39 protein-coding genes and 21 pseudogenes (2 of these 60 running past the window's edge) are annotated in these 57,671 nt (G+C 40.3%); 31 read left to right on the top strand and 29 right to left on the bottom strand.

Features of this window, described 5'->3' with window-relative positions; translation table 11 throughout:
• The 6 genes and pseudogenes from PYW33_RS15840 to PYW33_RS15815 all read right to left on the bottom strand — a co-directional run.
• Nucleotides 1–1,472: the 5' portion of a PepSY-associated TM helix domain-containing protein gene (locus tag PYW33_RS15840; RefSeq protein WP_004647795.1), read on the bottom strand. The gene continues 88 nt to the left of window position 1, outside the view; the window shows 1,472 of its 1,560 coding nt (coding positions 1–1,472); the start codon lies at nucleotides 1,470–1,472; its stop codon lies beyond the left edge, outside the window.
• A gap of 3 nt (nucleotides 1,473–1,475) precedes the next feature.
• Nucleotides 1,476–1,757 carry a hypothetical protein gene (locus PYW33_RS15835; RefSeq protein ID WP_004647796.1) on the bottom strand — a complete coding sequence of 94 codons (282 nt, stop codon included), beginning with the start codon at nucleotides 1,755–1,757 and terminating at the stop codon, nucleotides 1,476–1,478.
• Nucleotides 1,758–1,799: 42 nt separating this feature from the next.
• Nucleotides 1,800–2,411 carry a DUF4198 domain-containing protein gene (locus tag PYW33_RS15830; RefSeq protein ID WP_004647798.1) on the bottom strand — a complete coding sequence of 204 codons (612 nt, stop codon included), beginning with the start codon at nucleotides 2,409–2,411 and terminating at the stop codon, nucleotides 1,800–1,802.
• Between the two features lie 71 nt (nucleotides 2,412–2,482).
• A complete protein-coding gene (locus tag PYW33_RS15825) occupies nucleotides 2,483–4,639 on the bottom strand; it encodes a TonB-dependent siderophore receptor (RefSeq protein WP_004647799.1) in 2,157 nt (718 codons plus the stop codon).
• A gap of 306 nt (nucleotides 4,640–4,945) precedes the next feature.
• Nucleotides 4,946–5,356: pseudogene (locus PYW33_RS15820) on the bottom strand (transposase); the annotation flags it as partial.
• A pseudogene (locus PYW33_RS15815) lies at nucleotides 5,346–5,876 on the bottom strand (TolC family protein); the annotation flags it as partial. The pseudogenes PYW33_RS15815 and PYW33_RS15820, both read right to left, overlap by 11 nt.
• Here PYW33_RS15815 and PYW33_RS15810 point away from each other — a divergent pair.
• From PYW33_RS15810 to bioD, 9 genes and pseudogenes are all read left to right on the top strand, one after another.
• A pseudogene (locus PYW33_RS15810) lies at nucleotides 5,865–6,227 on the top strand (transposase); the annotation flags it as partial. The pseudogenes PYW33_RS15815 and PYW33_RS15810 sit on opposite strands and share 12 nt — an antisense overlap.
• A gap of 40 nt (nucleotides 6,228–6,267) precedes the next feature.
• The gene (locus tag PYW33_RS15805; protein WP_004282341.1) at nucleotides 6,268–6,969 is read left to right on the top strand and encodes an IS1 family transposase; all 702 of its coding nucleotides are present in this window, start codon (nucleotides 6,268–6,270) and stop codon (nucleotides 6,967–6,969) included.
• 27 nt (nucleotides 6,970–6,996) lie between these two features.
• Nucleotides 6,997–7,269 (top strand): annotated as a pseudogene (locus PYW33_RS15800) (IS982 family transposase); the annotation flags it as partial.
• Nucleotides 7,270–7,416: 147 nt separating this feature from the next.
• On the top strand, nucleotides 7,417–8,406 hold the full coding sequence (gene bioB, locus PYW33_RS15795; RefSeq protein ID WP_004647802.1) for a biotin synthase BioB: 990 nt from the start codon (nucleotides 7,417–7,419) through the stop codon (nucleotides 8,404–8,406).
• 66 nt (nucleotides 8,407–8,472) lie between these two features.
• Nucleotides 8,473–9,183 carry an alpha/beta hydrolase family protein gene (locus PYW33_RS15790; RefSeq protein ID WP_004647803.1) on the top strand — a complete coding sequence of 237 codons (711 nt, stop codon included), beginning with the start codon at nucleotides 8,473–8,475 and terminating at the stop codon, nucleotides 9,181–9,183.
• Nucleotides 9,184–9,271: 88 nt separating this feature from the next.
• On the top strand, nucleotides 9,272–10,552 hold the full coding sequence (gene bioA / locus PYW33_RS15785; RefSeq protein WP_004647804.1) for an adenosylmethionine--8-amino-7-oxononanoate transaminase: 1,281 nt from the start codon (nucleotides 9,272–9,274) through the stop codon (nucleotides 10,550–10,552).
• Nucleotides 10,549–11,718 (top strand): 8-amino-7-oxononanoate synthase, encoded by a 1,170-nt coding sequence (locus tag PYW33_RS15780; protein WP_004647805.1) that lies wholly within the window; start codon nucleotides 10,549–10,551, stop codon nucleotides 11,716–11,718. The genes bioA and PYW33_RS15780 overlap by 4 nt, the downstream gene beginning before the upstream one ends.
• Complete coding sequence (bioC, locus tag PYW33_RS15775) at nucleotides 11,685–12,470, top strand: malonyl-ACP O-methyltransferase BioC (RefSeq protein WP_004647806.1); 786 nt, start codon at nucleotides 11,685–11,687, stop codon at nucleotides 12,468–12,470. Before PYW33_RS15780 ends, bioC begins: the two co-directional genes overlap by 34 nt.
• Entirely contained in the window at nucleotides 12,467–13,132 is a 666-nt protein-coding gene (bioD, locus tag PYW33_RS15770) for a dethiobiotin synthase (RefSeq protein ID WP_004647807.1), read from the top strand. The genes bioC and bioD overlap by 4 nt, the downstream gene beginning before the upstream one ends.
• A 421-nt stretch (nucleotides 13,133–13,553) precedes the next feature.
• Here bioD and PYW33_RS15765 read toward each other — a convergent pair whose 3' ends face one another.
• A complete protein-coding gene (locus PYW33_RS15765; protein WP_004282152.1) occupies nucleotides 13,554–13,895 on the bottom strand; it encodes a histidine kinase dimerization/phospho-acceptor domain-containing protein in 342 nt (113 codons plus the stop codon).
• 190 nt (nucleotides 13,896–14,085) lie between these two features.
• Nucleotides 14,086–14,319, bottom strand: a complete 234-nt coding sequence (locus PYW33_RS15760) for a hypothetical protein (protein WP_225554309.1) — start codon at nucleotides 14,317–14,319, stop codon at nucleotides 14,086–14,088.
• Between the two features lie 288 nt (nucleotides 14,320–14,607).
• Here PYW33_RS15760 and PYW33_RS15750 point away from each other — a divergent pair, with 288 nt between their 5' ends.
• From PYW33_RS15750 to lldD, 4 genes are all read left to right on the top strand, one after another.
• Entirely contained in the window at nucleotides 14,608–14,760 is a 153-nt protein-coding gene (locus tag PYW33_RS15750; protein ID WP_370940781.1) for a hypothetical protein, read from the top strand.
• 224 nt (nucleotides 14,761–14,984) lie between these two features.
• Nucleotides 14,985–16,649 (top strand): L-lactate permease, encoded by a 1,665-nt coding sequence (lldP, locus tag PYW33_RS15745; protein WP_004282148.1) that lies wholly within the window; start codon nucleotides 14,985–14,987, stop codon nucleotides 16,647–16,649.
• A 17-nt stretch (nucleotides 16,650–16,666) separates the two neighbouring features.
• Entirely contained in the window at nucleotides 16,667–17,410 is a 744-nt protein-coding gene (gene lldR, locus PYW33_RS15740; RefSeq protein WP_004647808.1) for a transcriptional regulator LldR, read from the top strand.
• A 3-nt stretch (nucleotides 17,411–17,413) separates the two neighbouring features.
• Complete coding sequence (gene lldD, locus PYW33_RS15735; RefSeq protein WP_004282143.1) at nucleotides 17,414–18,559, top strand: FMN-dependent L-lactate dehydrogenase LldD; 1,146 nt, start codon at nucleotides 17,414–17,416, stop codon at nucleotides 18,557–18,559.
• A gap of 354 nt (nucleotides 18,560–18,913) precedes the next feature.
• Here lldD and PYW33_RS15730 read toward each other — a convergent pair whose 3' ends face one another.
• The 3 genes and pseudogenes from PYW33_RS15730 to PYW33_RS15720 all read right to left on the bottom strand — a co-directional run bounded on the left by PYW33_RS15730 (nucleotide 18,914) and on the right by PYW33_RS15720 (nucleotide 19,821).
• Entirely contained in the window at nucleotides 18,914–19,150 is a 237-nt protein-coding gene (locus tag PYW33_RS15730) for a VF530 family protein (protein ID WP_004647809.1), read from the bottom strand.
• A 115-nt stretch (nucleotides 19,151–19,265) separates the two neighbouring features.
• Nucleotides 19,266–19,454, bottom strand: a pseudogene (locus PYW33_RS15725) (type II toxin-antitoxin system HipA family toxin); the annotation flags it as partial.
• A 64-nt stretch (nucleotides 19,455–19,518) separates the two neighbouring features.
• The gene (locus PYW33_RS15720; protein ID WP_002058191.1) at nucleotides 19,519–19,821 is read right to left on the bottom strand and encodes a helix-turn-helix transcriptional regulator; all 303 of its coding nucleotides are present in this window, start codon (nucleotides 19,819–19,821) and stop codon (nucleotides 19,519–19,521) included.
• Between the two features lie 198 nt (nucleotides 19,822–20,019).
• On the opposite strand from PYW33_RS15720, the gene PYW33_RS15715 reads away from it, so the two are divergent.
• The 3 genes and pseudogenes from PYW33_RS15715 (at nucleotide 20,020) to PYW33_RS15705 (ending at nucleotide 25,788) form a co-directional block, all read left to right on the top strand.
• A complete protein-coding gene (locus tag PYW33_RS15715) occupies nucleotides 20,020–21,111 on the top strand; it encodes an ATP-binding protein (protein ID WP_002058158.1) in 1,092 nt (363 codons plus the stop codon).
• A 103-nt stretch (nucleotides 21,112–21,214) separates the two neighbouring features.
• Nucleotides 21,215–22,177, top strand: a pseudogene (locus PYW33_RS15710) (IS481 family transposase).
• A 263-nt stretch (nucleotides 22,178–22,440) separates the two neighbouring features.
• Nucleotides 22,441–25,788, top strand: a complete 3,348-nt coding sequence (locus PYW33_RS15705) for a DEAD/DEAH box helicase (RefSeq protein ID WP_004647811.1) — start codon at nucleotides 22,441–22,443, stop codon at nucleotides 25,786–25,788.
• Nucleotides 25,789–25,805: 17 nt separating this feature from the next.
• Here PYW33_RS15705 and PYW33_RS15700 read toward each other — a convergent pair whose 3' ends face one another.
• The 6 genes and pseudogenes from PYW33_RS15700 to PYW33_RS15675 form a co-directional block, all read right to left on the bottom strand.
• The gene (locus PYW33_RS15700) at nucleotides 25,806–27,095 is read right to left on the bottom strand and encodes a type II toxin-antitoxin system HipA family toxin (protein ID WP_004647812.1); all 1,290 of its coding nucleotides are present in this window, start codon (nucleotides 27,093–27,095) and stop codon (nucleotides 25,806–25,808) included.
• On the bottom strand, nucleotides 27,092–27,400 hold the full coding sequence (locus PYW33_RS15695; protein WP_001005874.1) for a helix-turn-helix transcriptional regulator: 309 nt from the start codon (nucleotides 27,398–27,400) through the stop codon (nucleotides 27,092–27,094). The genes PYW33_RS15700 and PYW33_RS15695 overlap by 4 nt, the downstream gene beginning before the upstream one ends.
• Nucleotides 27,401–27,686: 286 nt before the next feature.
• Complete coding sequence (locus PYW33_RS15690; RefSeq protein ID WP_001060549.1) at nucleotides 27,687–30,047, bottom strand: TOTE conflict system archaeo-eukaryotic primase domain-containing protein; 2,361 nt, start codon at nucleotides 30,045–30,047, stop codon at nucleotides 27,687–27,689.
• A gap of 123 nt (nucleotides 30,048–30,170) precedes the next feature.
• Entirely contained in the window at nucleotides 30,171–30,533 is a 363-nt protein-coding gene (locus tag PYW33_RS15685) for an antitoxin Xre/MbcA/ParS toxin-binding domain-containing protein (protein WP_004647815.1), read from the bottom strand.
• A gap of 130 nt (nucleotides 30,534–30,663) precedes the next feature.
• Nucleotides 30,664–32,121 (bottom strand): annotated as a pseudogene (locus PYW33_RS15680) (site-specific integrase); the annotation flags it as partial.
• A gap of 27 nt (nucleotides 32,122–32,148) precedes the next feature.
• Nucleotides 32,149–32,850, bottom strand: a complete 702-nt coding sequence (locus tag PYW33_RS15675) for an IS1 family transposase (RefSeq protein ID WP_004282341.1) — start codon at nucleotides 32,848–32,850, stop codon at nucleotides 32,149–32,151.
• A gap of 231 nt (nucleotides 32,851–33,081) precedes the next feature.
• Here PYW33_RS15675 and PYW33_RS15670 point away from each other — a divergent pair.
• Both PYW33_RS15670 and PYW33_RS15665 read left to right on the top strand, forming a co-directional pair.
• Nucleotides 33,082–33,237, top strand: a pseudogene (locus PYW33_RS15670) (IS982 family transposase); the annotation flags it as partial.
• A 108-nt stretch (nucleotides 33,238–33,345) separates the two neighbouring features.
• Entirely contained in the window at nucleotides 33,346–35,118 is a 1,773-nt protein-coding gene (locus PYW33_RS15665; protein ID WP_004647817.1) for an alkaline phosphatase D family protein, read from the top strand.
• Nucleotides 35,119–35,162: 44 nt separating this feature from the next.
• On the opposite strand, the pseudogene PYW33_RS16910 reads toward PYW33_RS15665, so the two are convergent.
• A pseudogene (locus PYW33_RS16910) lies at nucleotides 35,163–35,375 on the bottom strand (hypothetical protein); the annotation flags it as partial.
• Between the two features lie 70 nt (nucleotides 35,376–35,445).
• Here PYW33_RS16910 and PYW33_RS16965 point away from each other — a divergent pair.
• Nucleotides 35,446–35,535: pseudogene (locus PYW33_RS16965) on the top strand (IS982 family transposase); the annotation flags it as partial.
• Between the two features lie 16 nt (nucleotides 35,536–35,551).
• Here the strand turns inward: PYW33_RS16965 and PYW33_RS15660 are convergent.
• A pseudogene (locus PYW33_RS15660) lies at nucleotides 35,552–36,331 on the bottom strand (polyphosphate kinase); the annotation flags it as partial.
• Between the two features lie 330 nt (nucleotides 36,332–36,661).
• Between PYW33_RS15660 and fruB the strand changes: the two are divergent.
• The 4 genes and pseudogenes from fruB to PYW33_RS15645 form a co-directional block, all read left to right on the top strand.
• Nucleotides 36,662–37,790, top strand: a pseudogene (gene fruB / locus PYW33_RS16960) (fused PTS fructose transporter subunit IIA/HPr protein); the annotation flags it as partial.
• Nucleotides 37,791–37,876: 86 nt separating this feature from the next.
• Nucleotides 37,877–39,526 (top strand): annotated as a pseudogene (ptsP, locus tag PYW33_RS16955) (phosphoenolpyruvate--protein phosphotransferase); the annotation flags it as partial.
• Nucleotides 39,527–39,533: 7 nt separating this feature from the next.
• Nucleotides 39,534–40,466, top strand: a complete 933-nt coding sequence (pfkB, locus tag PYW33_RS15650; RefSeq protein WP_004647820.1) for a 1-phosphofructokinase — start codon at nucleotides 39,534–39,536, stop codon at nucleotides 40,464–40,466.
• Nucleotides 40,467–40,470: 4 nt separating this feature from the next.
• Nucleotides 40,471–42,153 (top strand): fructose-specific PTS transporter subunit EIIC, encoded by a 1,683-nt coding sequence (locus PYW33_RS15645; protein WP_004647821.1) that lies wholly within the window; start codon nucleotides 40,471–40,473, stop codon nucleotides 42,151–42,153.
• A 29-nt stretch (nucleotides 42,154–42,182) separates the two neighbouring features.
• Here PYW33_RS15645 and PYW33_RS15640 read toward each other — a convergent pair.
• From PYW33_RS15640 to PYW33_RS15605, 8 genes and pseudogenes are all read right to left on the bottom strand, one after another.
• Nucleotides 42,183–42,550: pseudogene (locus PYW33_RS15640) on the bottom strand (HipA domain-containing protein); the annotation flags it as partial.
• Nucleotides 42,551–42,581: 31 nt separating this feature from the next.
• Nucleotides 42,582–43,735: pseudogene (tnpC, locus tag PYW33_RS15635) on the bottom strand (IS66 family transposase).
• Between the two features lie 160 nt (nucleotides 43,736–43,895).
• Nucleotides 43,896–44,285 (bottom strand): IS66 family insertion sequence element accessory protein TnpB, encoded by a 390-nt coding sequence (gene tnpB, locus PYW33_RS15630; RefSeq protein ID WP_016807156.1) that lies wholly within the window; start codon nucleotides 44,283–44,285, stop codon nucleotides 43,896–43,898.
• An 84-nt stretch (nucleotides 44,286–44,369) separates the two neighbouring features.
• A complete protein-coding gene (locus PYW33_RS15625) occupies nucleotides 44,370–44,636 on the bottom strand; it encodes a transposase (protein WP_228127489.1) in 267 nt (88 codons plus the stop codon).
• Nucleotides 44,637–44,769: 133 nt separating this feature from the next.
• The gene (locus PYW33_RS15620) at nucleotides 44,770–46,581 is read right to left on the bottom strand and encodes a monovalent cation:proton antiporter-2 (CPA2) family protein (RefSeq protein ID WP_004647827.1); all 1,812 of its coding nucleotides are present in this window, start codon (nucleotides 46,579–46,581) and stop codon (nucleotides 44,770–44,772) included.
• A gap of 85 nt (nucleotides 46,582–46,666) precedes the next feature.
• Nucleotides 46,667–46,788: pseudogene (locus tag PYW33_RS15615) on the bottom strand (IS5/IS1182 family transposase); the annotation flags it as partial.
• 8 nt (nucleotides 46,789–46,796) lie between these two features.
• Nucleotides 46,797–47,629 (bottom strand): annotated as a pseudogene (locus tag PYW33_RS15610) (IS982 family transposase).
• A 114-nt stretch (nucleotides 47,630–47,743) separates the two neighbouring features.
• A pseudogene (locus tag PYW33_RS15605) lies at nucleotides 47,744–47,977 on the bottom strand (transposase); the annotation flags it as partial.
• Nucleotides 47,978–48,280: 303 nt separating this feature from the next.
• Between PYW33_RS15605 and acuR the strand changes: the two are divergent.
• From acuR to PYW33_RS15585, 4 genes are all read left to right on the top strand, one after another.
• Nucleotides 48,281–48,916, top strand: a complete 636-nt coding sequence (acuR, locus tag PYW33_RS15600) for an acrylate utilization transcriptional regulator AcuR (RefSeq protein WP_004647830.1) — start codon at nucleotides 48,281–48,283, stop codon at nucleotides 48,914–48,916.
• Nucleotides 48,917–49,005: 89 nt separating this feature from the next.
• Nucleotides 49,006–49,983, top strand: coding sequence for an acrylyl-CoA reductase (NADPH) (gene acuI, locus PYW33_RS15595; RefSeq protein WP_004647831.1), 978 nt, complete (start codon nucleotides 49,006–49,008; stop codon nucleotides 49,981–49,983).
• A 93-nt stretch (nucleotides 49,984–50,076) separates the two neighbouring features.
• Nucleotides 50,077–51,300, top strand: coding sequence for an IS256 family transposase (locus PYW33_RS15590; RefSeq protein WP_004647833.1), 1,224 nt, complete (start codon nucleotides 50,077–50,079; stop codon nucleotides 51,298–51,300).
• Nucleotides 51,301–51,340: 40 nt separating this feature from the next.
• Nucleotides 51,341–54,007, top strand: coding sequence for an excinuclease ABC subunit UvrA (locus PYW33_RS15585; RefSeq protein WP_004647834.1), 2,667 nt, complete (start codon nucleotides 51,341–51,343; stop codon nucleotides 54,005–54,007).
• 168 nt (nucleotides 54,008–54,175) lie between these two features.
• Here PYW33_RS15585 and PYW33_RS15580 read toward each other — a convergent pair.
• Together PYW33_RS15580 and PYW33_RS16905 are read right to left on the bottom strand one after the other, a co-directional pair.
• A protein-coding gene (locus PYW33_RS15580; protein ID WP_115736950.1) for an IS3 family transposase occupies nucleotides 54,176–55,251 on the bottom strand; the annotation gives its coding sequence in 2 pieces (ribosomal slippage) (nucleotides 54,176–54,999 and nucleotides 54,999–55,251; 1,077 coding nt in all).
• Nucleotides 55,252–55,315: 64 nt separating this feature from the next.
• Nucleotides 55,316–55,423, bottom strand: a pseudogene (locus tag PYW33_RS16905) (site-specific integrase); the annotation flags it as partial.
• A gap of 243 nt (nucleotides 55,424–55,666) precedes the next feature.
• Here PYW33_RS16905 and PYW33_RS15575 point away from each other — a divergent pair.
• From PYW33_RS15575 to PYW33_RS15560, 4 genes and pseudogenes are all read left to right on the top strand, one after another.
• Nucleotides 55,667–55,948: pseudogene (locus PYW33_RS15575) on the top strand (ISNCY family transposase); the annotation flags it as partial.
• Nucleotides 55,942–56,306: pseudogene (locus tag PYW33_RS15570) on the top strand (IS3 family transposase); the annotation flags it as partial. The pseudogenes PYW33_RS15575 and PYW33_RS15570, both read left to right, overlap by 7 nt.
• 197 nt (nucleotides 56,307–56,503) lie before the next feature.
• Nucleotides 56,504–56,965: a DIP1984 family protein gene (locus tag PYW33_RS15565; RefSeq protein ID WP_004647839.1), complete on the top strand. Its 462-nt coding sequence runs from the start codon at nucleotides 56,504–56,506 to the stop codon at nucleotides 56,963–56,965.
• Between the two features lie 335 nt (nucleotides 56,966–57,300).
• Nucleotides 57,301–57,671, top strand: partial view of an IS1 family transposase gene (locus PYW33_RS15560; protein ID WP_004282341.1) — the 5' portion only. It continues 331 nt past the right edge of the window; only the first 371 of its 702 coding nucleotides appear in the window; it begins with the start codon at nucleotides 57,301–57,303; its stop codon lies beyond the right edge, outside the window.

Here is a 57,671-nt window from a genome sequence, read left to right as displayed (position 1 = left end):
AACAATAGGGCGAGAAGTGCCAAGTTCCACAGCATCAGATCGATTCGCAGAAATGGCCAGTAAGTTGTAAAAGAATCAATATAATCATGGAAAATGAGATAATAAATATTGATCAGCGGCAGCATAAAAGCAGTACCAATCAGGATTTTAAGCTGAATTTTCCATAAATATTGCTGCGGTGTTAAACATGCCAGAATGAAACTGCCGAGCCAAATACTGAAAAAACTATAAATCTCATAATTTGGTGCACCTACAGGGATGCTGATAAAACGATTCGCATAGAGATAAGCCAGCATGGCAATCGGCAAGCCAAGTATCATGGTGATATTCAAGCGGTTCACCAAATAATGTCCGAGATGAAACCGCGCTGATTTTTTCTGAATCTGGCGTTTCAGACTCCACAGCAGCAGACCGGAGGCAATCATGGCGCAGCCCAATATGCCAGAGAAAAACAATCCTAAACGTAAAGCAGGTTCAGCAAAACGTGCCATATGCAAACCATACATGCCGGCATTGAGTGTGGCAATTGCACTTTCATTGCGTGTATTTTCAAGCAATTTTCCGGTAGCAGCATTTAAAATGAGCTGTGCCTGATTTCTGGTAATGGAATGATCTTTGAGCTGTGTTAAGGTTATGTGTGCCAGCTGGGTATTGGGCTGCTTGACCGTGATATTGTCAAATTCCGCATGTCCCCAGTGTTGCTGCGCCGTGCTAATAAAATGTTGAATTGGCAGCATCTCGGTTTTCACCGGAACCACAGAGTTGGCCAATACATTGACTGTGCGAATTTCTTCAAAATACTGAAAGGGATTGTCTGGATAGAGTTTTTTCATGCCGGAAGGCAGTACGATATAAAAGAAAATCGCCAGCCCGGTAAATGTCATGGTCAAAAAGAACGGCAGGGCAATCACTGAACTAACATTATGAAAATCCAGATAGGAGCGCTGCCCCTTAAATGCTCTTAAGGTAAAAAAGTCTGTCAGGATTTTTTTATGGGTAATGATTCCTGAAATCAGAGTCAATAACATGATAAAGGCAGCAATCGTCACAATCAGCCGACCAATGGTGTAGGGCATACCATAGAGCTGAAAATGAAAATTATAGAAAAAATCTCCCCCTTGGGTGGCCGAGAGGTTTAATTCTTTTCCTGTCGAAGCATCCAGGGTTTTGACTTCATAGCCACCATCCGCTTTTTGCCAGTAGACTTTATTCACAGGTGAATCTTGATTGGCGACTCCGATATACCAGTTTTGGGCGTCCGGTGCATGCTGCTGTAAATAGCTGTAAGCAGATTTTAAGGCAGTTTCCTGATTGACTTGTATTGAGGCAAATTCAGGCTGCATCCATATACTGATTTCATGCCGGTAATAGGTGACCGCGCCTGTTAAAAAGATCGCGAAGAGCAGCCAGCCAAAACTTAAACCTAACCATGAATGTAGCCATGCCATGGATTGACGGACAGATTTATGCATGGTTTAACCTATGAAGCGGGAGATGGTAAATAAGCTAAGGAAAGGAAGCAGGCTATAGACCGAAAGCTTTTTTAAACTCTGGATACAGAAGATGCCAATCACAAAACAGACATAAAAAATCAGGGCAATAACGGCGGCCAAATAGACGGATTCTGCTTTGGGCAGAAAAGCCTGTAGAAAGTAAGCCAGATCGAGTGCGATCAAATAACTGCACAAGTAGCCCATCCCAAAGCTCATGCCTAAGCGATAGAAAATGGCGAGTGGCTGCACTACAACAGACATCATATTTGGCCTTGAATAAATCTATACTGATGAAAATCTAAAAACTTAATAAACAAAACTTAAAGTCGTTACCAGATACTGTTTTTTATAGGCCTGCTGATTCAATTTTCCGGCCTTGTCTGCTTCTTTGCCAACTTCAATGACATATTGACCTTTCCATGGCGTGGCGATCGTAATCTGGCCTTGGCCGTTGGTGGTGTATTTTTTTAGCCAGAATTGCGGGGAAAAGACTGTGACTTCAACATCCGCAGCAGCTTTACCCTGATACAGTACCGTAAATGTATTGCTGTTGATCTGGGTCGGGACAATATCCAGTTCGGACTCTGCTTTCAAGTTTTGTCTGCCGGATTTGGCATGATAGCTCAGCAATGATTCTCCATAGATCAATTCATGAGTGAGCTGGACATCGGTCTGGCCTTGGGTTGCATAGAGCAAATGATCCTGTTGCATTTGAGGACTAAATGTTTTTTTGGCCTGAACGGCCTTTGCCTGATTGAAAGACTTGAGGGCACCTTGCTGCGTTTCTTTGAGCTGTTCACTATATTCACCAAAGAACGCATGAGTCTGCTGATTTGTGCCACGTTCTAGCCAAAGCATATGCGCCTGAGCTGAAAGTGTCATAGACAGTCCAAGGGTCAAAGCGATCATTTTTTTCATTTGTTTTACCTATTTTTGTGTATGTAGTGATGATTTAGCCCTGAACATGTCATTAAGGCTAAGCTTGAAAATCAGTATTTAAATTTCACGGCAACGCTGTAATTCGCTGGTGCACCATAAAAACCTTGCTGATTGGGGAAATTGAACAGATATTTTTCATTGGTCAGGTTATTACCATTGGCTTGCAAGGTCATATGCTCATTCAGCTCATAGCTGGCCATTAAGTTCACGAGCGCATAAGCATCCTGCTCAATGATTCCAGCTTTCTGGGTAATCACTCCATTGGCGGTTGCTTCAGGCACATCTAGATAGGTCTGATCTTGCCACTGCACACCAAGGCCCAGTTTCAGTTTTGGAAGTTGCGGCACCTGATAGGTAGTTAAAAGATTAAAAGACTGGGTTGGATTGAAGGTACGCGCATCACCGCCATTGATCAGATCTTTCAGGCTAAACTGGGTATAACCAAAGCTTAAGTTTAAATGGTCGCTCAGTTGTCCCGCCAAGCCGAACTCGTAGCCTTGGGAACGCAAGTCACTAACCTGAGTCTTGCGTAAAGTCGGAATACCATCAGAATCACGAAGCGGATAATTACTTTGCTCCGTTCTAAACACGGCCATGGTGGCGGTAAGCTTGTCATCTAGCCAAGAACCTTTGACTCCGACTTCATAGCTTTCACCTTCGATCGGCTTGTTAATGCTGCCATCATCTGCTTTGGTGGTTTGCGGACGGAAAATCGAGGTATAACTCAGGTAACCTGTATATTCAGGGCTAAAGTTATAGGTCAAACCGGCATAGGGTAAAACTTTATCTTCATCATAAATGGTGTCGGTCCCATAACTGCTACCACTGCTTTCAGCCTGAACATAGTTCGCACCTAAAAGCAGTTTCAGATCATCATTCAGATGCAGTCGGGTCGCAGCATAAAGGCTCTGGTTCTTCTGCCGGATATGCATTTCCCCACTGGTTTTCGATAGATCCCAGCTTGGTTCTTCTGGTGTAAAGCTGGCTAAATCTGTGGTCAGCGGATTGACAAAGCTGCCAGCATAACCCAATTCATCCAGACGATTTTTGGCCCAGACATAGCCCAATGAGGCTTCATGGCGTTGTCCCCAAAGCGGATAGGTGCCGCTAAAACTCAGGCTGGCTTGTTGTTCTGTATTGTCATCAATATACATGCCTGGGTAGAGGAAGATACCTGAAGTGCCATTTGCGCCAGGTTTTCCAGACAGAAACAAGAGTTTTGAATCACGTTGTGTGCGTTTTTCATCATAAGTCAGTTTGGCTGTCCAGTCGCCTGCCAGTTTTTGTTCAAGCTCGGCAAAGTAACTTTTAATATTGCTATCCCAATAGGTCCAGCTTGGGCTGTAATTATAATTCCGTGAGTAACTGAGCTGCTCGCCTTCGGTATTGATCAGTGGATTAGAACCCCAATTCACACCATTCGGCTTATGATTGCTTTCAGTATAGCCTGCGGTCAATAGGGTTGTGTCAGTTACATCTGCCTCCACAACAGCACCTATGCCGTTTTTTTCCAGTTCATAACGATCCAGATAACTGTCACCATTCTGTTGATAGCCAAATACACGGCCTCTGATTTTTCCATCCTGGGTGAGAGGAGAGGATATATCTGCTTCATAGCGCTGCGTATTCCATGAACCGTAACTGGCATTCAAGGCTGCCTGAAGTTCCTGAGTAGGGCGTTTGCGAATCATGTTAATGGTTGCACCAGGATCGCCAATTCCATTATTTAAGGCATTTGCGCCTTTCACCACTTCGATACGGTCAAACAAAAAACTGTCCGGATTATCATTATTATAATTATAGCCTTCGAGTGGAATACCAACGCCATCCACTAAAACATTCGAAATCTCGAAACCTCGGGCAAGGTAGGAGCTCCGTTCCGTTTCCTGATTGTTGACAATAATGCCAGGGGCATTACGCAGTACTTCCCGGGTATTATCTAAGGCAAAGTCATCCAGTTGCTGGCGAGTGATGACATTGACTGTTTGCGGCGTTTCCTTGAGTGGAATATTCAGTTTTGAGGCGGTTGACGAATTTTGGATGATATAAGCCTTACTCTGTTCGGAGCTGAGCTCACTCTGTTCTGATTCCGCTGTAACTGTAATCGTCGGTAATTGCTGAGTATCATCGGCAAAACTTTGCTGGGACACTAAAATTGCAAGACTAAGAAGAGAAAGCTTAAATGATGGAGGAACGGTATAAAACATTTTAGTTAATGTAAATGATAATAATTATCAGTAATATTATTGTTTAATATCTCTTAAAGCAATCTCAATATAATAGGAAATCCAAATGAAAAATGAGTTAATGATAGGTAAATCTACAAATAAAAGTTTAATGTAAGGAGTAGGGAACAATAAAATATCACTGTTAAAAAAAGATGTTATTACCTTACTTTTGTGCTCCTGAACCAATTTGTTTATATACTGCACTATAAATTTTCAAATCCTCAATCTGGAGTGACTTTGTTGCATAAAGGCTTCAGAGATAGATCTTTTCTAAGTTACTCGAATTCAAGTGACAACTTGGGTATGAGGTCGACCTAATTCCGTTAATTTATCGCCTAATAATTTAATGCAATACATTTTGGTTTTGACCAAACTTCGCCGATGATAGCCTGACCATTTCTTCCATAGTGTCCTGCCTAAACATTTAACGGTTCGAAGTAATTCATTTCGCTCTTGCGAATGAACTTTTGTAGTTTTCTAAGGCTTTGCATTTTTTCTGGAGGGAACTACCGCATATGCTTACCGGTCTGCAATGACTTGACGGCATTGCTTGGTGTTATAAGCCTCGTCTGTATAAACTGAATCAATCTGTTCATCCAACGGAATTTGATCAAGTAACTCCCCAAGGATTCGTGAATCACTCACATTATTCGTTGTGAGCTGAACTGCTCGTATTTGAAGAGTTTTAGCATCTATAGTGGGTATTGGTATGTTGAATGTAGTTCGGAAATTCTGTAATCGAGCCATGGCTTTGTAATAGGGTGGCCAGTGACATCACATATTTGTAGGCATTCAAGGCAGTTTCAGCTCGTAGTCCGCTCAGCATATTTTGTGCATCGATGACCTGTGTGGCGGTGCCCATATCTTCTTTAAAAGACAATTCTTGGATGCGTAAATTTTCCTGTGCGGCTTTCAAGTTTTGTGCCAGAAGTGCATCACTTTGCTGTGCACTGAGTGCTTCGCTATAAGATTTATAAATCAGATTTTCAATTTCTTGCTGGGTGCGTGCAGTGAGTAATTCTGTAGCAGAGCGTTTGAGTTCGGCAGCCTGAATATTCTTGTTTTTATCGATCCCGGAAAACAGGTTATAGCGTGCGGCAACTCCGACAATCCAGTTTTCATTTTGATCCAGACTATATTCGCCAAAAGCAAAAACATTCGGTTTTTTTGCCGCTTGCTGGGCTTTCACATTGGCTTGAGCCAATTGGGTATGCATGAATTAGCTCTACACGCTTTACATGTGACACTGATGAAAGGCCAAGGTACACAATATTTATGAATTGATTCAACAACTCTGCCAATTTGTAAAAATCAACGTATTCAGCGTCATAAATCATTAATCCAAATTGCATCACATGGTAGAAGCTCAATGGGCTGGTTTTATGGCTGTAAATTACATATTGCGATGAATCAATTTGGTGAAATTGCCTGTTCTGCTTTATCGAATAGACATGTTGCTGACATAAAAATGGTTGAGCAATTGGTTGCTGGTGTAGAAGCAAAACTTTACGGGGATCGAGGTTACATCAGCCAAGAATTAAAAATTAGGGTGGTGTTTCAAAAAGTATGCTGAAAAAAAGCAGGTTGGATTTTGATAAAATAGAGAAATGCGAATAACTCTAGAAATCAAGTGTCCAGCCTGCCTAAGTGACAGTATAAAGAAAAATGGCACAAAAGTAGATGGTAAGCAAAATTACCAATGTAAAATATGCAGACGTCAATTTATTGGTGATCATGCTCTCAGTTATCAAGGCTGTCACTCAGGTATCAAAACCAAAATATTACACCTCATGGTGCGAGGCAGTGGTGTCAGGGATATAGCAGAAATTGAAAGAGTAAGTATCGGTAAAGTTCTACGGACACTTAGCCAATCAAAATATCAACTTCGAGCACAGCAAAGTCATTATGAAACCCTTGAAGTAGATGAGTTTTGGACTTTTGTTGGTCATAAGCAAAATAAACAATGGCTAATTTATGCCTATCATCGAGAAACAGGTGAAATTGTTGCTTATGTATGGGGTAACCGAGATTTAGCCACTGCAAAACGACTTAAATTAAAATTGAAGCAGTTAGGTGTAAGCTATACATGTATATCAAGTGACCATTGGGATAGCTTTGTTACGACCTTTAAAGAATGCAAACAGTTGATTGGTAAATTTTTCACTGTGGGTATAGAAGGCAATAATTGTCGATTACGGCATCGAATCAGGCGAGGCTTTAGGAGAAGCTGCAACTTCTCCAAAAAGCTTGAAAATCATTTCAAAGCCTTTGATTTAGTGTTCTTTTATATCAATAATGGATTCGTTTAATGCCAGCATACTTTTTGAAACACCACCAAAATTAGATTGAAAGATCAAGGTATTGATTTAATTATTTATGATCGAAAGAATATGCAGGCTATTCAACTTTGTGCATCAGATGAATATCACCTAAGACAACGCAATAAGATAGAAACATTATTCAGTTTATTGAAGGGGCAATACAATTTATTGACGAGTAAAGCACGTAGTCTTCATGGATTTCTGCGTGGAATTTACGCCTCACTATGTGGATATCAATTAACCCATCGAAATAAGCCAACAATTCAAATTAAGGACTCATCGGCTTAAGCAGGATTCGAGTTAAATAAGCTTTCAAAATAGCTTGATACACTAAAGCTATTTTAAGCAGGCAATGAATATGAAAGAAAACGCTAAAGAAAAATAAAAAAAACAGCGTATGATTTACTCAATGGAATTTTAGATGATGCAGACAAGATGATCCGTAATGATTGGTCACGTGCCGAAATACAAGAAATTTATGACTTGCCTTTAATGGATTTACTGTTTCAGGCACAGCAAATTCATCGCCAAAACTTTGAACCGAATACTGTTCAGGTCAGTACTCTGCTTTCAATTAAAACGGGCCGTTGTCCGGAAGATTGTAAATACTGTTCGCAATCTGCACATTACGATACTGATCTGGAAATTGAAAAACGCGTAGAAGTACAAAAGGCGATTGCTGAAGCCAAACAGGCCAAAGCTTCCGGTTCGACCCGTTTCTGCATGGGCGCAGCATGGCGTAATCCGCATGAACGCGATATGCCGTATGTGCTGGAACTGGTGCAGGAAGTCAAGAAACTGGGCATGGAAACCTGTATGACTCTAGGAATGCTGAATGCCTCACAAGCGGAACGTCTGAAAGATGCAGGGCTAGATTATTACAACCACAACCTTGATACCTCACGTGAATATTATGCCAATGTCATCAGTACACGTAGCTTTGATGAACGCTTAAATACGCTTGATCATGTACGTGATGCCGGAATTAATGTCTGTAGTGGCGGTATTGTCGGCTTGGGCGAAGGCGTACAAGACCGAGTCGGTTTGTTGTTTGAACTAGCGACTATGCCGATTCACCCGGGTTCGGTGCCCATAAATATGTTGGTTCCTATTGAAGGCACACCACTGGCCGATGTTGAAAAACTGGATGTGATTGACTGGATTCGTACTATTGCGGTAGCACGGATTATTATGCCGAAGAGTTATATCCGCTTGTCGGCAGGTCGTGAATCTCTCTCTGACTCTGATCAGGCACTGGCATTTATGGCTGGAGCTAACTCATTATTTTCAGGTGATAAATTGCTTACTGCCCCGAACAGTGGTGAAGGTAAAGACAAAGCCTTGTTTGCTAAATTAGGCTTAAAAGCTGAAGCTGCCAAGAAAACAGCTAAAGAATTGGCTGTAGATGCGATGCAACCTGCTTAATTAATCGTGTAACAAACAGGGATCATTTCAACTTGAATTGGTCCCTTTTTTATTGGAACAGACAAAATGAAGATACTGATGATTACAGGTTGGGGGCTAGGAACAGCGGTCTTAACCCCGTTTGTAGAACAGTTACGGCAGCAGCATCAAGTTGAAGTATGGGATATTTTTGATCCTAACGTAGAAAGTATTTTGGCCGAAAAAGTCAGGCAGGCGAGTTCGTTTGATGTCTTGATGGGATGGTCTTTGGGTGGACAATTGGCACTTTTGCTGGCTAATGAAATCCAGCAACAATTGAAAATTGCCAAGCCAGTGATTTGCTGTATGTCAAATCCCTGTTTCGTGGCCAACGAAGCATGGCCACAGGCAATGCCAGTTGAACAATATACACAATTTAAATCCTCCATACTGGCTGATCCAAAACGCGGGATGCAGCGCTTCTGTACCTTGGTCACTTTAGCTGGCGCAGCAGCGCGTGAACGTGCAAAATTATTGCACCAACAGTTAAATAGTATTGATTTAAACTATCAGGTTAAGCATCTTTATCTATTGCAGCAATTAAATCTAGTGGATATCTTAAAAAATCATTCAGTCAAGATGCTATTTATATTTTCCGAGAATGATATGTTGGTTCCTTACAAAGTTAGTCAAGAATCCGTGTTTTTAACAACCCAAAATCTGAATTTGGTAAAAATACAGGGCACGCACGATGCCATCCTTTTTGATGCCAAGTTACTCGTTGAGCCAATTTTAAAATTTTTAGCCGATCTGGCTTAAGCAAAAAGAGATTGGTAGCTCTTGACGTTTCATTTTCAGATTTAACGCGCTAAGATCAGTTTTAGTTTTAATAATTGGGGTAAATTCTGTGCAGGACGCTTTTGATCAACAGCATATTTGGCATCCTTATACCTCCATGACACAACCCTTGCCATGTTACAAAGTTAAAGCTGCAAATGGTGCAGTCATTGAACTTGAAGATGGTACCGAGCTGATTGATGGCATGTCGTCCTGGTGGTGCACAATTCACGGTTATAATCATTCTGAACTCAATCAGGCCGTAACAAAACAATTAGAGTCGATGTCACATATCATGTTTGGTGGTTTGACTCATCAGCCTGCGATTGATGTGTCTAAACTGCTACTTGAGATCACGGCGCCTGAACTGGATAAAATTTTCTTTGCCGATTCCGGCTCGGTCGCGGTTGAGGTGGCGTTGAAAATGGCTGTGCAATATTGGAATGCACGTCAGCAACCACAAAAAACTAACTTTGTTACCACACGCTCTGGCTATCATGGCGACACCTGGAATGCCATGTCGGTTTGTGATCCTGTAACTGGTATGCATCAAATTTTTGGTTCGAGTTTGCCGAACCGTTTATTTGTTCCGGCACCTCAAAGCCGTTTTGATGGGGCATGGCAACCCGAAGATATACAGCCACTTGAGCACCTGCTGGTACAGCAGCATCAACAGATTGCTGCCATGATCATTGAGCCGATTGTGCAAGGTGCAGGCGGGATGCGTTTCTATCATCCAGAATATTTAAAGCAAGCTAAGTTGTTGTGTGAAAAGTACGATGTACTGCTGATTTTAGATGAAATTGCCACCGGTTTTGGCCGCACTGGAAAACTATTTGCTTATGAACACGCTCAGGTCACACCAGACATTATGTGTATCGGTAAGGCATTGACTGGTGGTTATATGACCTTGTCAGCGACCTTAACCACTCGCCATGTAGCAGAGACGATTTCAAGTGGTGAAGCGGGTGTGTTCATGCATGGCCCAACTTTTATGGCTAATCCGTTGGCCTGTGCGGTCGCATTAAAAAGTACCCAGCTGTTACTGGCTCAAGACTGGCAGACGCGTATTCAACAGATTGAAAGGACACTAGAACAATATTTACTGGATTTAAAATCCTTGGCACAAGTCAAAGATGTGCGTGTCCTCGGCGCAATTGGCGTGGTTGAGCTACATCAAACTATTGATTTGGCGCGTTTTCAGGCTGAATGTGTATGCCGTGGCGTCTGGATTCGTCCTTTTGGCTGTCTGGTCTATGTCATGCCGCCATATGTAATTTCAACACAGCAACTTGAAACTTTATTAAAGCATATGCGGGAGATGATTCAGCAGATAGAGGCAGTAGCATGAACCATCTTGACCATTTCCAGCAGCAGCTAGATGACTTGAAACAGCAAGGGCAATATCGCCAGTTTAAGTCCAATATTTCTAGCCAGCCACGATTGCAACTCAATGGCCAAGAGATGCTGAATCTGGCATCCAATGACTATTTAGGTCTGGCATCCAACTTAACGCTACGTGAAGAATTTTTTGACCTCACGCCGATGTCTGAGCGATATATGAGTTCAAGCTCTTCACGTTTACTGACAGGAAACTTTCCCAATTTTGAACAACTTGAAGCACAGATGTCACAGGCTTTTGGACGTTCAGTACTGCTGTTTAATAGTGGTTATCACATGAATATCGGGATTCTTCCTGCGCTCAGTAATGCTAAAACCATGATCATTGCTGACAAACTGGTACATGCCAGTATTATCGACGGGATTCGTTTATCTAAAGCTGGCTATGTGCGTTACCGCCATAATGACCTGCAGCATTTGACTCAGTTTTTAGAAAAATATCAGTCAGATGAATCTATCCAGCGCATCATTGTGGTAACTGAATCAATTTTCAGTATGGATGGGGATGAAACAGATTTAGCTGCTTTGGTGGCATTAAAACAGCAGTTTGCAAAAGTCATGCTTTATGTCGATGAGGCACATGCAATTGGTGTGCGCGGTGAACGTGGATTGGGCTGCGCAGAACAGTATCAAGTATTGGATCAAATTGATTTCCTAGTCGGTACCTTTGGCAAGGCTTTGGCTTCAGTTGGTGGTTATCTGGTCTGTGCGCCAGTGATTCGTGACTATCTGATCAATAGCATGCGACCTTTAATTTTTAGTACCGCCCAGCCGCCACTATGTATGGCCTGGACTAGATTTATTTTTCAGAAGGTAGAGCAGCTTCAGGCAGAACGAGTACATTTGGCAGCATTGGCTGTACGCTGTCAGCAGGGCATTCAAGACTTGGGATATCACTGTCCGTCAACCTCGCAAATTGTGCCGGTACTGATTGGTGAGGCAAAACGCACCATTCAGGCGACTGAAATTATGCAACAGCAGGGGTTTTATGTGCTGCCAGTACGTCCGCCAACGGTTCCTGCCAACACCTCCAGACTCAGAATTTCCCTGAACCAGAACATTTCTGCGGATGAGCTGGACGCATGTCTGCAGGTGCTGAGGAATTTACCGCGATGAACAGCAAACAGATTGCCCAGCGTTTTGCTCAGGCAAATCTCAGTTATGAACAGCATGCGCTGGTACAAAGTACCGTAGCTGCAGAGTTGATGCATTTCATGCAGCAGCATGTGGCACAACCACATTTGCAACGGGTATTGGAAATTGGCTGCGGTTCAGGATTGTTTACCCGGCTTTTTATGCAGCATTATAGCTTTGATCATTTATTTTTAAATGACCTATATGTCGAAGTGAAGCAGCACTTCCCGGAATCTAATCGGCTTTTGTGGGAGATTGGTAATATTGAAACCTTGCCACTGCCTCAGTCTCTGGACATGGTGTTGTCTTGTTCTGCATTGCAATGGATCTCGGATTTAAAAGCATTATTGCTCAACATTGCGCAGGCCTTAAATCCCTCTGGGCATCTGTGTTTTGCCAGTTATACTGACAATAATTTAAAGGAAATTAAGGCACTGACCGGACAGGGCTTGGATTATCTGCCTTTAGCAAAGGTCTGTGAACTGCTCCAATCCTTAGGCTTTGACATTCTGCTGCAGATAGAAAAACAGATGACCTTATATTTTGAGCATCCGAAACAGGTGTTACAGCATATCAAAGCCACTGGTGTACAGGCGACGGCACAGGGGTTTCGGTGGACAAAATCGTCCTTACAGGATTTTTATACCGGCTATCAACAATTCCAAGATCCTGAAAGCAAACAGTATGCACTGACCTATCATCCGGTTTATGTCATTGCACGGAAGACAGCATGAGCGCACAGATTTATTTTGTCAGCGGCATTGATACCGCAATTGGTAAAACCTTTACTACTGGTTTCTTGGCCAAAATTTGGAATGAGCAGGGTATTCGTACTATAACCCAAAAGCTGATCCAGACCGGAAATGTCGATATATCAGAAGATATCGAACAGCATCGTGCAATTATGGGTTGTGGACTGTTACCGGAAGACCAGCAAAAACTGACCATGCCGGAAATTTTTACGTATCCGGCTTCACCGCATCTTGCTGCGCGTCTAGATGGGCGAGCCATTAATTTTGAACAGATTCAGCAGGCCACCGAACAGCTGGCTGCGGGCTATGACTGTATTTTGCTGGAAGGTGCAGGTGGTCTAATGGTGCCCTTAACCGAAGAGTTCCTAACTATTGATTATATTCAGACACATAATTATCCGGTGATTCTGGTCACTTCAGGGCGTTTGGGTAGTATTAATCATACCTTGCTGAGTCTTGAGTTGTTAAAACTCCGCGGGGTTCAATTATATGCCATTGCTTTTAATCATACAGATAACTCCAAAGATCCCTTGATCGCTGAAGATACCATTGCTTATTTAAAACAGTATTTGCAGCGTGATTTTGCTGATACGACATGGGTTGATATTCCAGCTTTAAATTTAGCCCTGTCTTCTCATAAGTAAGTGATCCGCTTGCAGCGAGGCTGATGTGAATGCTTAAATATTGAGGTTGCGCCACTGTAAATTGAATCTGATAGCCATATTTGTTTAACACCATTTTCATCAAATATAAGTCTAGCCCATGCCCATTTTGCTAGGGAGATTTATGCCAGAAACGCTGTCCCAAGTATGCATATCTTCAACCTTTGATTATCATTATGAATGATCAGCACACATGCAGCATAGCAATTGAAATGGTGTTTGCCTGTGCATGCAATAGAGCATTGTTAAGTAGGTTTTTAAAGACGGTATCTAGTTCAAAATCGGGTAGGGCAATTCGGGTCAGGCTCGGTCAGTCAATTGTTAAACTGGGTTCAATTTCCGGATAAAGCGACTGTAAATCGGCAATCACCTGAGTCAGGAGCCGTGCAATTTCAATACTGTACTAGATATCACTCAGTACTTGATCGGTAGAGGAAAGTGCTAGAAGCTGTTCCAGTAGCTGGGTACATCGGCGGATACCAAGGTGTACCTGCTGCAAGCTCTGTTGCAATTTTGGCGAGCTTGCCTGTTGTTCTGCCATCAGTTGTGCAAGCTGAATATGAGTTTTGATCGCGGTTAAAGGACTACGCAATTCATGGGCGGCGTATGAACTAAATACTTTTTCATTTTCCGGATTTTGATGCAGTTTATGTATTAAGTGCTTAGAGTTTTGGGCAAAGGACTGTACCTTGGAAGGCATTACTTTGGCATCTAAGGTTTTTAAATAGTGAGTAGCATCATTCACTGATAAATTTGGCTGACTTAAAAGGTTGAAACTTCATCTAAGGCTTTAAGCTCTCGACGAATAATCAAAACGATTAAGTCTATAACATAGCAATAAAGACAAAATTATTGGTATTAATACCGATTATAAAATCTTTTTGAGCAATTATCCACGTAGGAACATCCGCTCTGCTACCACCACTTGAATATCCTCACGACGTAACACATAACTGAGCCTCACCTTGTTGCTTTGTACTAAAGCCAACTACTTGGTGGCTTAAATCTTTCGGTGCACCTCGGGTTTTTGCTACCACATGCTGAACGACACTGACGTCAGAGCCAAATAAAGACACTTTATAGGCAATCAACTGCTCTTGATTGGTGGAATGAAGTTGTTGGGCTAGTACATTTTCATCCAAGTTTTGCATCGGCAGTTGTTGAGTCAATCGAGCGACCATTGGATGGCTGAATCAAACCAAATTGATATATTTCCTTGACTGAGCAAGGCTTTATTGTAGGTAGATCAACTGGTTGTACGATAGATCTTGGGTGCAGACCTCTTCATTTAGAAATTATATTCCCCAAGAAGCTTTCAGTAGTAGGTTTGTGCAACAAAGCCTCTTGCAAATAAAGGCTATCAAGGGATTTATACATTGTATCCAAATAGTTTATGGCCATTAAAAGCAAAAAAGCACTAAAAACCAGATCTCGAGCTAAAACTTTATAACCAAGAAATCAATAAAAGAAGAATTGGGATTGAACAGGTATTTGGAACTTTGAAAACCTTCAAAATCCTTGCCGAGCGATATCGCAACCCTGGCAAAAGACTAGGATTAAGATTTAATTTAATTGTGGGAATCTATAATTTTGAGCTGAGTAAAAAGTGAATTATGAAAGAAATCTAATATATAAAATTTTAAGAGATTATAAAAATTGGTCATACCAAAAAATAAATTAAATCTTTTATATTGTGTTTTTGGGCTAATATTACTAATATCGCCAATACAAAATGCACATTTTATCTCTTAAACACTAAATTGGTCATACCAATTTAGTGTTTAAGTACAATAAACTGTTCAATCTAGTAGTTAAGCATTTCAAGGAGTAGACAATGCTTCAACAGTGGCAACAAATTTATGATCCTATAGGCAATATCTGGATTTCGAGTGCTATTGCGCTAGTTCCAATTATTTTCTTTTTTTTAGCGTTAGCTATTTTTCGCATGAAGGGTAGTGTAGCCGCTACAATTACCGTTTTTTTAGCCTTTCTGGTCTCATTATTTTTATACAAAATGCCAATTGGAATGGCATTAGCATCAATGGTCTATGGATTCTTCTACGGCCTGTGGCCAATTGCATGGATTATTATCGGTGCAGTTTTTATATATAAGATTTCAGTAAAAACAGGACAGTTTGATGTTATTCGTTCGTCTATTCTGTCAATTACAGAAGATCAACGTTTGCAAATGCTATTAGTTGGGTTTGCTTTTGGTACGTTTTTAGAAGGTGCGGCAGGTTTTGGTGCGCCCGTCGCAATTACTGCGGCACTGTTGGTGGGACTCGGCTTTAAGCCTTTATATGCGGCTGGGCTATGCCTGATAGTTAATACTGCACCTGTTGCTTTTGGTGCAATGGGAATTCCGATCATTGTCGCTGGGCAGGTTTCAGGTGTTGACACCATGGAAATCAGTCAAATGGTTGGTCGTCAGTTACCCTTTATGGTGCCAATTGTATTGATCTGGATCATGGCAATCATGGATGGTTGGCGTGGGGTTAAAGAAACTTGGCCTGCTATTTTAGTTGCCAGCTTATCTTTTTCTTTAGCGCAATATCTAACATCAAATTTTGTTGGGCCTGAGTTACCCGATATCACTGCTGCAATTGCATCATTAATCAGTTTAACTATCTTACTTAAGTATTGGAAACCAAAACATATTTTTCTTTTTGAGGATAAAAATATACAGGTAGATGAAACTATTATCAAGCAAGCTCGTAAACAATATAGTGTGGCACAGATAGCCAAAGCCTGGTCTCCATTTCTGATACTTACAGCAATGGTGACGATCTGGAGCATCAAACCTTTTAAAGATTTATTTGTTAAGGACGGCCCATTAAGTGATTTAGTAGTTTCAATTAAAGTGCCGTATTTGCATCAATTGATTCAAAAGCTACCACCTGTCGTGCCTGAAATTAAAGATTATGATGCGATTTATAAGTTTGATTGGTTATCAGCAACGGGTACGGCGATTATATTGGCGGCATTGATCACGATTATTTATTTAAACATGAAACCTAAAGAGGCAGTTTCGACATTCTTTGAAACCGTGAATGAACTAAAAACCCCAATTTATTCGATTGGTATGGTACTGGCTTTTGCGTTCATTGCAAACTATTCAGGTCTGTCAGCAACGCTTGCTTTAGCACTGGCACATACGGGTCAGGCTTTCACCTTCTTCTCACCATTCTTGGGTTGGGTTGGAGTGTTTCTTACAGGTTCAGATACTTCAGCTAACGCATTGTTTTCAGCGTTACAAGCAACTACAGCACAGCAAATCGGTGTGCCTGAAGTCTTGTTAGTTGCTGCCAATACCAGTGGTGGAGTAACAGGTAAGATGATTTCCCCTCAATCAATCGCGATTGCTTGTGCAGCAGTGGGTTTAGTTGGTAAAGAATCTGATTTATTTAGATTTACAGTAAAACACAGCATTATCTTTACGGTGATGATTGGTATTATTGTGACCTTACAAGCTTATGTTTTCCCGTGGATGATTCCGTAAACGGGTCAAGGAAAAAAATGAAAGTCTCCGACAAAGTGGTACAGCGTTTACGTCTATTGATTGAAAAAAATAATGTGCAAGTCGGAGAGCGATTGCCTGCTGAACGCCAACTCTGTGAACAGTTAGGTGTGTCTCGTAGCTCTTTACGTGAGGCGATTCAACAACTGATTACCGCAGGGATTATTCAGAGCAAAGCGGGTGCAGGCACCTATTTAAAGCAGTTGCCTGCACATTGGTCACAGTATCAAATCGTTGAGCCATTATCCGGTTTGATGGATCAGGATCCTGAATATCGTTTTGATGTACAAGAAGCTCGTATGGTGCTTGAAGGTGGTACAGCATGGTATGCCGCACAACGTGCCACACCCAGTGATTTGATCAATATTCGTCAATGTTTTGAGCAGATTAGCCATTTTCAGGCTTTAGGTGATGATGCCCACGCAGCAATAGCGGATGCGAAGTTTCATCTGGCGATTGCAGAAGCATCCCACAATCTAGTGCTGATCCAAATGATGCGTAGTTTGTTTGATTTATTGCAAGACAACGTGATGTTAGGGCGACGTAAAGTTTACACCACACCACAACATTTTGAACAATTGCATGACCAGCATTTTGAGGTGATGGACGCAATTGAACGTCAAGACTCAGAGACTGCACGTAAGGCAGCTTGTGGGCATATTGAATTTGTTGTTCAACGCGTACGTATGATCGATGAAGAAGAAGCTCGTCGTCAACGTTCGAGTCGATTAAATAGGACATAAGTTATGATTATTTCTTCTGCAAATGACTATCGTGAAGCTGCGAAACGTCGTTTACCGCCATTTTTATTTGAATACATCGATGGTGGTGCCTATGCGGAATATACTTTAAAGCGTAATGTAGACGATTTATCAAAAATCGCTTTACGTCAACGTGTGTTAAATGACATGTCTGAGCTGAGCTTAGAAACGCAATTGTTTGGTGAAAATTTGGCGTTGCCAGTGGCATTGTCACCTGTAGGTCTAACGGGTATGTATGCGCGTCGTGGTGAAGTTCAAGCCGCGGTTGCCGCAGATAAAAAGGGCATTCCATTTACCTTATCAACAGTTTCAGTTTGTCCAATTGAAGAAGTGGCACCTGCGATTCAACGTCCGATGTGGTTTCAACTGTATGTACTACGTGACCGTGGTTTTATGAAAAATGCCTTGGAACGTGCTAAAGCCGCAGGCTGTTCTACCTTAGTATTCACAGTCGATATGCCTGTTCCAGGTGCGCGTTATCGTGATGCACATTCAGGAATGAGTGGTAAAAATGCTGCAATACGTCGTTATATGCAATCGTGTATGCACCCACACTGGGCTTGGAATGTCGGTTTATTGGGTCGTCCGCATGATTTGGGTAACATTTCGAAATATTTAGGTAAGCCGACAGGTCTGGAAGATTATATCGGTTGGCTGGGAAATAACTTTGACCCTTCAATTTCTTGGAAAGATCTTGAGTGGATTCGTGATTATTGGGAGGGTCCCATGGTTATTAAGGGGATTTTAGATCCTGAGGATGCCAAGGATGCGGTACGTTTCGGAGCAGATGGAATTGTGGTCTCCAATCACGGTGGTCGTCAGCTTGATGGTGTTTTGTCTTCTGCTCGTGCGCTTCCTTCAATTGCAAGTGCGGTCAAAGGTGACATCAAAATTTTAGCAGATTCAGGGATTCGTAACGGTCTTGATGTGGTACGTATGTTGGCTATGGGTGCAGATATTTGTATGCTTGGTCGTGCATTTGTATACGCACTTGGTGCTGCCGGCGGTTCTGGGGTAAGTAATTTACTAGATTTGATTGAGAAAGAAATGCGTGTGGCAATGACATTGACTGGTGCAAGAACCATTGCAGATATTACATCGGATTGCCTGGTCAAACTAGAGAAAGAGTAAGCGATTTAATTACTCACATTACTAAGGCTTTGCCAACTTTCCTTTGGAAAAAGAGATTCTTATCTAAATAATTTGGGTAAACAAAGCTTCCTTTTGAAAAAAACCAACCTTGGCAAGAGTCACCGACATAAAATACACTAAATAACATAATTGGTATTTTAATAAACTCTATATATAACAGTTATATAGAGTTTTTATTTTGTGTGGTGTAATTTAAGGTAGGGTGGGGTACTTTGATTTTTGGTCACTAATTTATTGTGATAATCAACAATAATAACCAACATACACATGCTTAATCTAAAGGTGTTTTACTGACTGGTATAATTTTATAATGAGAGGGGGTGTTGCCTGGGGCTACGGTTTCTGTTTTGCCTTTTGGCGTAAGACGTACAAATATAAGCTTTCTACTTTTTCACGTGCCCATGGTGTGGTACGCAAGAATCGCAATGATGATTTAACACTTGGGTCTATGCAAAAACATCTAATTTCAATTTTACGACTTAAACCTTCAAAGCCACCGTAGTAATCCAATAATTCATCCAAAATGTCAGCAAGTTTTTTGCCGTGTAAAGGGTCATTGGAGTTGTTCATAATAGATCAATCGTATTTTGGGTGGCCATTATTATAACCTGGGCTAGTTGGAAAACTAGAGAGTTGGAATGTAAGTAATGATGGACTGAATAGCCACCAAAATTCTGGAGCACACCCAGCCATCGGGTGATGCATCATATATATGACTTGGTAATCCCATTTGCTGTGTAGGAAAGTTTTTTCTTAATGGGTCACCTTTTAATGGAAGTAGGTAAGAGGAAAGCTCTAAACCTTTACGGATCGCTTCAGCACTGTATTCAAAGGCAATTAATGGTCGACCTGTGATTGCTGTTGAGGAGACCAGTGTACCCTAAAGCCAATATTCACCCCATCCATTGTAGTAAACATTAAGTTTTTTGAGCATGGATTTATTTCCTTTTGATACGTTGGCGAGCCGTATTGCTCTCATAGCGAAGAATATCATCTACACTGTTTAAATTAGGTTTGAAGAGTTCCTCTAATTCTTGTAATCGGCCTAGGACCATGGCAACGCGTACTAAATTTTCAAATGAAACATTTCGACCTGCTTCCAGATTGGATACTGTATTCACACCAATACCAGCACGTGCAGCAACATCTGCCTGAGTCATTTCCAGATAAAGTCGTTCTTTACGAAGCCTCTCACATAATAATCCAACAACTTCTTCAGGTTTTCTGAATTTTAAATCCATAATATCGGGTCTTATGTCCATATATGTCTATTAAACCACAAAATAATGGAGTTATAAAATAAACAGTTGATCGGTAAGAAGGTGCTTTATTGGCCTGATTAGATCCTATTAGATTAAAGAAATCTAATTAGACATTTACAATCTAATGGAATCTAATACAATCTATGGTAATAAATAAATCATTGCCGAGTAATTAAAATGATGACCATCTCCAATGACCCTTGGCACTTTCCACGTACCGAACTGGCGAAACAAATTTTAGGCATGTTTGAGACTGGACTAGCTAGTTCTCTGACTTTTTTTGCCCCACGCCGGATGGGAAAAACTGAATTTTTACGAAAAGATATTACGCCCCTAGCAGAACAGCTTGGATGGCGCGTTTTTTATTTCAGTTTTTTAGATGCAGGCCTGCATAGTGAAGGGCAGTTTGTAAAAGCTCTTGATGAGTTTTCAAAACAAAATGGCTTAATGGGGAAAGCCACACATTGGATTAAAAATATTGGTTCTTTAAGTACAGAGGTGGCAGGGGTAAAAGCTGAAGTGACACTTCTACAAGGACAAGTGAATTCCAGTATTTTGTCTAGCATTACTAAACTGGCTCAGCAGGGGAAACCTATTTTACTGTTACTTGATGAGATTCAGGCTTTAGCTAGTTCAAAATATAAAACCACGATTGCCAGTTTACGTACCGCTTTAGATATGCATAAAGAAACAATAAAGGTAGTTTTTACTGGTTCAAGTCGAGAAGGCCTGAGACAAATGTTTTCTGTGAGTAGTGCTCCCTTTTTTCATTATGGACAGAATTTACCTTTTCCAAATCTAACAAAAGCATTTACAGATCATCTGGCAGATGTATTTAATCAGACAACAGGACGTAGTTTGAATAAAGAAATTTTATGGCACGCTTTTTTAGATATGAAGCAAAGTCCTCAACTAGCAAGATCATTAGTGGAGCGTTTAGCCTTAAACCCAATGCTGGCTATAGATTTTGCCAAGGAACAGCTTATAGCCGATACAATGGGGCATCGTGACTTTTCGGGATTATGGGGAGAGTTTAAGTTATTAGAACAGCTAATTTTAAAAGCCATAGCGGAATCACAAGTTGAACTTTATAGTAGTCAATTTAGACAACATCTGGCTGATTCCATTGGTGTAGATAACATTGCGGTATCAAGTATTCAATCGGCCCTACGTTCTTTATCAAAAAAACAAATTATTTTTAAACCAGAAAATGGTACTTATGAAATCGAGGATGCTCTTTTTAAAGAATGGATTATGGATGAAGCATAATTTTGAAAACTCATTTGGATAAAAATTAACCGTACTGAGTTTGTCGGAGAATTTTTATTTAAGTATTTTATTCATAGACATTATTTCAATATAATGGGTGTCTATGAACAGAGAAATTCAACAAAGACTCGTATGAGTTAAATTATTTGAAGAGACTAATGATGCTGGCCTAGTTTGTCGGAGATGTGGCATTTCTAGACCAACGTTACGCAAGTGGTGGAAACGATATTCTGAGCAAGGTATTGATGGATTAAGTAGCCAGAGTAGACGTCCCTTAAAATCGCCAAATACTAAAATCAATGCTGAGCTAGAAGCCTTAATATTAGAAATGCGCTCAGCTAGAAATTTTGGTGCTCGACGTTTGCAAACAGAATTGATGAGGCTGCACGGAGTCTCGTTGTCCTTAGCGACTATCCATAAAGTACTATCCACCCATCAAGTCAAACCGATTAAAAAATTCCGTCGTAAAGCAGATTTCATTCGTTATGAACGCCCATTACCAGGCGATAGAATTCAAATGGATACCTGTAAACTGGGTCCAGGACTATATCAGTACACATCTATCGATGACTGCACACGATATCGCGTTTTAAGGATATATAAACGCCGAACAGCAGCGAATACTCTCGACTTTTTAGACTGCGTAATTGAAGAAATGCCTTTTCCCATACAGCGAATACAGACCGATCGTGGGCGGGAATTCTTTGCTGAAAAAGTACAGAAAAAAATGATGCAGCATGGAATCAAATTTAGGCCAAATAAACCAGGTTCACCTCATCTGAATGGCAAGGTAGAGCGTTCACAAAAAACTGATAAATCTGAGTTCTACGCTACTGTAGATATCGATTCTGAGGATATCCAAGACAAGCTAGCCGAATGGCAGCATTACTATAACTGGATGAGACCACATTCGGCTTTGAAAGGTAAAACACCGATGGAAAGGTACTTTGAATTATGTGAAGAAACTCCTTTCTTAGATGAAGTCCAGAAGCAATACGACCCCTCAAATGAACGGATTCAACATGCCAATTACAAGATGGATCTAGAGATCGCTAAATTGAAATGATCTCTATGAATCACACATAGAAACAATGCTAAAACTTTTGACCCCATTTGGTTTAAAATTAACTGTTGTGAAGAAATGATCACTTTCTATCAGGATATTTTCGATCTCAATGAACTGTTTAACTTCTCGAATTTGATTGTCTTTATTCACAATATTCCTATTGAGTGAGTCGAATCTGTGCTCAGGTTGAGCAGTTCGGCTACTGTTCTGAAATGACAGCTTTGTCCGTTATAATTGTATAAACATTTTGGTGTCTGGTAATTATGTCCTCATTGATCAATTTTCTATCTCACTTTAGTAATCCAACTCTTCATCGCAGTCTGAGCTATGCTAAACACATTGATAGGGAAACGATTGAGTTCTTTGAGGAAAATGATGATGTCACGATGTATGCTCAAATTGAAGGGACAGATTATTACGATACCGCGATTACCTATAATCTTAAAAAAGACCGTTTAATCGATGATGACTGCACTTGTCCAGTTGGATATAACTGTAAACATGCTGCTGCTTTAGCGCGGTTATTCTTTCAAGAATATCGTCAGGAATTTCAACAGCGTTATGCTGAATCTCAATCTCCGCAGGGAATCGCAAAACGCCGATGGGGGGATGATCAGGCGCAGCGCTGGTTGAATGATTTTAAACGGTATTTGCAACAGACTGAACCAGAGCAATCTGTCAAAACAAACAATTATTTAATTTACCTGCTAGATCAGTCGGTCAGCTTAAAGAAATTGACAGTTGATGTTCAGAAAGCCAGACGCAATAAGAACGGCTCAATTGCAGGGGAAAGTTATTATACCCAATATGAAAATATCACCAGAAAGCATCTGACTTTACCTGAACAAAAACGACAATTATTTAACCAGATTTATTATTACGCCAAAATAAACAGCGACGAACGCTTTTATCAAAGCAATCTTGATATCTCAAGCATTTTATTGGAGCATTTCAAATCTTTTATTCAAAGTGGCGATGTGTACTGGAAAAAAAAGAGCCATACTGCACTTCAATGGTCAGAACAAGGCTATCACATCGAACTGATCTGGCAACAAGGTGTAAACAAACAGACAGAGCATTTAAACATTGAATTGGTCAATGGTGATATTCGACTCGATTTAAAATCAAATCCTCATATTCAGATTCTCGCGAGCCATCCACCATGTTATGTGGATATTCAACAGAACACGGTGGGCCAGTTATATGGTGAATATACGGCAAATCTTCTGTACCATTTTTTACAGATGCCTGATCTTCCAGCTAAGCTCTTGCCAGAGTTTGAGAAACTGACTCATCAATATTCAGATGTGAAAAATCTGCCTCAACCCGAGTTTATTCAGCATATTGATGTCTTTGAGGGTAGTCCCCAGCCAATTTTACGCTTCGGTGTTTCAGATAAATTTGATTGGAAATGGGAAGAGTCTGTTTGTGCTGAAATTGAATTCTCCTATGCAGGTGGGCGAATTAAAGCAGGTACATCAGGTGACAGTTTTATTGGTGAACAGCATGGCAAAATGGTGCGACAGCTTCGGGACTTAGTTCAGGAACAACAGTCAATCCAGCGTTTACAGCTATTGGTCGAATCACTGAAGTGGGTGAAAGATCTTAGTTATGACCAGCAATTAAAACTGGATAAACAACGTCTTGATTCTATGGTTTTTGCTTTCTATGGAGACTGGATCAAACAGCTCATGCCCATCAATCAAATTGAGTTGATGGGCTGGCAGATAGAGCATCTGGAAAACAGCCCCTTTAACCTGCAATATGTCGAAAATTTAAATATTTCTATCACTGAATCTGAAGGTCAGCAGGACTGGTTCAATATCGGGGCGACGGTTCAAGACAGTGCAGGTAATTCTTATAATTTGCTTGATGCGCTCGTAGCTTTGGTGCGAGTAAATCCTGATTTACTTGATCCACGGATTTTTAGTCATCTGCATGACAGTCAAATTTTCACCGTGAAAACTGCAGTTGATCAACCTGATTTGGCTCTATCCGCTAGGGATATTAAGCCGGTATTGTTACATCTGCAGAGCATTTTACAGCAAGAAGAGCGTAGTATTGATCGCTATGATGCGAGTCAATTATTAGAATTGCAGCATAATCTTGGGATGACATGGCAGGTCAGTGATCGCCTGCAGCAATTTGTACAGAAATTCAAACAAGGCTATCAGCAACAACTGCCGACACCACAAGGTTTTCAGGGGGAGTTGCGTCCATACCAGCAGCAGGGCTTAGGCTGGTTACAGTTTTTAAGGGAAACCCAGCATGGCGGGATTCTGGCAGATGATATGGGCTTGGGGAAAACAGCACAAACTTTAGCCCATTTACTCATGGAAAAGCAGGCTGGATATTTGCAGGACAGTCCCGCCTTAATTGTTGCACCCACATCGCTGATGCATAACTGGTTCAAAGAAGCGGAGAAATTTACCCCTGAGCTCAAGGTATTGCTGCTACAGGGGCCCGACCGCCATCAGAATTTTGAGCAGATTCCGCACTATGATATTGTGTTAACCACCTATCCGCTTCTAGCGAGAGATGAAGAACAACTAAAGCAATATGAATATCATCAACTCATTTTGGATGAGGCGCAGAATATCAAAAATCCGCGTGCCAAAGCTGCACAGGTAGTACGCCAATTAAAAGCACGACATCGTTTGTGTCTAACAGGTACCCCGATGGAAAATCATTTGGGTGAACTGTGGGCACTATTTTATTTCCTGATGCCAGGATTTTTATATTCACAAGAAATTTTTAATAAAAAGTACCGTCATCCGATTGAAAAACGCGGTGATCAGCAGTTAAGGCAAAAGCTGGTCAACCGGATTAAGCCCTTCATTTTACGTCGCTTGAAAACTGACGTAGCCAAAGAATTGCCAGAAAAAACTACGATTGAAGTCAATATTGATATGAATGACCAGCAATCCAAGTTATATGAGGCTGTTCGTGCCACGATGCAGGAAAATATTCAGAAAATTGTGGCAGAAAAAGGCTTTAAACGTAGTCAAATTCAAATTTTAGATGCCTTACTGAAGCTACGTCAGGTGTGCTGCCATCCTAGCTTACTAAAGCTGGATTCAGTGAAAACCGGGCAGGCACACTCTGCCAAACTTGAACAGTTGATGGATATGGTCGTTCCAATGGTGGAGGAGGGGCGAAAAATTCTGATCTTCTCTCAGTTTACCTCAATGTTGGAACTGATTGAGCAACAGCTCCATCACGCAGAAATTGGCTATGTGAAGCTGACTGGAAAGACCAAAAAGCGAGATGAAGTCATTACAGCATTTCAGTCTGGACAAGTGCCAGTATTTTTAATCAGTCTGAAAGCAGGAGGGGTCGGTCTGAATCTAACTGCCGCAGATACGGTCATTCACTATGATCCATGGTGGAACCCTGCTGCTGAAGATCAAGCTTCAGATCGTGCATGGCGGATTGGACAGGACAAGCCAGTATTTGTGTATAAGCTGATTACCAATAAAAGCATAGAAGAAAAAATTCTTGCCTTACAGCAAAATAAAGCAGAACTGGCACAGTCTATTCTAAGTACCGATCATGAGGGCGAAGCGAAACTGACGGAAAATGACGTGATGAACTTGTTTGAGAAAATTTAGTTTGGTTTCAGATTACCCTAATCATCTGTAAGTATCTGAAAGTCTGGATGCAATTTTTTCCAATGTTCTCTTAATTTTTCTTTATGAACAGAAATCATAGGTAAGTCTAGTAATAGCACTGGCCATACTGACCGTGCTTTGTCCATGATCGCGTGAAGTTGTTTTTCAATAACACGCCATGGAACACCGACTTTTTCAGCCCATTGTTCAAAGTGTTTCATCTCAGCTAAATACCAATCTTTATTTTTGGCAAGATTTAATGCGAAATGACGCTCATTTTCAATATATACACTGGTCATTAATATATCGTATGCGGGAGATAATCTGGGTGCACTTTTATCATGATAAATCATACTCCAGTTTTTTAAGTGCGCATCTCCATTGGCGAGCAAAATATTGACGAGTAAGCGGCTGGCAAATTGCTGAATATCAAGAATTTTGTTATCTGAAAATTGATAAATGATCTTTCCTATCTGCTCATAATTTGTGGTGCTGTATTTCTGATGTGGATATGCGCCGAAGATCTGAGCAAAGTCTTCGATGTGAATAAGCTCTATAGTATCAGCAGTACTCTGTCTATCAAATCTTTTGATTGCGAAAGCATATTGCTCTTGGGGTAAATTTAATGGTGGCAGGTCTTGTAAGAGTGCCATATCCACCAAGCGAATCTCAGGGACATCTATGCCGACTGTTTTGGCAAGGCTCATCATAGAATATTCATTTAGTGGAACAAAACCATGTCTGGAAGAAGGAGTTTTGATAATCCAATCCCCTAATAGACTGGATTCTATTGCCTGTGCTAATGTAAAACGCCCATCTTTGGCTTTCATGGAAAACTTCATTTGGACGCCAGCCAAGGAAAACTTATTATCTGTTCGAATCTCTTGCTTTAAAATCTGATCTGGATTCGAGATCTGCAGTTTGAATTTTATTTCATCTGGAATTTCTTCTGGATCTAATGGGGTCGCAATGAGTGCTCCAGGTAAGTCATGACCTAAAGCTGCCAATAACTGAAATTCATTGTCTATATGTACTTTAAGGCTTTGTGCAATGAGTTCGCGTAATGCGCCTTCTGGTAGCAAGTTTGATAGCAAGGGGTGTAAGCGCTGATGTGTAACATAGGTCTTTTCTAAAATCTTATCTGCTTGAGGATACAAGGGGGAAGTCAGCAAGCTCAAGGTCTGGCGTTGCTGATCAAATCGGAAAGAATCCGTAAAAACCAGAATATTTTTTCCGCTCTGAAATCCTGCCAAGTATCCAACGACAGCGTGATGTAATGTTAATTTCAGGACGGCAACAGTATTCATGGTTCCTCTCCTCCGAGAAGACCCTTCCATGGGTTAGTCATTAAGTCATCCTGATCTTCAATAGTGACTTTAATTTCATCATTCAATAATTGTCTAATCAAATGAACCTTATCATCAGGGATGAGCATCAGTTGAGCATTTAATCCTGCCGCGATAATTTCTAAGGTCTCTAATCGAGGGTTGCCCTGACTTTCCAGCTTTTGGTATTGCTGTCTTGAAATGCCTGTACGGGATTGCATATCAACTTGCTTTAAGCCCAATTGGGTTCGTCTTTTTTTGATTTGCTGAAGTAAAGACTCATTCATTGTAGACACATTTATTGCTTTTTAGTGTTATAAGAAACATATTAGTTTCTTTTTTCTTGAAAAGCAATTTATAATTTTATCATTTCGATCTGCAAAACAGCCTTAGCTACGTAGTGATCTGAAATGACTCTGAAAATACAGTTAAAATTTGCATTCGGACCCGCATCCTTTGTGATGGCCAGTTATTTTGATGCCAAGGAGACCCACACATTTAGAATTTTAAAAGCGGCTTTACGTTTAATTATCTTATGGATTGAAAATTGGGGTAGTGTCAATAGATCTAAAATTATAAAACGATATTATTGTGTGATTGTTCTACAATATAGCCTAGAGCTTTATAACTTTTACTCCTTCTCTGAAACATTTTGACAAATATCGGATGGTTAACATCAACATAATCATATACCTGAACTTCAAATTTACCTTCATTTGATCTATGAATACGCCCAACATATTGAGCCAAAGTGCCTTTCCATGAAATCGGGAATGCCAAGAACAAGGTATCTAAACGAGGAAGATCAAAACCTTCACCAATGTATTTTCCCGTGGCAATCACAACATGAGCATCATCTAAATTTTGTTTTTCTTTTATGTTTTTTGTATGGCTCATACCTCCCTGTAAAATAGATGTTTTATACCCTAAATCATTCAACTTATTTCTAAGATTTTCGGCATGTTTTCTACGTTCAGTTAAAATTAACGGGATCTGACCATTTTGAATACAATGAGAGACATCTTTAATAATGGCATTATTACGTTCTGTATCTTCAGTAAGATGTTGCATCAGCTTTGAAATATGTGGTTTATTTTCGGTACCAAAGAAAATTTCTGGGAATTCACCTTCATAATTTACTTTTATTAATAATTTTTTAAGCTGGGTGTGATTGTTGGATTTCGCTTTGTATACAATAGAACCAGCTTGCATGAAAATAATGGGTTGATGCCCATCTTGACGTTCTGGTGTAGCAGTTAACCCGAGAATGTAGTAGGGACTGACTTCACTGAGAAGAAATTCATAGCTTGGTGCGGATAAATGGTGGCATTCATCTACGATAATTTGTCCGTAATTAAAGGCGATAGGTTTGATTGAATTATTTACACGGTTGATTAGACTTTGATATGTTGCAATGTCAATTTGATTAGATGGTTTGGCTTTTCCACCTTGTATTGTACCAATTTCGACATCGGCTAAAAATGAATGTAATCGTTCTTTCCATTGAGAAACAAGTTCTTTGTTATGAACAATAATGAGTGTATTTGTTTGGCGTTTGGCAATGATAGAGATTGCAGTAACAGTTTTTCCAAAAGCCGTTGGTGCATGTAGAACTCCAACATCGTGTTCAAGGATTTTTTTACATGCCATTTCCTGTTCAGAGGATAATTCGGTAAGTAGATTTATATTGACTAATATGTTGCCTTTAGTACGTTGATCTTTTAGTTTTATTTTAGTATCTTGTTGATTAAGCAAGTGAATTATATCTGTTAGGCATCCTCGTGGTAAACTGAGATATTGTCCTTCAAGGCGGGCACAGCATATGTGTCTTGGAATTCCTGTCGTTGAAAAACGCATTGCTTGTGCTTTAAAAAAACGAGGGTTGGAGAAAGTGGCTAATCTTTTTAATTGAGCTATCAATTGAGAGGGTAATGTCTGAATTGGAATGTGAATCATATTTGCGAATACCAATTCAATAGCGTCTGGACATCCCGCGATCTTTTGATTTTTTTTAGGAATATTTTTTACCCATGGAGCCTCATGGTCAACATCTGTTTGATTCTGTTCGATGAAATTGTAGCCTAGTTCATTCACAATATTATTAACTTCAGAAGAACTCATTAATTCAGTTTGTTGTAAAACAGTCCATGGGTCAGTAAAGGCATTAAAGTTACTGTCAATAAAGGTACTATTTCCTAGCGCTCTTGCGTGCTTTTGTAAGGGTAATGCTATTAAATTTCCAAATCCGCCTGCTGGCATGTGATCTTGATTTGGAAACATACGATCATAAGATTCAAAATCTAGAGCTGGATAAAGTTCCATGGCCTTATCTAGAATACCTGCACCCATTAAGCGAGCTTGCTTAGCTGCAATTGGTTCAGAGAAAAATATCCAAACATGTGCGCCATTACCTGAACGAGAGCGCTCAACCAAAAATGGTATATTTAAAGATAAGCACGCTTCAGAAAATGCAGTTACACAATTTTTCCAATCTGATTTATCAAAATCTACTGCGAGTAACCTACATTGATCTGTTGCTAATAGTGGGTAAATGCCTATAACTTTCTGTCCAGTTAAATGAGAATAAAGAACTTCTTGTGTGATGGGTAATAGTTGACGGCTTTTACAGTCTGAACATTTAATTTGAGGTTTGTAACAAATGCCATGTTTCCACTCATTTGCACAAGCAACAGAATAACCAGATTTTCCACTGCTATTTTCCCAACGATAAGCAAAGGTATCAGTTCGTCCAATAAACCTTTGAGAAAATAATAAAAGTCTTTCTTCTGCTGATAAATAATTCTTATTTTTTTCTTCAAGCGATATAAGTTTTTCTTTTTCTTGATAAAGGCTTTGATATTCATTTTGTAATAATGTGATTTGGTCTAAAATTTGCTGTAATCTAACTGCAATTTCTTTTAACTTATTATTCACTGATTTTTCCTAAAACACAGCTATTACTGTCCTAATATCAAATCTTAAATTAAAGAATTACAATATAATAAATCAATTAATTTTCAAAATATTATACAAAATTATTTATATGCATTAATTTCTTTAAAGTTTTGCTCGAAGACCCTCTAGCAATTGTAAAACAGAGAACAATCCCTGAGCATTTTGAATCTGTTCTACCGGAATGCCATTAGTTAATTTATTTGATGACTTCATGAAATGCTGCATCCAGGTAGTATCTCCACCCGCCAGAGCATCTAGTGATGTGGTAATACGGATTAAAGTGAGGGCGATTTCTCCCTGTTTTGAAGTGGGATCTAATTCAAGAGAGGTTAAAGTTTTCACCGAATCTATACTGAGTATTAAGGCTAGTTGATCCTGTGCAAGACCAAGTCGTTCAGCAGCAGCTAAAACTGCCTTAGCTAATATCATTTTCTGTTTTGCAGTTTTTTCTGATGTTGTATGCATGACCGATCCCTGTTTCAGACGCTGCTAATTCATAGAGTTTATACTATTTAATTATCGTTGATCAGACACTCAATTTTTACTAAAGATATATTAAGTTTGGCTTTAGATAAGGAAGCAACGGTTAAATTATTTAACCGCATGTAGTGATTTTTAGAGCTTCAACTTGCAGTTCAAGAGATCGAGGTCTGCCAATACAGGCTAGATGTAAGCAAAATTTAAATGCAGCAAGAGCATGACCATCTTTTACTGAATAGAGTTGTAGACGAGGAAACTCTTCCTGAGTTGATGGATGTTTATCTGTTGATGCTTTTGCTAATTTGAAAAGTTGAGGCTGTTGTTTAGTATCTAACTTTGTTTGCAAATCCTGTCCAAATAAGTGCCAAAATTTGGCAGGAAATAAAGCCTTAACCTGGGAGTAAAAATGTTCGAGTTGATCGATATCCTTCCAGCGATAATGGATACCGGTATGTGATGCGGTCACTCGATTTAAAAATATATTCAGGACGTATGCAATTTGTGCTGGATTTTTACGAGCTATTTTCTGTAGATGTTCAAAAAAATATGTCACTGCATAAAGCTCTTCAGCGCTATCGAGCATTGCTGGTTTTAAGTGGGTTGAGCTATCAATACTAAATAAACGGGGATTCCATTTTTTTGATTTAATGTCTGCTAAATTTAGGGCATTTTCATACCAATAATTGACAAGCTCTTCTGGTAAATACATTTTTTGAGATACAGCTTGAGGATCGTTGTGAATCTCTAATTGATTTAAGGTTTCATAAAAGCGTTGAAGTGAAATTTTAGAGCCTTCTGTGCCGGCGAAGAAAGCAAAAAAGTCATGGGGTTGATTTGTTTGTACTGAAAGTTCTTCAAGAATGTCAGTAGCATTACTCTGAAGCCAGTTTGTTTGATCATTCAATAATATAGTGGCTAGAACTGCCTGATTTTTCTCAAAATTAAAATTTTTTTCATCCTTTGTTATTTTCAAATTTTTATACGTTGCATTGTAGCCCATGATTTTTTTAGCCAGTTCATTTTGCATATCTGAATGATGTTTCAGTAGTTTTTGACCAGCAATGAGATAACTTAAGTGAATATAACTTTTGAAAGTTTCAACGGGTTCTATATGTCCTAAAAGATGTGCGATAACAAACCAATGGTTTTGTCCATGCTCATTTTGAAGAAGTTCAGCTCGTGTTTTTTGATACTCATCTGCACTATAGTCAGTTAGCTCTTGCACAAGTGGCGCATATTCACAGTTCAGTACAAGTGATAAATGATTCGCTGTCGTGTGACGAAAAGAGTGAAATGAATAATGATGTCCTTTAAACACCTGATTCATTATCAGTTTTAGGGGTACAGTGACAGTGTGTCGATTCAGTTTTTTATTTTCATTCAAGTTGCTGAATAAATATAAACTTTTCTTATTCTCTAAACGTTTTTCAACAACAAAATCGCTAAAAAATTGGTATTCATCGTCTTTAAGCAAAGCGTAGGCAGGCACAATCCGTTCCGCACTATCAGTTTTGAGCAGATGTTGATTTCCTTGTTTTTTTGAACCATAAGGTTGGACCCAGATAGAAAATTGGGTGGTGTTTCAAAAAGTATGCTGGCATTAAACGAATCCATTATTGATATAAAAGAACACTAAATCAAAGGCTTTGAAATGATTTTCAAGCTTTTTGGAGAAGTTGCAGCTTCTCCTAAAGCCTCGCCTGATTCGATGCCGTAATCGACAATTATTGCCTTCTATACCCACAGTGAAAAATTTACCAATCAACTGTTTGCATTCTTTAAAGGTCGTAACAAAGCTATCCCAATGGTCACTTGATATACATGTATAGCTTACACCTAACTGCTTCAATTTTAATTTAAGTCGTTTTGCAGTGGCTAAATCTCGGTTACCCCATACATAAGCAACAATTTCACCTGTTTCTCGATGATAGGCATAAATTAGCCATTGTTTATTTTGCTTATGACCAACAAAAGTCCAAAACTCATCTACTTCAAGGGTTTCATAATGACTTTGCTGTGCTCGAAGTTGATATTTTGATTGGCTAAGTGTCCGTAGAACTTTACCGATACTTACTCTTTCAATTTCTGCTATATCCCTGACACCACTGCCTCGCACCATGAGGTGTAATATTTTGGTTTTGATACCTGAGTGACAGCCTTGATAACTGAGAGCATGATCACCAATAAATTGACGTCTGCATATTTTACATTGGTAATTTTGCTTACCATCTACTTTTGTGCCATTTTTCTTTATACTGTCACTTAGGCAGGCTGGACACTTGATTTCTAGAGTTATTCGCATTTCTCTATTTTATCAAAATCCAACCTGCTTTTTTTCAGCATACTTTTTGAAACACCACCCTAATCTTTAATTATTGAGATTAGATTAAAGTACAAAGCGCATTTAAGGGCTAATAGCTTATGGAGTAATCACCCCAGGTTAATTAACCCGAATCGCGGATAAGAAATAAACTTGAAAAATAAGAGGACTAGAGCCATCAGTTGAGTTACCAAACCTAAAGCTTTAGCCCCGATGTTCAATAGTAACGAATTATTCTGCGTAATTGATGATTTCTTTCTGAAATTTGAAGCAACTTATTGGAAATTTTCTAAATAAAGTCATCAGTCTATAAGAATTCGAATAGCCCAACTCAGCCTCTCAGAAATTAGTTTTATCGTCATTTGGTATATTTAGGACTTGGAAAAATTAGGCTTCATAGAAATGTCATAATTTAGAGATATTAATGTCATCGAACTGGATTAAAAAAGAACAAAAAACCCACAATAGCAAGCTGTTATGACTAAAAAAATATCCAGACGTGAACTGCTTAAGACCTCCATTGCAGGCTTCGGTGCTTTGTCTTTACCCATATCTTTGACCGCTTGTGGCAGTGATGAGGATGCTTCAGATCAAGCTCAGGCACATCCTAAAGTCGCTTTTAAACATGGGGTGGCCAGTGGTGATCCCTTACAGGATCGGATAATTCTATGGACACGCTTAAGTCCGGAAGATGAAAACCTGCGTTATCAGGTGCAGTGGGAAATTGCTGCCGATCAGGATTTTCGCCAGATAATCAATACAGGACAAGTTGAAACCAGTCGGTCGCAAGATTTCACGGTTAAAGTCGATGCGGATCGTCTATCGGCAGGGCAAACTTATTTTTACCGTTTTAAGTGTGCATCGGTATATTCATCTGTCGGTCAAACCAAAACTTTAGCCACGCAAAGCAAGCTGGTGCAATTTGCCGTTTGTTCATGTTCCAATTATCCAGCCGGATATTTTCATATCTATCAGGAAATTGCCCAGCAAGACCTAGATGTGGTGATTCATTTAGGGGATTACATTTATGAGTACGGGATGGGTGGTTATGCGACTGAACAGGCTGCAGCATTAGGCCGAAGTCTGGCTGCAGATAATGCTGAGGAAATCATTAAACTGGAAGACTACCGCAAGCGTTATGCCTTGTATCGAACTGATGCGGACTTACAAGCAGCACATCAGCGTCATCCATTTATTGTGGTCTGGGATGATCATGAGCTGACCAATGATACCTGGGAGCAGGGTGCGGAAAATCATGATGTTTCAGAAGGTGATTTTTTTGCACGTAAGCTGGCTGCTTTGCAGGCCTATTTTGAATGGATGCCGATTCGTCCAGTGTCTGAAACAGATCATTTGAATATTTATCGCCAGTTTAATTTTGGTGATCTGGTTCAGCTGAATATGCTGGATACTCGTATTTTGGCGCGTAACAAGCAATTGCAATATGCTGACTATCTTACCGCGACAGGACTAGATGCCAATAAATTTCAGACAGATTTGCTCAATCCGACGCGTACCTTGTTAGGACATACACAACGTGAATGGATACTGAAACAACTCAGCCAATCGAATGCCGTCTGGAATGTGCTGGGTCAGCAGGTGCTGATGAGCAAGATGCTAATTCCGGCCGAAATTCTGGCTGTTTTGGGGCAGATCACCAGTGGTCAGGCCACTGCAGATGTGTTGCTACAAGTGCGTCAGATGCTGACAGAACTGGTAGGCCTAAAAATACGCTATCTGCAAAATGATCCAACTTTGACAAAGGCAGAATTAGCCAGAATACTGACTGTTGTGCCTTATAATCTTGATGCCTGGGATGGGTACGTCGTGGAGCGTGAGGTGATTTATACGGCTTGTAAACAGCTGAATAAAAAACTGATTGTACTTGCAGGAGATACCCATAATGCCTGGAACTCCACTTTGAGAGATCAAGCCGGCAGTACAGTCGGGGTAGAACTAGCGACCAGTTCAGTTTCATCACCGGGTATGGAGAAGTATTTGCAGATTCCCTTAGCCCAGTTACAGGAATTTGAAATGGCATTTACTACGCTAATTGATGAGCTGAATTATTGTAATTTGAATCAACGCGGATACTTGAGTGTTGCATTTACCCCGGATCAGGTACAGGCGAACTGGATTTTTATCGATAGCATCCAGAATCGTAGTTATCAGGTTGATCAAAGCCGTGTGTATCAGCTTCAATTAGATCATGAATTAAATGAAATCAAACCGTTAAAGCAAACTGCCTAAGCTGCTTAGAGTTTAAATATCCGGGCCAATGCCCGGATATTTTTTTATAACATTTCATCCCTATAGCTATCAATATCCAGATGTTTGATCGTATTTGCAATACTGATGCTCATATTTTAGTAGCCGCGTATATAATCCGGCAAAGTGAATTAATTGCTGTTTTAGTTCGGCATACCGAGGATCATGGCTTGAATAAAAACGTAATTTTAGTCGTAGCAGGCAGGTTTTTTATAAGCCCAAAAACAGATTTTATGTAATGGGAACAAAAATCATGGCAGCCAAGGCCCAAGGAATTAAGAGCTTGGCTTTGTCCCTGATTCCGCGGATTTTAATTTGGGGATTTACGCATTGTTATGTGCATATCAACTCACCCATCAAAATAAGCCAAAAATTCTAATTATAGAATCAGTGGCTTAAACAGGATTCGGGTTAATTAAGATGTATGGTTTAATAAGTGCTGTTGTGCGATATACATGGGCTTATCCAAACTTGGTGTACATTGAATCCATGTTCCATCTGCTTGAAGCTCCCATGCACGGCGGTTATCTTGAAGATAATTCATTAAGCCATCTTGCAGAATTTGTTTAGGAAGTTTTTTATCTTCGATTGGGAAACAGGTCTCGATGCGAGAGAATAAATTACGCCCCATCCAATCTGCACTGGCGCAATAAAGCTTGTTTTCGCCCTGATGGTAAAAATAATAAACCCGGGTATGTTCTAAAAAACGTCCCACAATTGAGCGGACTCGAATATTTTCAGAAAGCCCTTTCACTTGTGGGCGTAAGCAGCAAATTGAACGGACAATCAAATCGATTTGAACGCCCGCTTTAGATGCCCTATATAGGGCATCAATTAGTTGAGGTTCAGTTAAGGCATTTACTTTAATAATAATCTGCGCTTTTTTGCCTGCTTTGCTATTTTCAGTTTCAGTTTCGATGAGTTCAATCAATTGAGAATGCAGAGTAAATGGTGCATGAAAAAGTTTTTTCAATTTGACCATTTTCCCCATGCCTGTGAGCTCCTGAAAGACTTTATGGACATCTTCACAAATATCAGCATCACTGGTCAGTAGTCCATAATCAGTATAGATTTTGGCATTCATTGCATGATAGTTACCTGTGCCTAAATGAACATAACGTTTAATTTTGTCTATTTCACGACGCACGATCAGAATCATTTTGGCGTGGGTTTTATAGCCAACGATCCCATATACAGAATGAACCGTACCGGGTTTGTCGGAGACCAAACTTTCTGAGATGAGACGCATTGCTTCGCAAGACGTAGCGAAGCGTAGTGATCCGATGAAAAACCTAAATATACCCCTGAAATCAGAGATAGAGCGGTTCAATTAGAACTAAACCCAACTATCGCAACACTAGGCTTTGGAGAATCTCGTCGTTTCTTAATTGCGTCGTAATAATGATTATCAAGATAAAATCAAAATATACAGATTTTTGTGTAAATCCTGAGTAGAATTCGACTTTTATTTTTTCTCCAGTAAAAAGGCATAGCTTTTCACTATGCTATTTTGCAAGGACGCTTTATGCTCGCGCTAGATATACAACATATTCGAATGAAACAACACGCCACTGATAAAGCACAAGCGTTGCAATGTCTAGTCGATATCTTGGTCGAAGACCAATTGGTTACACCTGATTATATTCATGGGTTGACCGGGCGCGAACAACAAAGTGCAACGTATTTAGGACAAGGAATTGCCATTCCGCATGGGACGCCTCAGTCTCGCCAATCTATTTTAAAAACTGGGATTCGTCTGGCGCACTTTCCTGAAGGAGTTGTTTGGGACGGTGAAAATAAAATTTATTTAGCAGTAGTGATTGCTGCGAAATCAGATGAGCATTTGCAAGTCTTACAAATTTTGACGCGGGCTTTAATTAACGATGTCGCTGATCAAGTGAAACAGGCTCAATCTGCAGAGCAAATTATTGCATTATTACAAGCCCAACCCGCATCTTTGGCATTGCATGAAAATTTAATCGCCACTCAAGTTCCCGCACTTGATGTAGAAGATTTGATTTGGCAGGCAACACAGTTGCTGAAACAGCAAAAAATGGTGGAGTGTGGTTTTCTGTCGGGTTTAAACCTAAACAGCATGATTCATTTAGGGGAGGGAGTGTGGTCGATCACTTCTAACCAGCATGTTTTGAGCCCAGCTGTAAGTTTGGTAAAAGCGGAACAGGTTTTAAGCCATCAGCAGGAAATGCTCAAGACTTTGGTGTGTATTGCCAGTAATGAGCAACTGGATATGCAACGGTTTCAACGGTTAATGGATATTTTGTTTGATACTGAACAAGTTCATACCCTTAACCAAGAACAAGATAGTCACCAGTTGGCGCAGTTAATTGGTGCTGAACTGATTCCTGATTGGCCATCTCGTCGTATTGTCTTAGCTAACGCTCATGGTCTACATGCGCGTCCCGCGACACACTTGGTCAATATGACCAAGAAATTTGCAGGGGATATTCTCGTTGCTGTAGATGAGGGGGCTTACGTTTCGGCAAAAAGTTTAACCAAATTATTAGCCATGGGATGTCGTCGTGGTCAAACTCTGACTTTTATTGCACAACCTGATACTGATGCTGTAGCAGGCTTAGAACAGATTATTGATGCAGTTCAACAGGGCTTAGGAGAAGAGGTTGAAGCTGTTGATCTTGTATCTCATCAGCACAGCAGTAGTGACCCAGTCGTAAATACTTTGGAATTAATGCCTTTTGAATCACATGGCGATACGGGTAGCTGCGGTATTGCGGCATCAACTGGCCTTGCTTTTGGTCCTGCACATGTGGTGAAGCCACATGAATTTAGTTATGAACGTCGCGGACAGAGTTTTAAAGCTGAGAATGAAAAGCTTGAAATTGCGCTTCATCAGGTGAAAAATAGCTTACGTCAATTCATTGCACATACTGAATCTACTGCCATTAAGCAGATCTTCATGGCACATTTGGAAATGCTGGATGATCCAGACCTCCTCCAAAGTGTACAACGCGGTTTAAAACAGGGGTTGTCTGCTGCTGCAGCTTGGCATGATCATATTGAAGTGGCTGCTACCGCACAGGCTGCACTTAGCGATCGTTTACTTGCAGAGCGTGCGGCTGATTTAAGGGATATTGGTGAGCGAGTTTTGGCTGTTTTGTGCGGTGTGGCCGATGTCACAGAACCCGAGCAACCTTATATCTTAATTATGCATGATGTTGGCCCGAGTGATGTAGCGCGTCTGAATAAAGATCGTGTTGCAGGCATTTTGACCGCGGTTGGTGGAGCGAGTGCCCATAGTGCTATTGTGGCACGTGCTCTGGCTATTCCAGCAGTTGTAGGTGCGGGTGTAGCTGTTTTAAATATTGAGAACCATGCCACAGTACTAATTAATGGGGATACTGGTGAGTATGTGGTCTCACCCGAGCAAAGTCAGATTGATCATGCCATTGCAGAGCGCCAACGCCAGCGTGAGTTGCGAGAACAAGCGGAACAGCATTGTTTAGAACCTGCCATGACACTGGATCAACATCAAGTTGAAATCGCAGCCAATATTGGCAAAGTGGGCGCTACGATACAGGCTGTGGCCGATGGGGCAGAAGCAATTGGTTTGCTACGCACAGAATTGGTCTTTATGTCACACAGCAGTGCGCCTGATGAGGCTACACAAGAAGCCGATTATCGGGTGGTGTTAGATGCTTTGGCGGGTCGTCCATTGGTGGTACGTACACTTGATGTGGGCGGGGACAAACCTTTGCCGTATTTGCCTATTGAAAAGGAAGAAAATCCATTCTTGGGCTTACGTGGTATTCGTCTGACTTTACGGAAGCCAGAGTTGCTACGTCAACAATTGGTTGCTTTACTTAAAGCAGCGGATAATCGCCCATTAAGAATTATGTTTCCTATGATTGGGCGGGTTGAAGAATGGCGAGCAGCAAAAGCAATTTTGGATGAGGTTCGCATACAGCATCCATGTGAAAACTTACAAGTCGGTATTATGATTGAGGTTCCTGCGGCAGCATTGTTGGCTCCAATTCTTGCTCAAGAAGTTGATTTTTTTAGTATTGGAACCAATGACTTGACTCAATATACTCTGGCGATTGACCGTGGTCATCCACTATTGTCTGCCGAAGCTGATGGCTTACATCCGAGTATTTTGCTATTGATTGATCAAACTGTTCGGGCAGCACATCAGCATGGTAAATGGGTGGGCATTTGTGGTGAATTGGCTGCTGATCCAAAAGCTGTGCCTGTATTGATAGGCTTGGGCGTGGATGAGTTGAGTATGTCGAGTACCAGTATTCCATTGGTGAAGGCGCAAATTCGTGGTTTGAACTATATAAATTGCCAACAGGTCGCACAGCAAGCCTTAAGTTGTGACAGTGCGTCTGCCGTACGTGCATTGGTGGAGTAATTACCGAATGGCTAAGATATTAAGCATTACTCTGAATCCTGCAATTGACCTCACCGTGCAATTGGATCAACTAAAAGTTGGCGAGGTCAATCGTCAGTTAACAGCCCAAAGCCATGCAGCAGGTAAGGGCTTAAACGTGGCACAGGTCCTTAAGGATTTGGGACATGAACTGATTGTGAGTGGCTTTTTGGGGCAAGAAAACCGTCAAATTTTTGACCATCATATCCAGCAAGAGCAATTTGATAACCAATTTATTTATGTTGCAGGTCAAACACGACAAAACATTAAAGTTGCAGAAGCTTCTGGTCAGATGACTGACATCAATGGCAAGGGCTTTTTTGTAGATACCTCAGCAAAACAACAACTATGTGAACGTCTATCTCAACTGATTTTAGAGGTTGATGTGATTGTGATTGCTGGCAGTTTGCCACAAGGTTTTTCTGCAGAAGAGCTTTCGACACTGATTCTATGGTTACAGTCTGCGGGTAAAAAAGTCGCAGTAGATACCAGTGGTGTTGCGTTGAAAGCAGCAATTGCTGCCCATCCTTGGTTGATTAAGCCTAATACAGATGAGTTGACAGAAACCTACCATTTGCCAGCAGAAACGTTTGCAGAACAGCAGCATCTTTTTGCCAGTTTAAATAGTCAGATCGAACATATTGTGGTCTCGATGGGTGAAAACGGGGTGAACTGGCTTCACCGCACGCAAACCCTGCATGCTACTGCACCGAAGGTCACCGTCCAAAGTACGGTGGGTGCGGGAGATTCCTTGCTGGCAGGTATGATTCATGGCTTGTTGAGTTCAACTTCCCCAGAAGAAACATTGAAAACAGCAACCGCAATTGCGAGCAATGCTGTGACCCAAATTGGGTTTGCCCTTCCAGACTTTGCTGTTATTGAAGATTTGAAATCGCAAATCTCAGTCCAATCATTGAGTTAATACGATGCAAGAGATAAAACATATTTTATTTGTGCCACATAGTCCCGAGCAGCCGATTAATGCAGTGATTTTGGCCAAAAAACTGTCCAAAGCAGCAACAGCACTTGGTATTTCCAATGATGTGGCGACATCAGTTGAGCATCTCGATTTATCAAATGTTATTGATACGGTTGTTTTTGTTGGACAGAAGTCGGCAGATGCGACTCAACTGCGTGACAAGGTTGTGAAAGTCATTGGTTTGAATAACGCGCAACACGATGCGATCATGCTTTTGCAACAAGTTCTTGAGCATTCAGATGCTTTAGATGAAACTATTGCAGCCAATGTAGGGGTTACACGCTTTGTCGCCATTACAGCATGTCCAACTGGTGTTGCGCATACGTTTATGGCGGCCGAAGCCTTACAACAAGGTGCAGTAAAGCACGGTTATCAGATTGATGTTGAAACCCAAGGATCGGTTGGGGCTAAAAATGTTTTATCGGCAGAAAGTATTGCCAAAGCAGATGTGGTGATCTTAGCAACGGATATTGAGGTCAATACAGATCGCTTTGTAGGCAAACGCGTATATCGCTGCAGTACAGGATTTGCCCTTAAGCAAACGGATAAGACTTTTGCAAACGCAATTGCTGAAGCCAAAGTGCTTGAAACGGGTAAGCAAACAGCCACTAAGACAGAAAATGAAAACAAAGAAAAAACTGGAATTTATAAACACCTTTTAACAGGGGTGTCTTTCATGCTGCCGATGGTGGTGGCGGGCGGTTTGATCATTGCCATCTCGTTTATGTTTGGCCTCAATCCTGTTGAAGGAAGCTTTGCCGCATCCTTAAAGCAAATAGGTGCTGCAGCATTTACTCTTATGGTACCTATGCTGGCAGGTTACATTGCTTATTCTATTGCGGATCGTCCGGGTTTAACTCCAGGTTTGATTGGCGGTTTACTTGCAACACAATTAGAGGCAGGCTTTCTCGGTGGATTAGTTGCAGGTTTTATTGCAGGTTATATTGCGTTATTTTTATCGAAACAGCTTAAACTCCCAAGTAGCCTAGAAGCATTAAAACCAATTTTGATTATTCCACTATTGGCCAGTTTAGCTGTTGGTTTAATCATGATTTATGTGGTTGGACAGCCTGTTGCACAATTGTTTGAATTACTCACACACTTCCTTGCCAATATGGGGACGACCAATGCCATGATCATGGGGATTATCCTTGGGAGTATGATGTGTATTGATGTTGGGGGGCCAATAAATAAAGCGGCTTATGCCTTTACGGTGGGCTTACTTACGTCACAAACATACGGACCGATGGCGATTACCATGGCTGCGGGTATGGTACCGCCATTGGGTATGGCAATTGCAACTTTTCTGGCAAAGCATAAATTTGCCAAACCTGAGCAAGATGCAGGGAAGGCTGCTGTAGTTCTGGGCCTATGTTTCATCTCGGAAGGGGCTATTCCGTTTGCTGCCAAAGACCCGATTCGAGTGCTTCCATGCGCGATCGCAGGTGGTGCTGTAACTGGGGCTTTGGTTGCATTATTTAAATGTGAACTAGTCACTCCTCATGGCGGTGTAATGGTACTGATCATTCCGAATGCGATGAATTATCCATTAAAATATTTATTGGCGATTGCGATTGGAAGTGTGGTGACTGGTGTAGCTTATGCCGTGATAAAACAACGGTTAGAATAAGCCCTTCATAGAAGCTTTGTGAAAGCTATTTAGTGCAATAAATGAATATTTGCTCAATCCTATTTTGGACCAGTTGGAGAGTCTCTGCTTGAATTTGTCCAGGTAATAGGTCATGAGCGATATTGCTGAATCGGATTGCAACCTTACAAATCGAGCCAATAATTTCATCGACTTCTTGGACACAAAGTTCCGCTTCCTGAGTACCAAGTTTCACAAGAGCTTGTCGAGGAATATCCAGTGCCTCACCCATGATATCCATTTGATGATATCCCCCTGGTCCTTCACAGAAAGTAACATCATAGGCAGGGGCGAGTTTCCATTGCCCATTTTGGGACATCAGAAATGAAAAGTTTTTGCAATGATCATCTCGATTATTGAATACTACATTGAAAACAGCGTAAGCGTCCGCTGAACCCCATCGCTATTTTTTAATTTGAGTTGGGTTTCCAGCGGTGTGGCAGTAATTCTTCAATCTGGGTCACTTTATGTGTCGGCAACCTTTTCAGCACATCACTTAAATAGGCATACGGATCTAGCCCATTCAGCTTTGCTGACTGAATCAGGGTCATGACATTCGCAGCTCGCTGACCACTGCGTAGCGAGCCAGCAAACAACCAGTCCTTGCGTCCCAATGCCCAGGGACGCATTTGATTTTCGACCCAATTGTTGCAAATCGGTAGATTGCCATCATCCAAATAGCGACTTAAAGCTGGCCAACGCTTCAGAGTGTAATTGATCGCCTTGGCGATTGGAGAACTCGACGGCACCGTCAGATAATGTTGGTTGAGCCATTCATATAGTTGTTGCATCACCGATTAGCTATGTTGTTGCCGGTATTCGCGACGGTGTTGCGCTGTACCATCGGTCTTTTTCCTGAGTTCTGCTTCTATGGCATACAGTTTCTGAATCATCACTAATGCTTGTTCAGCGACCTGACTTTTCCCGGTCACATGCAGTTCATGGAATTTAAGATGTGCATGGGCCATGCAGCCCACCTCAATGATCTGGCCTGATTTAAAGCGTGCTTTATAACCACCATAATCATCACAGACCAGATGGCCTTGCCAGTCTTTCAGGAACTCTTCAGCATGCTTATCCTGAAAGTCATAGATCACCGCCTGAAGTAGATTGTACTGTGTGGTGGCATAGGCCCAGACATAACCTTTCTTCGGTTTTTTCTCATTCTCACCCATCTGCATGATGGTGACCGGTGTTTCATCGGCATGCAGCACCTGTTGCTGCAGTACAAGCTGTCACAGCTGCATTGCGTTGAGGCAGGTTCGTGCTCAATACGCAGAGTGAGTAGATGATCAGGTAGCGGTCGACGTTTAGGTTTGTTGGCTGGGGCTTTCTGTGTCGCTGCATCGGTTTTAGCTGCATTCAGCCGTTCCAGTTCCAGATCAACCGCGGCAATATCTTCTTCAACCGCTTCATCCCAGAGGTGGATTTGTTTGGCCGTTAAGTATTCATTCTTCTGGGCGAACTTATGCCGTTTAAACTGCAAAAGTTCATGCTCGTATTTTTGATTGAGATTAGAGAGAGATTTAACTTTAGAATCTAATTGCTGATTTGATTGTTCCAGTTGTTGTTTTGATTATGCTAAAGACTGATGCTGCAGCGCCAACTGTCGGATAAATTCCAGCAGGTGTTCATGGGTCAGTTGGTTTAAATCAGGCAGCATTTTCATGACTGCAGTATGGTTGAGATCATGTTTGGAGAATAGCAGAATGGATGAGTTCGATTTAGAGCATTGTTACCACTTGCTGCAGACCGATTCTTTGCCAAGTTAAACCGTGGATCAGTGCTTGTAACTGCTCCGGGCTGAGGGTCACGGTTTCATCTTGGTGAACTTTAGCCCAGTGGAATTTTCCCTGTTCCAGCCGTCGGGCACATAGCCAGATGCCCAGCCCATCATGCACCAGCACTTTCATGCGACGGCCACGCTTATTACAGAACAGATAAGCACAATGCGGTTTGATATAGCCAAAGGCTCTCAGCACCTGAGCCATGACAGTATCCATACCTGCTCGCATATCCAGAGGTTGGGTAGAAAGCCAGATTTCATCAATGCGGATCATTTGATCAAGCCCTGAAGTAAAAGCAGCAACTCCTTGGCCGATTCCACTGGCCATTCTATTTCGATCACCTGATCTCTTGCGGAGCATTGTTTCTGATGCAGTGGAATTCTGATATGAGCGACAGCATTCTTTTCCGGTTCAGGTGGCGGCGGTGCTTCTTGTTTGACTCTGGTGTCGGGTGAAGAATGACGGGAAGAAAGTCGGTCTGTGGAATGGAAGGGGTTGTGAATGACGAATCCATTTATGTAATAGATTGGCATTGATCTGATGTTGCATTGTGACCTTAGCCACTGATGTATTTGGCTGCAGGCAAAGCTCGACCAAGTGCTGTTTAAAATCAGTTGCGAAGATTCTGCGGGCTCTTTCTGTCGTTTGTTCAGTGTCTATAAAAGTGTCTAAGGCCATAAACATAATGTCCATTTAATAAATAATGGGCACTATTGGTATATTGAGAAAATAAGAAAAGTGGGGTTCAGCGGATGCTTACCGAAAAAGAGATCTACAGAGACCTCTTTTTATTTGGGCTTAATACGTGAAATTATTGATGAGTGTCATCTTCATTCAGAATTTGCCCTGTGTGCTTTGGTGTAATTAAAGGTGCAGTCGGACGCGGTCCTGTGTATTGCAAGCCGATACCCGCATAGACATCATCTGCTGCAACTTCGGTTTCAAAACGTTCTTTGTCTCGTTCTCGGATTTCTTGGCTAATTTCTTCAACATCACTCTGGTCAACACCCAATTCTTCTAAAATCGCACCGCCAAATAGCATTGCCGACTCGAAGGTTTCTCGAATCATGTAATCCACATTTTGTTTTGCTAAATGCAGCGCATGCTCACGGTCATAAGAGCGAACCAGTAACTTGGTTAAAGGAAATTCATGTTGCACCAACTCTACAATCTTATTCGTCGTTTCTTTGTGGTCTACGCAAACAACAATTGCCTCAGCCGTATCTGCTCCCGAGGCATGTAAAATATCTAAACGAGAACCATCGCCATAGTAAATTTTAAATCCAAATCTTTCAGCGTTTTGAATCATGTCGATATCATTATCAATGATGGTCACATCAATCCCTCGAGCAAGCAGTAATTGACTGGAGACTTGTCCAAAACGACCGAAACCAATCATCAATACTTTTCCAGAAAGTCCTTCGGCAATACGGATATTTTCTAAAGAAGTTTGTTCTGTAGTTTGGGTAAAAGGTTTAAATAGAATGCCTATAATCGGGGTCAAAATCATCGACAAGACTACAATCGCAGTCAGGTTTGAGCTTTCAACAGCACTAATGATTTGAGCACTCATGGCGGCAGCAAAGAGTACAAAAGCAAACTCGCCCCCTTGAGCCATCAGTAATGCGCGATCGAGTGCTTCGGAGTGTGAACTTTTGGTCATGCGTGCAATTAGGTAAATCATGGATGCTTTGACAAACATCAGCAGAAGTACAGCACTTAAGATTAACACCCAGTTATTTTTTACGACGTTAAGGTCTAGTGACATGCCTACACCTAGAAAAAATAATCCGAGCAATATGCCACGAAACGGTTCAATATCTGCTTCAATCTGATGGCGAAAAGTGGATTCGGAGAGTAATACCCCTGCAAGGAAAGCCCCCATTGCCATCGATAAGCCACTGACTTGCATCAGTAATGCTGCGCCGAGTACCACTAAGAGTGCTGCTGCAGTCATGACTTCACGGGCTTTGGCTGCGGCTAATAAGCGAAATAAAGGATTAAGCAACCAATAGCCTGCAGCGATTAAACCTGCAATTGAAATTAAACCAATTCCGATGCTCTGCAAACGCGTAGAAGTACTTTCAACAACATGATTCGGTGCGATAAAAGCGACAATTGCCAATAAAGGGACAATCAATAAATCTTCAAACAGCAGGATCGAGATAATTTTTTGTCCTCGTGGTTGAGCAATGTCTCCACGATCTCCCAAAAGTTGCATCACAATTGCAGTCGAGGTGAGTACAAAGCCTGCAGCACATACAAAACTCACTTGCCAAGAATAGCCATAGATCAAGCCTACCGCCGTTAACCCCAATGAACAGGCACTAATTTGTAATGCGCCTAATCCAAAAATTTCTTTTCTTAAACTCCATAAATACGATGGACGCATTTCTAGTCCAATCACAAACAGATACATCACAATACCAAGCTCAGCAATATGCAGAATAGATGCAGAATCGTAGAAAAACGCCAGTCCAAATGGACCAATAATTAATCCTGCAATTAAATATCCCAATACCGAGCTTAATCCTAGACGCTTTATTAAGGGGACTGAGATCACTGCCGCTGTGAGCAGTATGACAGGGGATAGAAGGCTGATAGATGTGGCTTCTGCACTCATATATTTCTCAGATTTTGTATGGGGTCTGTTGACATTTCAAGTATAGAATTTACCCGATAAAGGTAGCCAAATATATATACAGGCTTCAAGCTAATGCAACTGCACCCTCATAGCTACACCTTAGCTTATCATATGGTGTTGCTATTCCTCTGAACTGCTTTAACCTATAAATGCGTTCTCAACTAAGTATCTAATTTTATATAAATACGCCAATCTCAACTTAAAATAAGATTTTCGAATTGAATTGGTGAATGACCAAGCTTTTTATTTAGCACCACACAAATTGTATGCGACAGAATTTTACGAGTTATGCGGTGGGTTAAATGCCATAGATCTTTTGCCCTCACTTTCTGAATGTGAAAGCGATCTGTTAATTGACCAATCACTGTTTCAATCTTTCTTCGGGCTTTCATCATTATTTGCATTGTCTCTTTAGGTCTGAAATCTATCATGTTTTTTCTAAAGGGTGTTTGTAAATCAATACCCTGATATTCATAATATCGTTTCAATTCTGGTTTTAAATAGCCCTTATCTGCTCCCAGTAAACCGTAAATATCATTCGTGATTTCAGGTGCAACATCTCGCTCATCACAATGAGCAGGTGCAAAGGTATAACCCGTAATCATGCCTGAAAGATTAATGACGATATGAGCTTTGAAACCATCAAGTTTTTATGCTTTCTAGCTCTGGTATAACTACAGACAGGGAGTGGGAAGCCATCAATAAAGTGAATGTTATCTGAACCATAACGCTGAATGAGCTGTCCCATAATGGATTGACTGACATGCCACAGGTATGCACAATGTTTACAGAAATTGGGATAAGATCCTAATTTTGGAAACCATTCTAACCAATTGTTTTTGAAATACATCCAAATATTTTTGTCTGTATCTAAAACAAGAAATTCACCTACTATTTGCATAGTGATGATTTCTACATCAGTAACAGCAGGCGGAAAACCACGAGTTCTCAGAGGCTGAATAACAACAATGGGATAAAGCTGTTCTATGATTACATAGACAAAAATGATAAATTCTTCAATGGACATAACTTTGCTTTAATTTCTTGGTAGAAACTAAAATAGGGTTATGTCCTTTTTATTTCAATCACTTAAAAAGTTGAGATTGGGGTTTAATATATTGAAATATATTAATTATTTTTTTATGCTATCCAATCCATCACCAAACACCTGTGAGTCACTGACATTATTGGTTGTGAGCTGAGCTGCAAGTTTTTGCAGTGTTTCAGCATCTATTATACCTATGTGAAGTTTACGCTATTGTCATCGATATTCAGACTGATGTTTTTTACGTTTTCATTCACCTTCTCCTAAAAACCTCAAGCCAGTAGGGTCAATGAGTAGATGGAGACTATCGCGACTTTTTTGATAGCTAAGAAGCCTCCAGTGGTAAGTTTGTGCAACAGAGCCTTATTTAACTAAAAATTTTCTATTTAACTTATGTTTACCTAAAATCTAGTTTATAAATTATTTTTACAATATATTTATTAATTTCAATATTTTGAAGAAAAATAATAGAAATTTATAAAAAATTAGTTCATAAACTTATAGGATTTTTAAGAGCATTTATATGAATGACTAAGTACTGTGAAAAAAGAGAACTAGATGACGTTTAGATAAAATTTTCAATCAAATAATCTTATTGTTGTTATTTCTAGTCACATAGTCTATTTTTATTATATGAATTATTCTTCCTCACCCAAAAGACCACGTGGTCGACCAACCAAACACGGCTGTAACTATGCAGACACTAAAGAAGTTTTAATCCACCGAGGTATCGAGTTACTGACCGAACGTGGAATGAATGCTATGAGCTTGGACGATCTCATGAAATCAGTCCAAGTTCCTAAAGGGTCTTTCTACCATTATTTTGTAAATAAAGAGGCTTTTATTTTAGAAGTCTTAGATGCTTATGAACTTTATTTTGTGAAGCGATTGAATAAGTTTTTAAGTCAAACTGATCTTTCCCCACTAGAAAAGCTGCAAAATTTTGTAAAAGATGCGGGTGAAAAAATGCAAAAATATGATTTTAAACGAGGTTGTATTTTAGGTAACTTAGGACAAGAAGTGTCGTATTTACCACAAGAAATCATTGCGCGAATCGAAAATATCTTTAAGGTATGGGAGAAATTAGTTTCTGATTGCCTACATCAGTCAAATTCACAATATAGCCTAGCTGATTGCGATGAAGCTGCTTATCAGTTTTGGATTGGGTGGGAAGGTGCAGTTCTAAGAGCACGTTTGGTCAAATCAACAAGTCCCTTAGATGCATTTTATCGCTTGTTTACTTTAGCTGTAAAACAACAAATCACGTAAAAAGTTAATTAAAAAATAAATGCAGACGTCTGTATTTATTTTTTAATTAATTCTAGACAAGCAGTCTAATTAAATGGAGAGGAAGTTCTATGTACAAAGGTATTGTAATTACTAAAGATGAAGCAGGTTACACATCACAAATTACTGAGATTGCATCAAAGCCTTTACAAGAAGGAGAGGTTAGAGTCGAAGTCAAATATTCAACACTCAATTATAAAGATGCTTTAGCCATTACTGGGCGTTCACCAGTGGTGCGTAGTTTTCCTTTGACCCCAGGCATCGATTTTTCGGGTGTTGTGATTGAATCAAAACATCCAGCATGGAAAGAAAGAGATGAAGTTCTACTGAATGGTTGGGGAGTGGGTGAAAAGTATTTTGGAGGGCTAGCCGAGCAAGTCACTGTTTCTGGTGATTGGCTCATACAAAAACCTTCTGCTTTTTCTTTTAAAGATACGATGGTTATTGGTACAGCAGGTTATACCGCAATGTTGTGTGTCATGGCTTTACAAAAACATGGTATTAAACCAAGTGATGGAAAAATTTTAGTGACAGGTGCAAATGGTGGAGTAGGTAGTATTGCCATTATTATTTTGAATCATCTTGGTTATGAGATTACAGCTTCAACTGGTCGACCTCAAGAGTCAGAATATTTAACCTATCTAGGTGCGAGTGAAATTATTGATCGTATTGAATTATCTTCCCCAGGAAAGCCATTAAACAAAGAAGTTTGGGCTGGCGTAATTGATACTGTTGGAAGCCATACTTTAGCCAATGCATGTGCTAGTACAAAATATCGTGGTGCAGTTGCTGCGTGTGGTTTGGCAGGCGGAATGGATTTTCCAGCAACAGTTGCTCCATTTATTCTAAGAGGGATTACCTTATATGGAATTGATAGCGTGATGGCACCAATCGAATTAAGAAAAGAAGCATGGGAACGTTTGGCTACAGAATTAGATCAAACAAAATTAGAAACAGTAACGACTGAAATTCAGTTAACAGATGCTTTAAATATTTCAAATGAAATTTTAGATGGAAAAATTCGAGGTAGAGTTGTTGTACAGATATAGTTCAACAAAATGAGTTGTGGGACTGTTCTAAATTTTGTGTAAGTACTTAATTTTCATTTATCCTACTGAGGATAATAAAAAGAGGTACTTCACATGGATGAAGCTACAATCAAAAGTATGGCAGCTGAATTAGCTAAAGGTTTAAAAACTCCTGAAGATTTAAACCAAATGACAGCCATATTTAAAAAGTTCATGATTGAAACCGCTCTGAATACTGAGCTTTCTGAACATTTAGGCTATGAAAAGCATCAACCTAAGAAAGGATCTAATGCACGTAATGGTTTTAGCTCCAAAACAGTTCTAACACAAGATGGGCAGCTTGCTTTAGATATCCCTCGTGATCGTGACGGCTCTTTTGAACCACAGATTATTAAGAAGCATCAAACGCGCATTACTAGCATGGATGATCAAATTCTTTCGCTATATGCGAAAGGAATGACAAATAGAGAAATTGTTGCTTTCTTTAAAGAAATGTACGATGCCGATGTATCTGCCTCCCTTATTAGTAAGGTGACGGATGCTGTCATTGAACAAGTGACAGAATGGCAAAATAGAACACTCGATAGTCTTTATCCTGTTGTCTATTTAGATTGCATTGTTGTTAAGGTTCGTCAGCATTCAACAGTAATCAATAAATCAGTTTATTTAGCATTAGGCATTAACCTGGATGGTCAAAAAGAACTTCTTGGCATGTGGCTTGCTCAAACAGAATGTTCCAAATTCTGGCTGTCAGTCATGACAGAGCTTAAAAATCGAGGAGTGCAAGATATTCTTGTAGCCTGCCTTGCGAAGCAGCGCTTCTCAGGACTAAAAGGCTTTCCTGATGCGATAGCCTCTGTCTACCCTCATACTGATATCCAGCTGTGTATCGTACATGTTGTACGCAATAGCCTGAGATTTGTGAGCTGGAAGGACTACAAAGCTGTAACAGCAGGATTGAAGGCGATCTATCAGGCAAGTACAGAGGAAAATGCTTTAAAGTCCCTAGATATCTTCTGCGATCAATGGCATCACCAGTATCCAAAAATTGGAGAATCCTGGCGGGCAAATTGGGAAAATATCCGAACGATCTTTAGCTATCCTGCTGAAATACGTCATGCGATTTACATAACAAATGCAATTGAATCATTGAATAGCGTGATCCGCCATTCAACTAAAAAGAGAAAGATCTTCTCTTCTGATGATTCAGTGAAAAAGGTCATTTATTTAGCAACTTCAAATGCTGCTAAAAAATGGACCATGCCAATTCAAAATTGGCGTTTAGCAATGAATTGGTTTACGATTCAGTTCGATGATCGATTAAAAGATCATTTATAAAAAATGAGACTTACACAAAATAATTTACAGGCTCAGAAACATGAGAATACATTCTTTTGGTGAACACAATAACATTACTTTATCTAATAATTGTATTGAAGTTCGAGGTGCACGTGAGCATAACCTTAAGGATGTAGATGTTTCTATCCCAAGAAATGCACTTGTTGTTTTCTCAGGTGTATCGGGTTCGGGAAAATCATCACTTGCTTTTGGAACTATTTTTGCTGAAGCACAAAGAAGATATTTCGAATCTGTTGCACCTTATGCAAGACGCTTAATAGATCAGGCCGGAGTACCAGATGTTGATGCTATTGATGGTCTACCACCAGCAGTAGCATTGCAACAACAACGTGGTGCAAGTAATACCCGTTCTTCTGTTGGAAGTGTAACAACTTTATCAAGTCTCGTGCGAATGATTTATTCGCGTGCTGGTGCATATCCTGCCGATCAGCCAATGTTATATGCCGAGGACTTTTCACCGAACACTCCTCAAGGTGCTTGTCCTACCTGTCATGGTTTAGGTCACATTTATGAAGTTACAGAATCGACAATGGTTCCTGACCCAACACTCAGTATTCGTGAGAGAGCTATCGCATCATGGCCACCTGCTTGGCACGGGCAAAACTTACGCGATATCCTAGTAACCCTAGGGTATGATGTTGATCGACCATGGAAAGATTTACCGCAATCGGATAGAGACTGGATTTTATTTACTGAAGAAACCCCAACAGTTCCTGTCTATGCTGGTTTAAGCCCCGCTGAGACTCAATCTGCACTTAAACGTAAACTAGAACCCAGCTATATGGGCACTTTCACTGGTGCTCGTCGCTATGTCCTTCATACTTTTGCTAATACCCAAAGTACGTTGATGAAAAAACGTGTTTCACGTTTTATGGAAGGAAAAATATGCCCTTCCTGTCATGGTAAACGCCTTAAACCAGAAGCCTTATCTATTACCTTTGCTGGAGTAGATATTGGTGAGTTTATGCAACTTTCTTTGGATAAGTTAACTTGCCTGCTTGAGCCCATTGTTCTTGGCAATTTCGACGCTCATAATGCTGGAGAAAAGGCTAATAATAAAGTAACCCAACTTGATAGATCTGAACGAGCAACAACAGGTAGAGCAGTGCATTCTGTATCTCCAGATGTAAGACGTACGTCAGCACTTTCAGATGAAAAGAAAATTGCTGCCCAGCGTTTAGCAAATGGTGTGGTGGGGCGTTTAAATCAATTACGCCAGTTAGGTCTTGGTTATCTAACATTAGATAGAGCCACACCGACTCTTTCAGCGGGAGAGTTACAACGTTTGCGTTTAGCAACACAATTAAGTTCTATGCTATTTGGTGTAGTTTATGTACTGGATGAACCGTCTGCTGGATTACATCCTTCAGATAGTCAGTCATTATATGATTCTCTCGATAAATTAAGAGACGCTGGAAACTCCGTATTTGTTGTAGAGCATGATTTAGAGCTCATGCGTCGTGCTCAATGGTTAGTGGATGTTGGACCAGATGCAGGAGAGCAAGGTGGTAATATTTTATATAGTGGAGTACCTCAGGGTTTAAGTGAGATTTCAGCTTCACGTACTGCAAGTTATTTATTTAATAAAATCCCAGTTACTCAAAGTTATGGACGTACACCCTCTGGTTGGCTTGAACTTAACAATATTTACCGACATAACCTGCATAATATTGATGCTCGTATACCTCTTGGTGTACTTACAGCAGTTACAGGTATTTCAGGTTCAGGTAAATCTAGTCTCGTTTCTCAAGCTTTACCCGAGTTAGTACTTTCATATTTAGGCAATGAGTCTGAAACTGAAAACAATAATGAAAATAATCCTTTAAATGAAGGAATGTTGGTTAACGAGGTTACACAGGGTTCTCTGGCTGGTGATGTGGAGGCTATAAAGCGTCTGGTACAGGTTGATCAAAAACCAATTGGCCGTACTCCACGTTCTAATCTGGCAACTTATACGGGTTTATTTGATCATGTTAGAAAGTTATTTGCTGGGACTCCTGAAGCTCGCCAAGCTCATTATGATGCTGGACGTTTTTCGTTTAATGTGGCTAAAGGGCGATGTGAAACTTGTGAAGGTGAAGGCTTTGTCAGTGTAGAGTTATTGTTTATGCCAAGTGTATATGCCCCTTGTCCGACATGTCATGGTGCTCGATATAATGATGACACTCTGAAAATTCGCTGGAATGAACGTAATATTGCTGAAGTATTAGGAATGACCGTCAATGAAGCACGTGATTTTTTTGATGGAGAGGTCTCGATTGCTCGTTCACTACAATTATTAAAGGAAATTGGCCTTGGTTATTTACGTTTAGGGCAACCAGCGACTGAACTATCTGGTGGAGAAGCGCAACGTATTAAATTGGCGACCGAGCTGCAACGCAATCAGCGTGGAAATACACTGTATATACTTGATGAGCCAACTACAGGTTTGCATCCATCAGATGTAGATCGATTGTTAGTTCAATTGCAGCGATTAGTCGATGCGGGTAATACCGTGGTTATGATTGAGCATGATATGCGTGCCGTTGCACAAGCAGATTGGGTGATTGATGTGGGACCAGGTGCTGGAAATGCTGGTGGGAATATTGTTGTGGCAGGAACACCAAAAGAAATAACAGAAAATCAAGATAGCCGTACTGCTCCATATTTAGTTAATGAGTTAGTGAGTCGTGATACTAAACGTTGATATTGCGAGTGGGTAGAATAAAACCTTAAATTAAAAGCCTGTAAAATCAATCAGATATTTTTTGTTTTAGGTGGTGTGTGAGCATGAAATCTAAAAGTTTTTTTCAACTAAGGGCTTTGTTGCACAAACGGTAATCCTCCCATTAATAACCGAAGTTAAAAGTAGAGGTTAAGCAGCCATTAGAGGTGGCCTTCCTTTGTTTGCTTGGTGTGGTCTTTCATGGTTGTAATGCCACAGCCAGTTTGTTGCATAATCTTGTACTTCATCCAAAGTATCAAATAAATGTTTGCTCAGCCAACTATAACGTATAGTCCGATTATAGCGTTCAATATACGCATTCTGCTGTGGTTTACCTGGTTGAATATATTCAATACGAATACCTTGTTCAGTTGCCCAGCGTACAAATTCGTGACTGATAAACTCCGGGCCATTGTCACACCGAATAACTAACAGTTTTTCTCGCCATTCCAATAACTGATTCAATGTGTGAATAACCCTGATCGTGGGTAATGAGAATCCTGCTTCAATAGTCAAACCTTCTCGACGGTAATCATCAATCACATTCAACAATCGGAACTTACGACTATCGATCAGCTGGTCATGCATAAAATCCAGTGACCAGACCTGATTTGCCCGGATCGGCTCTTTCAGTGGTTCTGGTGCATGCCGTTTTAGTCTTCTTCTCGGTTTAATGCGCAGATTCAGTGCTAACTCACAGTAAATGCGATAAACACGCTTATGATTCCAAACATGGTTTTCAACATGACGTAGATAAGAGAAACACAGACCAAAACCCCAATCTGTATTTTCTTCAGTGAGCTCAATGAGCTGTTCTGCAATTAATGTATTGTCATCGTTTAACTTGGATTGATAACGGTAGCAGGTTTCACTGATACTAAATCCTCGGCAAGCCAAACGAATGCTAATCGCATAGTGGGCAACTGCCTGTTGTGCCATCTTACGTCGGCAAGATGGCCTCACCACTTTTTTGCCATCGCTTCCTGAATGATCTCTGCCTTTAAGCGTTCTTCAGCATACATCTTTTTAAGTCTGGTATTTTCTGCTTCCAGTTCTTTGAGTTTTGCCATTAATGATGTATCCATACCGCCATATTTGGCACGCCATTTATAGAAGGTCGCATTACTCATACCGTGTTCACGACAAAGGGCGGCTACAGGTGTGCCAGACTCCGCCTGTTTCAAAATGGACATGATCTGACTGTCAGTAAATTTAGATGTTTTCATGCAGAATCTCCTGCCTATACTTTAAGAGAAAATTCTACTTTTAGGTCCTATTGTTTTTAGGAGGGATTACTGGGTACAAACATGGACATGATGAATCCAGATCAAACAAAAGAATAATTTGATTTTCGTTTGAAACTTTCTTTTCCAAATGAATTGTTTTTAAAGCAAACATAGTAAAGTTTATGAAGTATTCTTAAGGTCAACATATCATATTTTATGAGTAAAATAGAAATCACTTAAGTTATTGAATTTTGGTTTAAGAAAGAAGGATATGAAGTTATTGTTAGGTGTATCGGATTTAACATAATCAATATTATACGAAATCACAGTGTTGTAAGCCCAAAATAGAAATGTCCGCTTTTAGAATGTGCACTTTTGCAATTTCCTTAGCGGACGGTTTGATATGTTGGTGTCTATGTCGGATAAAGAACTTAAACGATTGTCGGTCTTGCAGGAAATCTGCGATCAACGCATAACTCAATCCCAGGCTGCTCAGCTACTTCTACTTCATATTTCAGAATGTCAGGTCAGACGCTTACTGCAGAAATACAAAGTTCAAGGTCCAGCTGTATTAGCCCATACGGGTCGTGGCCAAACCAGCAATTCCAGGCTTTCTGAAGAACTCAGACTCAAGTGCCTCAATATTGTTTCTGATCAACTGCATGGTTTCGGACCAACCTTGGCGCATGAAAAGCTTATTCAACAGGAGTTATGGTTCATTCTGACCAAGGCAGTCAGTACTGTAGTCGTGCTTTTAGAGCGCTATTATTGACGAATAACTTTATTCAAAGTATGTCAGGCAGTCTTGCGCAGTACACTGCTCATGTTGGGACAATGCAGTGACTGAAAGCTTCTTTCATACATTGAAAGGTCATGTAATCCATGGCAGTGTGTTTGCCACTCGAAAAGAAGCGAATGCTGTCCTGTTCGACTATATCGAGATTTATTACAATCGAATCAGAATACATTCTGCAAATGGCTGGTTAAGTCCTGAAGCCTTTGAACAAAAATATTGTAAGAATTTAGAGGGATCGAATGTCCATAATACTGTCTAGGATCAGATAAAGGATTCTGCATCTGAAAAAAAGGCCTTTAGCTTAATTCTGAGCTTCGACTAATGACAAAATATAAGACTTCTACCTCTGAAAATTGTAAAAAATCAATTTTTTTGATCTTTAAAGAATGAGGATATAGTATTTGTAAAATTACTTAGCTGCTTAAAACTTAATTCTAATTGGTTAATAGGTGAAAAATGAAATTAGCAGAAGCTCTCTTACTTCGAAGTGATCAACAAAAAAAAATTATTTCACTAAAACAACGTATCAATGCAAATGTATTGGTACAAGATGGTGATAAACCATCTGAAGATCCAAATGAACTATTGAAACAAGTATTTTCTTTAATTCAAGAATTTCAAAAATTAAGTTATGCAATTCATGAAACTAATGCTTTAACAAAATTAAATGATGGTCGTTCTCTACTTGCTTTATTGACTTTGCGTGATGAATTTGTAGAACAGCACAAAACCCTAACTGCAGCAATAAGTAATACATCTCGTGAATCTGATCGTTATAGTACGCGGGAAATAAAGTGGCATAAAGTTATTCCAGTTTCATCATTACAAAAACAAGCTGATGATATTAGTCTTAAATTACGTGATTTAAATGTGTTAATTCAGTCGAATAATTGGAAAATTGATTTGATTGAAGCCTAATAGTCCTTTAGATATAATCAAGTTGAACATACTGGGCGAGTACAAGATCCCTTACTTCCACAACATAGGATTGTAAATAAAGTGTAGTGGCTTGCAAAGCAAGTGGATAAGCTTAAAATTTTAAGTACAAATCAATCCATCACTTGGCATAACTCAAATCTTTGTGCGAACAAAGTTACACGTTACTTATAACTACCATGTACTGACAGTATGTTCACCTCAATTACTAAAAATAAAGAAATGAGCAAGCATCAGCTCAACTACATTTCTATTTTTGGTGGTGTTTCAAAAAGTATGCTGAAAAAAAGCAGGTTGGATTTTGATAAAATAGAGAAATGCGAATAACTCTAGAAATCAAGTGTCCAGCCTGCCTAAGTGACAGTATAAAGAAAAATGGCACAAAAGTAGATGGTAAGCAAAATTACCAATGTAAAATATGCAGACGTCAATTTATTGGTGATCATGCTCTCAGTTATCAAGGCTGTCACTCAGGTATCAAAACCAAAATATTACACCTCATGGTGCGAGGCAGTGGTGTCAGGGATATAGCAGAAATTGAAAGAGTAAGTATCGGTAAAGTTCTACGGACACTTAGCCAATCAAAATATCAACTTCGAGCACAGCAAAGTCATTATGAAACCCTTGAAGTAGATGAGTTTTGGACTTTTGTTGGTCATAAGCAAAATAAACAATGGCTAATTTATGC

The organism is Acinetobacter lwoffii (genome assembly GCF_029024105.1).
GTDB lineage: Bacteria > Pseudomonadota > Gammaproteobacteria > Pseudomonadales > Moraxellaceae > Acinetobacter > Acinetobacter lwoffii.
Note: the sequence above shows the minus strand (reverse complement) of the source record. Positions and strands in the feature narration are given on the sequence as shown.

Excerpts from the sequence above, each read along its gene's own strand:
- PYW33_RS15715 (WP_002058158.1), top strand. The coding sequence starts at position 20,020 with ATGATGACCATCTCCAATGACCCTTGGCACTTTCCACGTACCGAACTG.
- PYW33_RS15730 (WP_004647809.1), bottom strand. The coding sequence starts at position 19,150 with ATGAACAACTCCAATGACCCTTTACACGGCAAAAAACTTGCTGACATT.
- PYW33_RS15665 (WP_004647817.1), top strand. The coding sequence starts at position 33,346 with ATGACTAAAAAAATATCCAGACGTGAACTGCTTAAGACCTCCATTGCA.
- PYW33_RS15675 (WP_004282341.1), bottom strand. The coding sequence starts at position 32,850 with ATGCGAATAACTCTAGAAATCAAGTGTCCAGCCTGCCTAAGTGACAGT.
- PYW33_RS15695 (WP_001005874.1), bottom strand. The coding sequence starts at position 27,400 with ATGAATGAGTCTTTACTTCAGCAAATCAAAAAAAGACGAACCCAATTG.
- PYW33_RS15790 (WP_004647803.1), top strand. The coding sequence starts at position 8,473 with ATGAAGATACTGATGATTACAGGTTGGGGGCTAGGAACAGCGGTCTTA.
- PYW33_RS15780 (WP_004647805.1), top strand. The coding sequence starts at position 10,549 with ATGAACCATCTTGACCATTTCCAGCAGCAGCTAGATGACTTGAAACAG.
- bioC (WP_004647806.1), top strand. The coding sequence starts at position 11,685 with ATGTCTGCAGGTGCTGAGGAATTTACCGCGATGAACAGCAAACAGATT.
- PYW33_RS15835 (WP_004647796.1), bottom strand. The coding sequence starts at position 1,757 with ATGATGTCTGTTGTAGTGCAGCCACTCGCCATTTTCTATCGCTTAGGC.
- PYW33_RS15830 (WP_004647798.1), bottom strand. The coding sequence starts at position 2,411 with ATGAAAAAAATGATCGCTTTGACCCTTGGACTGTCTATGACACTTTCA.
- PYW33_RS15700 (WP_004647812.1), bottom strand. The coding sequence starts at position 27,095 with ATGAATACTGTTGCCGTCCTGAAATTAACATTACATCACGCTGTCGTT.
- PYW33_RS15590 (WP_004647833.1), top strand. The coding sequence starts at position 50,077 with ATGGATGAAGCTACAATCAAAAGTATGGCAGCTGAATTAGCTAAAGGT.
- PYW33_RS15685 (WP_004647815.1), bottom strand. The coding sequence starts at position 30,533 with ATGCATACAACATCAGAAAAAACTGCAAAACAGAAAATGATATTAGCT.
- lldR (WP_004647808.1), top strand. The coding sequence starts at position 16,667 with ATGAAAGTCTCCGACAAAGTGGTACAGCGTTTACGTCTATTGATTGAA.
- bioB (WP_004647802.1), top strand. The coding sequence starts at position 7,417 with ATGATCCGTAATGATTGGTCACGTGCCGAAATACAAGAAATTTATGAC.
- lldP (WP_004282148.1), top strand. The coding sequence starts at position 14,985 with ATGCTTCAACAGTGGCAACAAATTTATGATCCTATAGGCAATATCTGG.
- pfkB (WP_004647820.1), top strand. The coding sequence starts at position 39,534 with ATGGCTAAGATATTAAGCATTACTCTGAATCCTGCAATTGACCTCACC.
- acuI (WP_004647831.1), top strand. The coding sequence starts at position 49,006 with ATGTACAAAGGTATTGTAATTACTAAAGATGAAGCAGGTTACACATCA.
- PYW33_RS15585 (WP_004647834.1), top strand. The coding sequence starts at position 51,341 with ATGAGAATACATTCTTTTGGTGAACACAATAACATTACTTTATCTAAT.
- PYW33_RS15565 (WP_004647839.1), top strand. The coding sequence starts at position 56,504 with ATGAAATTAGCAGAAGCTCTCTTACTTCGAAGTGATCAACAAAAAAAA.
- tnpB (WP_016807156.1), bottom strand. The coding sequence starts at position 44,285 with ATGGCCAGTGGAATCGGCCAAGGAGTTGCTGCTTTTACTTCAGGGCTT.
- lldD (WP_004282143.1), top strand. The coding sequence starts at position 17,414 with ATGATTATTTCTTCTGCAAATGACTATCGTGAAGCTGCGAAACGTCGT.
- PYW33_RS15645 (WP_004647821.1), top strand. The coding sequence starts at position 40,471 with ATGCAAGAGATAAAACATATTTTATTTGTGCCACATAGTCCCGAGCAG.
- PYW33_RS15620 (WP_004647827.1), bottom strand. The coding sequence starts at position 46,581 with ATGAGTGCAGAAGCCACATCTATCAGCCTTCTATCCCCTGTCATACTG.
- acuR (WP_004647830.1), top strand. The coding sequence starts at position 48,281 with ATGAATTATTCTTCCTCACCCAAAAGACCACGTGGTCGACCAACCAAA.
- PYW33_RS15805 (WP_004282341.1), top strand. The coding sequence starts at position 6,268 with ATGCGAATAACTCTAGAAATCAAGTGTCCAGCCTGCCTAAGTGACAGT.
- PYW33_RS15720 (WP_002058191.1), bottom strand. The coding sequence starts at position 19,821 with ATGGATTTAAAATTCAGAAAACCTGAAGAAGTTGTTGGATTATTATGT.
- PYW33_RS15705 (WP_004647811.1), top strand. The coding sequence starts at position 22,441 with ATGTCCTCATTGATCAATTTTCTATCTCACTTTAGTAATCCAACTCTT.
- bioD (WP_004647807.1), top strand. The coding sequence starts at position 12,467 with ATGAGCGCACAGATTTATTTTGTCAGCGGCATTGATACCGCAATTGGT.
- PYW33_RS15625 (WP_228127489.1), bottom strand. The coding sequence starts at position 44,636 with ATGGCCTTAGACACTTTTATAGACACTGAACAAACGACAGAAAGAGCC.
- PYW33_RS15825 (WP_004647799.1), bottom strand. The coding sequence starts at position 4,639 with ATGTTTTATACCGTTCCTCCATCATTTAAGCTTTCTCTTCTTAGTCTT.